At 57.3% G+C, this 53974-nt stretch carries 69 protein-coding genes, 1 tRNA gene and 2 riboswitches (1 of these 72 only partly in view); of the genes, 55 read left to right on the plus strand and 15 right to left on the minus strand.

Features of this window, described 5'->3' with window-relative positions; genetic code table 11:
- Positions 1-15 precede the first annotated feature (15 nt).
- Both B7444_RS05865 and B7444_RS17120 read left to right on the plus strand, forming a co-directional pair.
- Positions 16-1080: a transporter gene (locus B7444_RS05865; protein ID WP_016738467.1), complete on the plus strand. Its 1065-nt coding sequence runs from the start codon at positions 16-18 to the stop codon at positions 1078-1080.
- A gap of 112 nt (positions 1081-1192) precedes the next feature.
- Positions 1193-1627: a hypothetical protein gene (locus B7444_RS17120; protein WP_224777871.1), complete on the plus strand. Its 435-nt coding sequence runs from the start codon at positions 1193-1195 to the stop codon at positions 1625-1627.
- Positions 1628-1962: 335 nt separating this feature from the next.
- On the opposite strand, the gene B7444_RS05875 is transcribed toward B7444_RS17120, so the two are convergent.
- On the minus strand, positions 1963-2373 hold the full coding sequence (locus tag B7444_RS05875; RefSeq protein ID WP_007282994.1) for a hypothetical protein: 411 nt from the start codon (positions 2371-2373) through the stop codon (positions 1963-1965).
- A 234-nt stretch (positions 2374-2607) separates the two neighbouring features.
- Between B7444_RS05875 and B7444_RS05880 the strand changes: the two genes are divergently transcribed.
- Positions 2608-4092 (plus strand): catalase, encoded by a 1485-nt coding sequence (locus tag B7444_RS05880; protein ID WP_007282995.1) that lies wholly within the window; start codon positions 2608-2610, stop codon positions 4090-4092.
- A gap of 63 nt (positions 4093-4155) precedes the next feature.
- On the opposite strand, the gene B7444_RS16590 is transcribed toward B7444_RS05880, so the two are convergent.
- The 4 genes from B7444_RS16590 to mutY all read right to left on the minus strand — a co-directional run bounded on the left by B7444_RS16590 (position 4156) and on the right by mutY (position 7473).
- Complete coding sequence (locus B7444_RS16590; protein ID WP_035729546.1) at positions 4156-4509, minus strand: hypothetical protein; 354 nt, start codon at positions 4507-4509, stop codon at positions 4156-4158.
- Positions 4506-5681, minus strand: a complete 1176-nt coding sequence (locus B7444_RS05885) for a Gfo/Idh/MocA family protein (protein ID WP_007282997.1) — start codon at positions 5679-5681, stop codon at positions 4506-4508. The genes B7444_RS16590 and B7444_RS05885 overlap by 4 nt, the downstream gene beginning before the upstream one ends.
- 110 nt (positions 5682-5791) lie before the next feature.
- Positions 5792-6415: a hypothetical protein gene (locus B7444_RS05890; protein WP_007282998.1), complete on the minus strand. Its 624-nt coding sequence runs from the start codon at positions 6413-6415 to the stop codon at positions 5792-5794.
- On the minus strand, positions 6412-7473 hold the full coding sequence (gene mutY, locus B7444_RS05895) for an A/G-specific adenine glycosylase (protein ID WP_007282999.1): 1062 nt from the start codon (positions 7471-7473) through the stop codon (positions 6412-6414). The genes B7444_RS05890 and mutY overlap by 4 nt, the downstream gene beginning before the upstream one ends.
- A gap of 10 nt (positions 7474-7483) precedes the next feature.
- On the opposite strand from mutY, the gene B7444_RS05900 reads away from it, so the two are divergent.
- The gene (locus tag B7444_RS05900) at positions 7484-8011 is read left to right on the plus strand and encodes a DUF721 domain-containing protein (protein ID WP_007283000.1); all 528 of its coding nucleotides are present in this window, start codon (positions 7484-7486) and stop codon (positions 8009-8011) included.
- Between the two features lie 113 nt (positions 8012-8124).
- Positions 8125-8784 (plus strand): hypothetical protein, encoded by a 660-nt coding sequence (locus B7444_RS05905; protein WP_007283001.1) that lies wholly within the window; start codon positions 8125-8127, stop codon positions 8782-8784.
- Positions 8785-8814: 30 nt separating this feature from the next.
- On the opposite strand, the gene serB is transcribed toward B7444_RS05905, so the two are convergent.
- Positions 8815-9708 (minus strand): phosphoserine phosphatase SerB, encoded by an 894-nt coding sequence (serB, locus tag B7444_RS05910; RefSeq protein ID WP_007283002.1) that lies wholly within the window; start codon positions 9706-9708, stop codon positions 8815-8817.
- A gap of 42 nt (positions 9709-9750) precedes the next feature.
- Between serB and miaA the strand changes: the two genes are divergently transcribed.
- The 6 genes from miaA (at position 9751) to speE (ending at position 15981) form a co-directional block, all read left to right on the plus strand.
- On the plus strand, positions 9751-10758 hold the full coding sequence (gene miaA, locus B7444_RS05915; RefSeq protein WP_035729550.1) for a tRNA (adenosine(37)-N6)-dimethylallyltransferase MiaA: 1008 nt from the start codon (positions 9751-9753) through the stop codon (positions 10756-10758).
- A 9-nt stretch (positions 10759-10767) separates the two neighbouring features.
- Positions 10768-12564, plus strand: coding sequence for a biosynthetic-type acetolactate synthase large subunit (gene ilvB / locus B7444_RS05920; RefSeq protein ID WP_007283004.1), 1797 nt, complete (start codon positions 10768-10770; stop codon positions 12562-12564).
- The gene (gene ilvN, locus B7444_RS05925; protein ID WP_007283005.1) at positions 12564-13091 is read left to right on the plus strand and encodes an acetolactate synthase small subunit; all 528 of its coding nucleotides are present in this window, start codon (positions 12564-12566) and stop codon (positions 13089-13091) included. The genes ilvB and ilvN overlap by 1 nt, the downstream gene beginning before the upstream one ends.
- Complete coding sequence (ilvC, locus tag B7444_RS05930) at positions 13091-14110, plus strand: ketol-acid reductoisomerase (protein WP_007283006.1); 1020 nt, start codon at positions 13091-13093, stop codon at positions 14108-14110. Before ilvN ends, ilvC begins: the two co-directional genes overlap by 1 nt.
- A gap of 446 nt (positions 14111-14556) precedes the next feature.
- Positions 14557-15036, plus strand: coding sequence for an adenosylmethionine decarboxylase (gene speD, locus B7444_RS05940; RefSeq protein WP_010504462.1), 480 nt, complete (start codon positions 14557-14559; stop codon positions 15034-15036).
- A gap of 72 nt (positions 15037-15108) precedes the next feature.
- The gene (gene speE, locus B7444_RS05945) at positions 15109-15981 is read left to right on the plus strand and encodes a polyamine aminopropyltransferase (protein WP_035729552.1); all 873 of its coding nucleotides are present in this window, start codon (positions 15109-15111) and stop codon (positions 15979-15981) included.
- A gap of 38 nt (positions 15982-16019) precedes the next feature.
- Here speE and B7444_RS05950 read toward each other — a convergent pair whose 3' ends face one another.
- The 3 genes from B7444_RS05950 to B7444_RS05960 form a co-directional block, all read right to left on the minus strand.
- A complete protein-coding gene (locus tag B7444_RS05950; protein WP_007283010.1) occupies positions 16020-16457 on the minus strand; it encodes a MarR family winged helix-turn-helix transcriptional regulator in 438 nt (145 codons plus the stop codon).
- A 132-nt stretch (positions 16458-16589) separates the two neighbouring features.
- Entirely contained in the window at positions 16590-16862 is a 273-nt protein-coding gene (locus tag B7444_RS05955) for a putative hemolysin (RefSeq protein WP_007283011.1), read from the minus strand.
- 1 nt (position 16863) lies between these two features.
- The gene (locus B7444_RS05960; RefSeq protein WP_007283012.1) at positions 16864-17166 is read right to left on the minus strand and encodes a putative quinol monooxygenase; all 303 of its coding nucleotides are present in this window, start codon (positions 17164-17166) and stop codon (positions 16864-16866) included.
- A 95-nt stretch (positions 17167-17261) separates the two neighbouring features.
- Positions 17262-17352: riboswitch (glycine riboswitch) on the plus strand.
- Positions 17353-17429: riboswitch (glycine riboswitch) on the plus strand.
- A 61-nt stretch (positions 17430-17490) separates the two neighbouring features.
- Here B7444_RS05960 and gcvT point away from each other — a divergent pair.
- The 3 genes from gcvT to gcvP all read left to right on the plus strand — a co-directional run bounded on the left by gcvT (position 17491) and on the right by gcvP (position 21915).
- The gene (gcvT, locus tag B7444_RS05965) at positions 17491-18624 is read left to right on the plus strand and encodes a glycine cleavage system aminomethyltransferase GcvT (RefSeq protein WP_007283013.1); all 1134 of its coding nucleotides are present in this window, start codon (positions 17491-17493) and stop codon (positions 18622-18624) included.
- Between the two features lie 17 nt (positions 18625-18641).
- Positions 18642-19001, plus strand: a complete 360-nt coding sequence (gene gcvH, locus B7444_RS05970) for a glycine cleavage system protein GcvH (RefSeq protein WP_007283014.1) — start codon at positions 18642-18644, stop codon at positions 18999-19001.
- A gap of 76 nt (positions 19002-19077) precedes the next feature.
- The gene (gene gcvP, locus B7444_RS05975) at positions 19078-21915 is read left to right on the plus strand and encodes an aminomethyl-transferring glycine dehydrogenase (protein WP_007283015.1); all 2838 of its coding nucleotides are present in this window, start codon (positions 19078-19080) and stop codon (positions 21913-21915) included.
- 66 nt (positions 21916-21981) lie between these two features.
- Here gcvP and B7444_RS05980 read toward each other — a convergent pair whose 3' ends face one another.
- Positions 21982-22452, minus strand: a complete 471-nt coding sequence (locus B7444_RS05980; protein WP_007283016.1) for a YbaK/EbsC family protein — start codon at positions 22450-22452, stop codon at positions 21982-21984.
- Positions 22453-22548: 96 nt separating this feature from the next.
- Here B7444_RS05980 and B7444_RS05985 point away from each other — a divergent pair, with 96 nt between their 5' ends.
- Both B7444_RS05985 and B7444_RS05990 read left to right on the plus strand, forming a co-directional pair.
- Positions 22549-22914: a putative quinol monooxygenase gene (locus tag B7444_RS05985; RefSeq protein WP_231502837.1), complete on the plus strand. Its 366-nt coding sequence runs from the start codon at positions 22549-22551 to the stop codon at positions 22912-22914.
- A gap of 84 nt (positions 22915-22998) precedes the next feature.
- On the plus strand, positions 22999-23211 hold the full coding sequence (locus B7444_RS05990; protein ID WP_007283018.1) for a heavy-metal-associated domain-containing protein: 213 nt from the start codon (positions 22999-23001) through the stop codon (positions 23209-23211).
- A 17-nt stretch (positions 23212-23228) separates the two neighbouring features.
- Here the strand turns inward: B7444_RS05990 and B7444_RS05995 are convergent, their stop codons facing one another.
- From B7444_RS05995 to glnA, 3 genes are all read right to left on the minus strand, one after another.
- A complete protein-coding gene (locus B7444_RS05995; RefSeq protein WP_231502839.1) occupies positions 23229-24221 on the minus strand; it encodes an MBL fold metallo-hydrolase in 993 nt (330 codons plus the stop codon).
- Between the two features lie 30 nt (positions 24222-24251).
- The gene (locus B7444_RS06000) at positions 24252-24881 is read right to left on the minus strand and encodes a trimeric intracellular cation channel family protein (RefSeq protein ID WP_007283021.1); all 630 of its coding nucleotides are present in this window, start codon (positions 24879-24881) and stop codon (positions 24252-24254) included.
- Between the two features lie 83 nt (positions 24882-24964).
- A complete protein-coding gene (glnA, locus tag B7444_RS06005) occupies positions 24965-26347 on the minus strand; it encodes a type I glutamate--ammonia ligase (RefSeq protein ID WP_007283022.1) in 1383 nt (460 codons plus the stop codon).
- Positions 26348-26873: 526 nt separating this feature from the next.
- Here glnA and B7444_RS06010 point away from each other — a divergent pair.
- From B7444_RS06010 to B7444_RS06025, 4 genes are all read left to right on the plus strand, one after another.
- Positions 26874-28037, plus strand: a complete 1164-nt coding sequence (locus B7444_RS06010) for an aminotransferase (RefSeq protein ID WP_007283024.1) — start codon at positions 26874-26876, stop codon at positions 28035-28037.
- 77 nt (positions 28038-28114) lie between these two features.
- Positions 28115-29578: a metalloprotease TldD gene (tldD, locus tag B7444_RS06015; RefSeq protein WP_007283025.1), complete on the plus strand. Its 1464-nt coding sequence runs from the start codon at positions 28115-28117 to the stop codon at positions 29576-29578.
- A gap of 410 nt (positions 29579-29988) precedes the next feature.
- Entirely contained in the window at positions 29989-30684 is a 696-nt protein-coding gene (locus tag B7444_RS06020) for a hypothetical protein (RefSeq protein WP_231502840.1), read from the plus strand.
- 34 nt (positions 30685-30718) lie between these two features.
- Positions 30719-30931: a hypothetical protein gene (locus tag B7444_RS06025; RefSeq protein ID WP_007283027.1), complete on the plus strand. Its 213-nt coding sequence runs from the start codon at positions 30719-30721 to the stop codon at positions 30929-30931.
- A gap of 3 nt (positions 30932-30934) precedes the next feature.
- Here the strand turns inward: B7444_RS06025 and B7444_RS06030 are convergent, their stop codons facing one another.
- The gene (locus B7444_RS06030) at positions 30935-31264 is read right to left on the minus strand and encodes a YggT family protein (RefSeq protein WP_231502842.1); all 330 of its coding nucleotides are present in this window, start codon (positions 31262-31264) and stop codon (positions 30935-30937) included.
- 119 nt (positions 31265-31383) lie between these two features.
- On the opposite strand from B7444_RS06030, the gene B7444_RS06035 reads away from it, so the two are divergent.
- Together B7444_RS06035 and B7444_RS06040 are read left to right on the plus strand one after the other, a co-directional pair.
- Positions 31384-31459 (plus strand) — tRNA-Ala (locus B7444_RS06035).
- A 102-nt stretch (positions 31460-31561) separates the two neighbouring features.
- Positions 31562-32551 carry a DUF6538 domain-containing protein gene (locus B7444_RS06040; RefSeq protein ID WP_007283029.1) on the plus strand — a complete coding sequence of 330 codons (990 nt, stop codon included), beginning with the start codon at positions 31562-31564 and terminating at the stop codon, positions 32549-32551.
- A gap of 127 nt (positions 32552-32678) precedes the next feature.
- Here B7444_RS06040 and B7444_RS06045 read toward each other — a convergent pair whose 3' ends face one another.
- Entirely contained in the window at positions 32679-33461 is a 783-nt protein-coding gene (locus B7444_RS06045) for a LexA family transcriptional regulator (RefSeq protein ID WP_007283030.1), read from the minus strand.
- 193 nt (positions 33462-33654) lie between these two features.
- Between B7444_RS06045 and B7444_RS06050 the strand changes: the two genes are divergently transcribed.
- The 33 genes from B7444_RS06050 to B7444_RS06210 form a co-directional block, all read left to right on the plus strand.
- Positions 33655-33963 carry a helix-turn-helix domain-containing protein gene (locus B7444_RS06050; protein ID WP_146911309.1) on the plus strand — a complete coding sequence of 103 codons (309 nt, stop codon included), beginning with the start codon at positions 33655-33657 and terminating at the stop codon, positions 33961-33963.
- Positions 33960-34841, plus strand: coding sequence for a ParB N-terminal domain-containing protein (locus B7444_RS06055; RefSeq protein WP_048855128.1), 882 nt, complete (start codon positions 33960-33962; stop codon positions 34839-34841). The genes B7444_RS06050 and B7444_RS06055 overlap by 4 nt, the downstream gene beginning before the upstream one ends.
- Positions 34841-35125: a helix-turn-helix domain-containing protein gene (locus tag B7444_RS06060; RefSeq protein WP_035729558.1), complete on the plus strand. Its 285-nt coding sequence runs from the start codon at positions 34841-34843 to the stop codon at positions 35123-35125. Before B7444_RS06055 ends, B7444_RS06060 begins: the two co-directional genes overlap by 1 nt.
- Positions 35122-35427, plus strand: a complete 306-nt coding sequence (locus B7444_RS06065) for a DUF6874 family protein (protein WP_035729561.1) — start codon at positions 35122-35124, stop codon at positions 35425-35427. Before B7444_RS06060 ends, B7444_RS06065 begins: the two co-directional genes overlap by 4 nt.
- Positions 35424-35876: a hypothetical protein gene (locus tag B7444_RS06070; protein WP_035729562.1), complete on the plus strand. Its 453-nt coding sequence runs from the start codon at positions 35424-35426 to the stop codon at positions 35874-35876. The genes B7444_RS06065 and B7444_RS06070 overlap by 4 nt, the downstream gene beginning before the upstream one ends.
- A 172-nt stretch (positions 35877-36048) precedes the next feature.
- A complete protein-coding gene (locus B7444_RS06075; protein WP_081759377.1) occupies positions 36049-36453 on the plus strand; it encodes a DUF3164 family protein in 405 nt (134 codons plus the stop codon).
- Positions 36454-36460: 7 nt separating this feature from the next.
- Complete coding sequence (locus tag B7444_RS06080; protein ID WP_035729569.1) at positions 36461-36745, plus strand: hypothetical protein; 285 nt, start codon at positions 36461-36463, stop codon at positions 36743-36745.
- Positions 36742-37287, plus strand: coding sequence for a hypothetical protein (locus tag B7444_RS06085; RefSeq protein WP_035729572.1), 546 nt, complete (start codon positions 36742-36744; stop codon positions 37285-37287). The genes B7444_RS06080 and B7444_RS06085 overlap by 4 nt, the downstream gene beginning before the upstream one ends.
- Positions 37287-37694: a gp16 family protein gene (locus B7444_RS06090; protein WP_035729574.1), complete on the plus strand. Its 408-nt coding sequence runs from the start codon at positions 37287-37289 to the stop codon at positions 37692-37694. The genes B7444_RS06085 and B7444_RS06090 overlap by 1 nt, the downstream gene beginning before the upstream one ends.
- Positions 37691-38110: a hypothetical protein gene (locus tag B7444_RS06095; protein ID WP_035729577.1), complete on the plus strand. Its 420-nt coding sequence runs from the start codon at positions 37691-37693 to the stop codon at positions 38108-38110. The genes B7444_RS06090 and B7444_RS06095 overlap by 4 nt, the downstream gene beginning before the upstream one ends.
- Positions 38111-38214: 104 nt before the next feature.
- Positions 38215-38601 (plus strand): helix-turn-helix domain-containing protein, encoded by a 387-nt coding sequence (locus B7444_RS06100; protein ID WP_052001662.1) that lies wholly within the window; start codon positions 38215-38217, stop codon positions 38599-38601.
- Positions 38602-38660: 59 nt separating this feature from the next.
- Positions 38661-39362: a glycosyl hydrolase 108 family protein gene (locus tag B7444_RS06105; RefSeq protein WP_048855130.1), complete on the plus strand. Its 702-nt coding sequence runs from the start codon at positions 38661-38663 to the stop codon at positions 39360-39362.
- A 79-nt stretch (positions 39363-39441) separates the two neighbouring features.
- Positions 39442-39819 (plus strand): hypothetical protein, encoded by a 378-nt coding sequence (locus B7444_RS06110; protein ID WP_035729580.1) that lies wholly within the window; start codon positions 39442-39444, stop codon positions 39817-39819.
- Complete coding sequence (locus B7444_RS06115) at positions 39819-40097, plus strand: hypothetical protein (RefSeq protein WP_035729582.1); 279 nt, start codon at positions 39819-39821, stop codon at positions 40095-40097. Before B7444_RS06110 ends, B7444_RS06115 begins: the two co-directional genes overlap by 1 nt.
- 118 nt (positions 40098-40215) lie before the next feature.
- Complete coding sequence (locus B7444_RS06120) at positions 40216-40527, plus strand: hypothetical protein (RefSeq protein ID WP_035729583.1); 312 nt, start codon at positions 40216-40218, stop codon at positions 40525-40527.
- A gap of 3 nt (positions 40528-40530) precedes the next feature.
- Positions 40531-41103 carry a DUF3486 family protein gene (locus B7444_RS06125; RefSeq protein ID WP_035729584.1) on the plus strand — a complete coding sequence of 191 codons (573 nt, stop codon included), beginning with the start codon at positions 40531-40533 and terminating at the stop codon, positions 41101-41103.
- Positions 41100-42656, plus strand: a complete 1557-nt coding sequence (locus B7444_RS06130; RefSeq protein ID WP_048855131.1) for a phage terminase large subunit family protein — start codon at positions 41100-41102, stop codon at positions 42654-42656. The genes B7444_RS06125 and B7444_RS06130 overlap by 4 nt, the downstream gene beginning before the upstream one ends.
- A complete protein-coding gene (locus tag B7444_RS06135) occupies positions 42653-42886 on the plus strand; it encodes a hypothetical protein (RefSeq protein ID WP_035729588.1) in 234 nt (77 codons plus the stop codon). Before B7444_RS06130 ends, B7444_RS06135 begins: the two co-directional genes overlap by 4 nt.
- The gene (locus B7444_RS06140) at positions 42886-43101 is read left to right on the plus strand and encodes a hypothetical protein (RefSeq protein WP_035729590.1); all 216 of its coding nucleotides are present in this window, start codon (positions 42886-42888) and stop codon (positions 43099-43101) included. Before B7444_RS06135 ends, B7444_RS06140 begins: the two co-directional genes overlap by 1 nt.
- Positions 43102-43103: 2 nt before the next feature.
- Complete coding sequence (locus B7444_RS06145; protein ID WP_007283033.1) at positions 43104-44813, plus strand: DUF935 domain-containing protein; 1710 nt, start codon at positions 43104-43106, stop codon at positions 44811-44813.
- The gene (locus B7444_RS06150) at positions 44806-46140 is read left to right on the plus strand and encodes a phage head morphogenesis protein (RefSeq protein WP_007283034.1); all 1335 of its coding nucleotides are present in this window, start codon (positions 44806-44808) and stop codon (positions 46138-46140) included. Before B7444_RS06145 ends, B7444_RS06150 begins: the two co-directional genes overlap by 8 nt.
- Before the next feature lie 100 nt (positions 46141-46240).
- Positions 46241-46741 (plus strand): phage virion morphogenesis protein, encoded by a 501-nt coding sequence (locus B7444_RS06155; RefSeq protein WP_007283035.1) that lies wholly within the window; start codon positions 46241-46243, stop codon positions 46739-46741.
- Between the two features lie 188 nt (positions 46742-46929).
- Complete coding sequence (locus tag B7444_RS06160; protein WP_048855132.1) at positions 46930-47937, plus strand: phage protease; 1008 nt, start codon at positions 46930-46932, stop codon at positions 47935-47937.
- Positions 47927-48379, plus strand: coding sequence for a hypothetical protein (locus tag B7444_RS06165; protein ID WP_007283037.1), 453 nt, complete (start codon positions 47927-47929; stop codon positions 48377-48379). The genes B7444_RS06160 and B7444_RS06165 overlap by 11 nt, the downstream gene beginning before the upstream one ends.
- Before the next feature lie 11 nt (positions 48380-48390).
- On the plus strand, positions 48391-49335 hold the full coding sequence (locus B7444_RS06170) for a Mu-like prophage major head subunit gpT family protein (RefSeq protein ID WP_007283038.1): 945 nt from the start codon (positions 48391-48393) through the stop codon (positions 49333-49335).
- A 3-nt stretch (positions 49336-49338) separates the two neighbouring features.
- Positions 49339-49644, plus strand: coding sequence for an HI1506-related protein (locus tag B7444_RS06175; protein ID WP_007283039.1), 306 nt, complete (start codon positions 49339-49341; stop codon positions 49642-49644).
- 1 nt (position 49645) lies between these two features.
- Positions 49646-50065 carry a gp436 family protein gene (locus tag B7444_RS06180; protein ID WP_007283040.1) on the plus strand — a complete coding sequence of 140 codons (420 nt, stop codon included), beginning with the start codon at positions 49646-49648 and terminating at the stop codon, positions 50063-50065.
- A complete protein-coding gene (locus B7444_RS06185; protein ID WP_007283041.1) occupies positions 50062-50640 on the plus strand; it encodes a hypothetical protein in 579 nt (192 codons plus the stop codon). The genes B7444_RS06180 and B7444_RS06185 overlap by 4 nt, the downstream gene beginning before the upstream one ends.
- Positions 50637-50852: a hypothetical protein gene (locus B7444_RS06190; protein WP_007283042.1), complete on the plus strand. Its 216-nt coding sequence runs from the start codon at positions 50637-50639 to the stop codon at positions 50850-50852. The genes B7444_RS06185 and B7444_RS06190 overlap by 4 nt, the downstream gene beginning before the upstream one ends.
- Positions 50852-52354: a phage tail sheath subtilisin-like domain-containing protein gene (locus B7444_RS06195; RefSeq protein ID WP_007283043.1), complete on the plus strand. Its 1503-nt coding sequence runs from the start codon at positions 50852-50854 to the stop codon at positions 52352-52354. The genes B7444_RS06190 and B7444_RS06195 overlap by 1 nt, the downstream gene beginning before the upstream one ends.
- Positions 52355-52357: 3 nt before the next feature.
- Positions 52358-52717 carry a phage tail tube protein gene (locus B7444_RS06200; RefSeq protein WP_007283044.1) on the plus strand — a complete coding sequence of 120 codons (360 nt, stop codon included), beginning with the start codon at positions 52358-52360 and terminating at the stop codon, positions 52715-52717.
- On the plus strand, positions 52714-53115 hold the full coding sequence (locus B7444_RS06205; RefSeq protein ID WP_007283045.1) for a hypothetical protein: 402 nt from the start codon (positions 52714-52716) through the stop codon (positions 53113-53115). Before B7444_RS06200 ends, B7444_RS06205 begins: the two co-directional genes overlap by 4 nt.
- Before the next feature lie 136 nt (positions 53116-53251).
- On the plus strand, positions 53252-53974 hold the beginning of the coding sequence (locus B7444_RS06210; protein ID WP_007283046.1) for a phage tail tape measure protein. The gene runs 1377 nt beyond the window's last position; 723 of the gene's 2100 nt are visible here — the first part of the coding sequence; the start codon lies at positions 53252-53254; its stop codon lies off the right edge, out of view.

Here is a 53974-nt window from a genome sequence, read left to right on the forward strand (position 1 = left end):
GAACAGGAGGATGCCGTGTCAGAGAACCCCACCTACAACTTTCCTTTCACGGTGCTTGATCCGGCTTTTCAGGAAACGGGAAAACCTGCGTTTGCCAATGGTCTTGTCTGGGCTGTGCAGGCGGTTCCGGGTCAGGAACTGCGGTCTCTTGGGGCTGATGAGGTCGAAGTGCTTCTGACGCCGGGCCACGAGACGACGTCAGAAGGATGGTTCTGGCTCCATTTCGATACGGTTCACAGCTCAGCGCGGTCGTTTGTCGCCCATCTTCCGGATCTGCCGGAAGACGTGCGTGCCATGCTGGCAGAAACCGAATACGGGATTGCTCTGGAGGCAGTTGATGATCTGATCTGGGGCGCGCTTCCGGCATTTGATGATGCGTTGTCAGAGGATGACAGGGAGATCTGTGCCTGGCGGTTTGCCATGCGGCCTGATCTTCTGATCACGACGCGGCGCAATCCCATTCCTGTTCTGGGGGCTGCTTACCGATCCCTGCGAGCCGACCATATTCCTCCGACCCCCGCGGGAATTATCGACCGGGCTCTGCGGGAATTTACGGGAACTGTACGTCGACAGCTGGGCCAGCTGGATGATGATCTTGACCGTGCGGAAGATGCTCTTCTGCTGATCGAGCATCGGTCCGATCTGGGGCATCTGGGTGGTATCGTTGGTAAGGTGCGTCGTCGGGCGACAGAGCTCAGGCGTGTTGTCACGCCTATTGACCGCGTTCTGAAAGATGAGGATCTGGATCTTCCGGAGTGGGCGGAAGACGAACTGCGCGATCGTGCGGAACGTCAGGTTCATGCGGCTCTGGACGATCTGATCGCGTTGCAGGATCGTGCGCGTTCGTTGCAGGACGAACTGGGTTCCAATCAGGCGGAAGAAACCAACCGGCGTCTGTATATCGTTTCCGTGGGAACGACCTTGATGCTTCCGGCGACGTTTGTGACGGGATTCTTCGGCATGAACACGGGCGGTATGTTTCTTGCGCAGGGCGCATGGGGCACCATTGAAGCCGGATTTGTGTGCTTCGTTTTCATGGCCGTGACATTCCTCTTTATGAAGCTGGCCCGGCTTCTCTGAAGGGCGACTTGACTGATTGCCTGTTGTCCAAGAGGGAAAAATCTGTTTCTGTTACGAAAAGATACATTCAGAAAGCAGCTGGAAGGCTGCTCTATTCTAGAAATGGAAACTGATGCTTCGTTTTCGAACACTCCTTATTTTCTCCCTTTTGGCTTGTGGTTTTACTGCTTGCGGGCCGCAAACTTACACGCCTGAGACTGCGATTTCTGCCGTTCATGCTGACCCTTCTGGAGTGGTTGGAAGGTTCAGGATGACTGTAAAGCGCGTCGGTTGGAAGGATGGGGCAATGTATTTGGATTCTGCCCAGGACTACAGAGACCCTAAGACCCTTATTGTCGCGGTTGATGGTGCTACGGCGAATGACTTGCTGCATAACAAGCCCCAGACGGCCGAGCAGTATTTTATGAACCGGACAATCATTGTGTCAGGGCTTGCCCGGAGAGTTCCTATTATCTGGTTGGATGATGACGGAGTGCCAACGGGGGAACATTATTTTCAGACGCAGATTTTTATCGGGGACTCTGAAGATCTGAAAATTTTGCCCTGAGGAGAAAACCCTATTTTGAACAACTGGCGATATTACATGTAAGTGCTAGTTTATTTACGGAATAATGGTCGGTCGGTGTTTGAATTTCTTCAGTTGCGACAATGATTTTTATCGCAACGGGAAGATGTTGCACCATGTCGATTTAGAGGGTGTCGTCCTCGCCGCAATTAACAAAGGATGCGTGCCGACACCTTGCAGACTCGTGCATGATTTTGAGCCCAAAAACGCGATTCAGCATGTTTTGGCTGTGAATTCACGTCATACCGCCCTGTATCACCAAGATAATAGCTGATGCTGAGCGGTATGAGTGCAGTCTGTCAGAAATTTGGGATCGGTCAGGGGTTTTTCTTGGCCGGTCCGCTGGATGTTGCAGGCGTTTGTCCGAGCGCGGACGAGGTCGTGTTGGGGTCTGTGGTTGGGCGGTTGCCCGAATTGGGAGCAGGAGTTGTGGGTACGCCGTGTGGCTGCGTTGCTGCATATTTTTCAAATGCTTCCAGTGTGCCGACGAATGCACAGTCACACAGGTCACGATCTGCGTAGATGTAGCGCAGGCCTTCGGGTGTTGTGTGCGTCAGAAAGACGTGTTGCGGCATGAGTTGCAATTCTGCCCGGCGAGAGGGGGAATTGGCAGGATGCCTGACGAATCCAGCGGAAATGAGCTGTTTTTCCTGAGAACTGGTCTTGTCGGCAACGCAGCCAGAGAGGCCGATTGCTGCGGACAGCAGGATGACAGGTGTTTTCAACATGTCAGTTTCCTAACAGTTTTGAGGCCTTTGGGCCTCATGAACGGGCGTAATGTCCTGCATCTCGTGGGAGGCTAAGGGAAAACAAATGGTTGTGTAGGAAATGGATCAGGCCCTTACGGAAATGTGAAAGACCTCTGAAAGGGAGAACCGAACAGAGATAGAAAATAAATCGGTTTAACCTCTGATTTGTATGTCGGCTAACTGGTCCTGCTTGTTAAGACAGGAGATCAGGCTATGGTCGACCGGACCATCATTCGCACCACCGCAGGTGCCCCTTGGGTCAGTAATCAGGATAGCAAGACGGCGGGTCCGCGTGGGCCATTGCTGCTGGAAAATTATCAGTTGCTTGAGAAGCTGGCGCACCAGAACCGGGAGCGTATTCCTGAGCGGACAGTGCATGCCAAGGGGTCGGGCGCGTTTGGCACATTTACGGTCACGCACGACATTACCCGTTTCAGCAGGGCTTCCATTTTTTCCGAGATCGGCAAGACCACGGATATGCTGGCGCGTTTTTCCACCGTGGCAGGCGAACGGGGTGCGGCGGATGCTGAACGGGATGTCCGGGGTTTTGCCCTGAAATTCTATACCGATGAGGGGAACTGGGATCTTGTTGGGAACAACACGCCCGTTTTCTTCGTTCGCGATCCAATGAAATTTCCGGATTTCATTCATACCCAGAAGCGCCATCCGCGTACGAACCGGCGGTCAGCGACGGCAATGTGGGATTTCTGGTCCCTGAGTCCGGAAAGTCTGCATCAGGTGGCGATCCTGTTTTCCGATCGTGGGCTGCCGCAGGGCTACAGGTTCATGAATGGGTATGGCAGTCACACGTTTTCGCTCTGGAATGCGCAGGGTGAGCGCTTCTGGGTGAAGTTCCATTTCAAAACCCAGCAGGGACACCGTTTCTGGACCAATGATGAAGCGAACGCTGTCATCGGGCAGGATCGTGAAAGTGCGCAGGCTGATCTTTACGACGCTATCGAAAAGGGAGACTTCCCGAAATGGACCGTGTTCATTCAGGTGATGGAAGAAGCTGAGGCTGAGCGTGTCAGTTTCAATCCGTTCGATGTAACGAAGGTGTGGCCCCATGCGGATTATCCTTTGCAGGAAGTGGGCGTCATGGAACTGAACCGGAATGCCGTGAATTATTTTGCGGAAATCGAGCAGGCGTCTTTTTCACCATCCAATATTGTGCCGGGCATTAGCTTCTCGCCTGACCGGCTCTTGCAGGGGCGTCTGTTTGCCTATGCTGATGCGCATCGTTACCGGGTGGGCACGCATTATGAATCGCTGCCGGTTAATCGTCCGCAGATTGCCGTGAAAAATTATCACATGGATGGTCCCATGCGGTTTGATGCTCCTGAGCCGGGGGATGGCGGATATTATGAGCCGAATTCGTTTGGCGGTCCGGTTGAAGATGTAGCTTCCATGGAGCCGCCTCTGCGGATCAATGGGGATGCGGGGTACTATGAGCATCGTAGTGACGGCGATGATTTTGCGCAGCCCCGGGCGTTGTTCCGTATGTTTGATGCCGGTCAGCGGGAGCGGTTCTTCGATAACATTGCAGGAGCCATGACGGGTGTTCCGGCAGAGATCCTGGAGCGGCAGTTTGCCCTGTTCCGGCAGGCGGATCCTGAATGGGAAGCTGGTGTGCGGCAGGCTGTCACGCGGATCATGAGGGGGCCATCTTCTTCTGCGCCTACGACGCAGGAGACCTGAGGCGGGGACTCTGTCTGGGTCAGTTTACTTAGAACCGGCTGACCAGGCAGATCTTTCCGGTGGTCATGGCTGTGCTGATGGGGCGTGTGGCCTCTGTCCGAAATGATCCAAGATGACGGAGAGGGCAGCGGCGCAACTGGCGACCTTTACAGTGAGCCCGGCTGAACCGATTTTCCGTGCTGCCAGAGAACCGGTGAGGACAAAGGGGCCCACCGTTTCATGTCTACCATGGAGTGTGTGGGATATGCTCCTGAGAAGTTCGGAAGACTGGCCGACCCCGGTGAATGGCAGGGCACACCGCAGGACTGTCAGAGCCACACCATAGACCGTCAGTCCTAAGCCATAATGCAGTATTGGCTGCTGGAGCGGGCTTCCAACTCCCGCCACGGTGGCCAGCAGGACGAACAGGATTTTCATGATTCTCTGGGCAGGTGGATCATTCTGCCCGTTCTTGCGGAGTCATAGAGGGCTTCCATGAGTTTCTGGTCGCGCAGTCCTTCTTCGCCGGGGGTGCGGGGTGTCAGATCGTTCAGGATGCAGTGGGCGAAATGGTCGATTTCCAGGGCGAACTGGTTTCCTGCCGGAAGGCGCCACTCGTTGACTGTCTTGTGGTTGCCCTGTCGTTGGCCGATCCGGAGACGATGTCCGGTATATGAGAATGCGTTCTCCAGAGTGATCCAGCCTTTTTCGAGTTGAATCCGGAGGTCCTTGCTTTCATAGGCGCCGTAGCTGGTCGCGCAGTTGGCCATTACGCCTGATGGGAAGCGGAGCATGAACGAGAAGGTCTCGTCCAGATCCTTGTATCGTGGATCGTTGGGCGGGCTGATCATCTGGGCGAAAAGGCTTTCCGGCTCTTCTCCCAGGACGGCGCGGGTGCCGTTCAGGCAGTATAATCCGATGTCCGGCAAGGCCCCTCCGCCAGCCAGTTCCGGTTTGAGCCGCCACTGGTCTGCGTTGCCCTGTATCTGGGTGTTGATGGCTTCCACGAGTTTCGGGCGACCCAGTTCTCCGCTCTGCACAAGTTTGCTGACGGCCTGATTGAAGGGTTCGTAGTGGCAGCGGTAGGCGATCATGAGTTTGACGCGTGCCTTCTGGCAGGCGGCAATCATGCGCTGGGCTTCTGCGCTTGATTTGGCCATCGGCTTTTCGCACAGGACGTGCTTGCCGGCTGCTGCGAGTGACTCAACCTGTTCTGCATGCAGGGCGTTGGGTGTGACGACGTACACGGCCTGAATGTCGGGGCGGTCTGCGAGGCGCTGGATGTCGTCATAGGTGAAGAGGGAGTCATTCCCGATGCCGTAGCTATGAGCTGTCAGGCGTGTTTTTTCCGGGCGGCCGGAGATCAGGGCGACAGGTTTTGCGAGGCGGCAGCTTGAGAAAGCGGGCAGTATTTCTCCGAGTGTCAGTCGGCCGAGGCCCATGATGGCGAAACCCACACGTTCTGAAGGGGGAAGAGCCTGAGGAGGTTGGCTTTCGGGGACATCGGCATCCCCGCGCCAGTTTCCAAAACTGATCTGGCCGTTTTCGACGATTCCCGTATCCAGAATGGATGGGAGGTTGGTAACGCCGGGCGGGGTGTCGTGAGACATTGCAAACTGCTTTCCCTCAAAGATTTCAGGGAAAACAACGCACGCTCAGGTCATTGGGGTGCGGTGTGCGAGTGGCCTCACGTAAATCGTGACATTTGCGTCAGATCTCGTCAGCCGGGGCGTTGCACGCGGATGATCAGGGGCTGCTCTTTGCCGTCTTCATGAAATGTGATCTCGGCTTTATGGCCTGCGGGAAGGCGGCCGAGTTCTTCGATGGCGGGTGTGTTCTTTTTGAGGGGCAGGCGTTTGCCGTTTGATTCTCCCACAAATCCAGGCCTCAACTGCAGAGGCGAAAGAGCCTGATCGTTCTGGGTGTCGATCAGGGTTGCTGCATTGGGCACCATCAATGTGGAAAGACCCCGCATGAAGTCTTCCTGAATAATAAGAAGCTGTTCCCATTCACCCAGATTGGTTGAATTGGTGAGAACGCTACCCTGAGCGGGAACAGGAGCGCTGATCAGATAGGTATTGTGTTTTTTGTTAACGAGACAGACAAATCCCTGAGGAGTTTCCCGCATTTCCAGTTCGGGAAGCAGGCGGGGCATGGAAACCCTTTTCTCCAGTGTCACGTCACAGGGGAGTTTCAGGGGGGAAGGTACCAGTGCTGACAAGCCTGGATAAATACCGGGCTGGAAGGGGGCGGGTGAGAAATCGTCCCGGATCGGATCATGGCTGAGAACCCGGCCGTGCCAGTCCATGAACCACACGCGGGTCAGGGAAGGGGTTTCGCTCATCGTGTCTCCAAATCAGCAACTGTAAGGGCCAGACATTTCTTCATGACGCCTGGCAGGGCGGCGCGCTCTGTGGATCTGAACGTGCCGAAGGACGGATCGATCCCTGCATTATGGCCTGAGGGAAGGGTTGCGGTGTAAATCATGAGCCGAAGTGTGAAGTGAGTAAAGACATGCGTGACCTCTCCGCATGCTGTCCAGGGGCCGAGGAACGGGGCGGCTGCGAGCGCTTCCTTTTCGGTCCATGGAGTGCTTTGCCATTCCGTTCCGGGAAATTCATCCATGCCGCCAAGCAGCCCTTTTTCAGGTCGTTTTCTCATCAGTCTGTGACCTGTTTCATCCTGCAGGATGAAATGGACGCCGTACCGGGTGGGTCTGGCCTGTTTGGGAGCTTTGCGCGGAAGGGTAGAGGCAATTCCCTTGGCATGGCCCTGACAGGCTGGTCGCCAGGGGCAGGTGAGGCATGACGGGTTGCGGGGCGTACAGACTGTCGCTCCGAGATCGAACAGGGCCTGTGCGAAGTCGGAGGGGCGTTTCTGTGCTGCTTTTGGCTGATTGAGTAGGGCGGCCTGTCGGGCCAGTAGGGGGCGGGATGCGGGAAGAGGGTCTTCGATGGCGAACAGACGGGAGGTGACCCGTTCGACATTTCCATCGACCGGCACGACAGGAACACCGAACGCGATCGAAGCGATGGCTCGGGCTGTGTAGGCACCGATTCCCGGGAGTTTCAGAAGCTCTTCCACTGTGTCTGGGAATTGCCCGAGTTCAGCGACGCGTTTTGCGCAGGCGTGCAGATTTCGGGCCCGGGCGTAATAGCCGAGACCAGCCCAGAGGTGCAGGACGTCCTCTTGTGGGGCGGCAGCCAGATCCTGCACGGTTGGGTAATGCGTGAGAAAGCGCTCGTAATACGCTATGACAGCCTTCACGGTTGTCTGTTGCAGCATGATCTCGCTCAGCCAGACGGCGTACGGATCCGGGCGATGGCCGGGGAGGCTGCGCCAAGGGAGGGTGCGGCGATGAGTGTCGTACCAGCGAAGCAGGTCGGAAGCGTCAGGAGTCACGGAGAGGGATATGAAGAAGGATCAAGGTCCGGACAAGCACCTTCGTGGTCGGGCGAGTGGAATTGACCCTCAGCAGGGGCAGAAACCGGTATGGACACCCAAGCGTGGGGGCGCCAGGCAGATTGGGGCGCTGGTTCCGGGAATTACCAAGCCGGCTTTCAAAAAGAAGTCGCCACTTCTGGTTCGGCTTTCCATGGACTGGGAAGATTTTATCGGCCCACGACTGTCAAAGGTAACAGAGCCGCGCCGTATGTCGGCGGGAACACTGACGCTGGCCTGTTCCGGGCCAGTTGCCATGGAGCTTCAGCATCTGGCCCCCCAGATTATTGAACGCATTAATACGGCGTGCGGTCTGCGGGGAGAGCATCTGATTCTCCGTCTGAAAATCGTGCAGGATATGACGGCATTTGAACGCCCGCGCCCGGCGCGGCCCAGGCCTGTTCAGATTGATGTTCCTGAAATTGAAGACGATGAACTTCGGGACGCGTTGCAGCGTCTGGGGGGGCATATTGGTGCGCGGCGCGGTCGCCGTCGGTGACAGAAATGTTTCACGTGAAACGACTTGTTTCATGCCCTGAAACGGCCCTTTTCAGAGAACACGCTGTTACCGATATTAAGAACAGAACACGGCTCTTTCCAAGGAGACAGGCCATGAACATCACGAAGAAGTCCGCTGGAGCACTGTTGATGGCTACCTTGATTGGAGCCTCCCCGCTTACAGCCCTTGCACAGCATGGTGGCGGGCCGGGCGGCGGCGGTGGCTTCCGTGGTGGTCCAGGGGGTGGGCCTGGTGGTGGCGGTTTTCGTGGTGGACCGGGGGGAGGCCCCGGTGGTGGTATGGGTGGTTTCCGCGGCGGTCCTGGCGGCGGTGGTCCGGGTGGTTTTGGCGGTGGCTATCGTGGTGGTAGTTACGGCGGTTTTCGTGGAGGCCCTAGCGGTGGCCCGGGGTGGGGCTTTCGTCCGGGGTATGGAAACTGGGGCGGTGGCTGGGGTGGCCCTCGCTTTATTGGCTGGGGTAGCCCGGGTTGGGGCGGTTGGAACGGCTGGGGAGGTCCCGGCTGGTATGGTTATGGCTGGGGTGTGCCCGGCTGGGGCGGCGGCTGGGGCTGGGGCGGTTGGGGCCTTGGTGCAGCGCTGGGCGTAGCTGCCGGAGTGGCAATCGGGAATGCGGTTAGCGCGTGCCCCGGTGGTTATTATCCTCAGGGATGTGCCCCTGTGGGGGGATATGCTGTTCCGCAGGGATATTATGGGCCACCGCCGGGTTATAATGGGTACAACGGAGGCGTTCCGCCTTATACTTGGGGGTATTGAGGCGGGTACCTGACGGGTAGCGTTATAGATTTATTCAGTGACGAAATCCGCTGCTTTGTAGCCTTGGGCAAACAGGTGTGCACGCAGATCGGCAAAATTGATCTGCGTGCCGATGATTTTTTTCACGTTTGGCTTGGCGTGAAAGGCGAGGCCGAGGCCCGCATTGGCCAGCATCGGGATGTCGTTTGCGCCATCACCGGTTGTTAGTGCGGCCTTGAGCTGAACGCCGCGTTCAGCGATCAGGTCCTCAAGATGGTTCAGTTTGGCGTCTGGACCCAGAACCGGAGCATCGAGACGCCCGGTCATTTTTCCATCCACGACTTCAAGGCTGTTGCCGTAGTTTTCGTCAAAGCCGCAGAGTTCGGCCACCCTCTGGGTGAACCACGTAAATCCGCCTGAGACGAGTGCGGTGCGGGCATTGTGCTTGTGCATGGTGCAGACGAGTTCTCTGGCGCCTTCCGTCAGTGTGACGGTTTTCCAGACGTCTTCAAGAACAGACGCGGGATGACCGGCGAGCAGGGCGACGCGCTGTTCGATGGAGGTTTCGAAGTCGATCTCTCCATTCATGGAGGCGCGCGTGATGGCAGCGACCTGTTCCCCGATGCCGAGCAGGGCTGCCATTTCGTCCAGCGTTTCCCCTGTGACGATGGTGCTGTCCATGTCTGCGACCAGGACGGCCTTGCGGCGACCACGGGTTTTCAGCAGCAGGGCGTCCGTTTGATAGGGCGCGAGGGTGGCGCGGATTGTTGCGGCACTCGCCGAGCCGGGGCCGGGCGTGGGGCATGGAATATCGACAGCTTCCCCGTCCGACAGGACGATGGGGGCCTTGCCTTTGACCAGCGACCGGGCGACGTCGATGGCTTCTGGTTTGAGGGAGCCGGCCTTGCGGTCGGCAATGAGGGTCAGAACGGAAGGAAGGGACATAAGCTCTCGTAACGGTCCAGCGCGTGTGGCAGGAACAGGGGGATGAACGCCCCGAAGACAGCACTCATTGTGGCTGGCCCGACGTGCTCCGGCAAGTCGGCTCTGGCTCTAGACCTCGCCCGGACTTTCCGGGGGACGGTGATCAACGCTGATTCCATGCAGGTTTATCGCGATCTGCACATTCTGACGGCCCGGCCTGACGCGGCTGATGAGGCGGCTGTTCCGCACCGGCTTTACGGTGTGCTGGATGCGGCAACGCCGGGCAGTGTGGCCTGGTGGCGGTCTCAGGCTCTTGCGGAAATGGAGGCGGCCTGGGCGGCGGGGCGTCTGCCGATCCTGTGTGGGGGCACGGGGATGTATCTTCGGGCGCTGACGGATGGGTTGGTGGAAGTGCCTGACCCCGGCGATGAGGCGCGACAGGAAGCGCGGGCGCTGGCCGAAGAAATTGGCCCGGCGGCATTGCATGCCCGGCTTGCGGGCGTAGATCCTGAAACGGCGGAAACGCTCCGGCCAAATGACACGCAGCGGATTTCGAGGGCCTGGGAAGTGTGGCGCGGGACGGGGCGTGGATTAGTGTGGTGGCGGGCCCAGCCGGGATTGCCGCCTGCGCCGTGCCGGTTTGTATCCGTTCTTCTGGATCCACCGCGGGATGTTTTGCGGCAATCACTGAATATGCGTTTCGAGCAGATGCTTGAAGCTGGCGCTCTGGAAGAAGTGCGTCGTCTTGTTGCGAGGGGGCTGGATTCTGTTCTGCCTGCCATGCGTGCGCATGGGGTTCCGGAACTTGCGGCTGTTCTGCAGGGTGACATGACGCTTGAAGCGGCGCAGCAGGCGGCCGTTCTGGCCATTGGGCGATATACCCGCCGTCAGGCGACATGGTTTCGGCATCATCCGCTAGGTCTGGACGCGGATGCGATGATTTCATTTCGTAGATATGCCCCTTTCGCGCAAGAATCGAAAACGGAATACGAAAAAATAGAGAATTTTATATCTGAACGAGTTGACGACTTACCCCAACCTGTCTTAAATCCCGCGCCTCATACCCCTTAGGAGGATACGGTGACGGCTGCTGCTGAAAGAGACGCAACAACAGGCAACGAAGCGCTGAATGGCGCGGAGGTGCTTCTGCGCGTTCTCGATGAACAGGGCGTAGAGGTAGTCTTTGGCTATCCGGGGGGCGCTGTCCTTCCAATCTACGATGCGCTCTTCAAGCAGGACCGTATCCGCCACATTCTTGTCCGTCATGAGCAGGCTGCTGTTCATGCGGCTGAGGCCTATGCGCGTTCGACGGGCAAGGTTGGTGTTGTTCTGGTGACGTCTGGGCCTGGTGCGACCAATGCCGTGACTGGTCTTGTCGATGCGCTGATGGATTCGATCCCGCTGGTCTGTCTGACCGGCCAGGTGCCGACGAAGCTGATCGGCAATGATGCGTTCCAGGAAGCGGACACGACGGGCATTACCCGTCCGGCTACAAAGCACAATTATCTGGTGCGGACGCCGGGCGCTCTGGCCCAGACTGTGCGTGAAGCTTTCGAAGTGGCGCGTTCCGGTCGTCCGGGGCCTGTGCTGGTTGATCTGCCCAAGGACATCACGGTGGGTCAGGCTCCGCTGACGGAGCCAGCGCTGTCGCGGCTGAAGCGGTTCCGCCGTCAGGGTGGGCCAGATGCCGAGGCGATTGCCCGCACAGTCCAGGCCATGAAGACGGCCAAGCGTCCGCTGTTCTACACGGGCGGTGGCATCATCAATTCCGGTCCGGAAGCGTCTGAACTGCTGCGTCGTCTGGCGCGCAAGACGGGTTTCCCGGTCACGTCCACGCTGATGGGGCTGGGGGCGTTTCCGTCTCCCGATCCGCAGTTCCTTGGTATGCTAGGCATGCACGGGTCTGTTGAAGCGAACATGGCCACGCATGGCTGTGATCTGCTGATTGCTCTGGGTGCACGTTTCGATGACCGCGTGACGGGGCGTGTGGATGCGTTTTCGCCGAACTCGTTCAAGGTTCATGCGGATATTGATCCGAGCCAGATCGGTAAGATCATTCGTGTGGATGTGCGTCTCGAAGGTGATGTTCGTGATACGCTTCAGGCGCTGCTGGAGGCGTGGGATGATACGCCCGCGCCTGATCTGAGCACATGGTGGAACCAGATTGCGTCCTGGCGCAGCGTGGATGGCTTCGGCTTCACGCAGGACATGACGCCGTCTGCGGTGATCCGTCCGCAGCATGCCATTCGTCGTCTGTATGAAATGGCGATGGAGACGGGGCGTGACACGTTCGTGTCCACCGAGGTGGGGCAGCATCAGATGTGGGCGGCCCAGCACTTCCAGTTCGCTAAGCCGAACCGGTGGCTGACCTCCGGTGGTTTGGGAACAATGGGCTACGGTCTGCCAGCCGCTGTGGGCGCGCAGGTTGCGCATCCGGATGCTCTGGTGATCGATATCGCGGGTGAAGCCTCGACCCTGATGAACATTCAGGAACTGGGCACGATCGCGCAGTATCGTCTGCCGGTGAAGATCTTCATCCTGAACAACCAGTATATGGGCATGGTGCGCCAGTGGCAGGAGCTGCTGCATGGGTCACGCTATTCCCAGTCTTACAGCGAAGCTCTGCCAGACTTCGTAAAGCTGGCGGAATCGTTCCATGCGACGGGTATGCGCGCCACCTGTGTGGGCGAGCTGGATGATGTCATCCGCCGGATGCTGGAGCATGATGGCCCTGTCATCGCGGATATCTGCGTGGCGGAAAATGAAAACTGCTACCCGATGATTCCGTCGGGTGCGGCCCATAACCAGATGCTGCTTGGCCCGGATCAGGATTCCGCGGCCGCAGGTCTGACCGAAGAAGGGATGATGTTGGTCTGATGACGGAGACAATCCAGAATTCGGTCATCTCGGTTCTGATTGAGAACGAGAGTGGCGCGCTGGCCCGCGTGGTGGGCCTGTTTTCCGGCCGTGGCTACAATATCGAAAGCCTGACGGTTGCGCTGGTGGATGCCGAGCGCAGCCTGTCGCGCATTACGGTTCTGACGTCGGGGACGCCGCAGGTCATTGAGCAGATCAAGGCGCAGCTCAAGCGTCTGATTCCTGTTCATGCTGTCTGTGATCTGACGGAAGAAGGCCCGTATGTGGGCCGTGAGCTGGCTCTGGTGAAGGTTGTGTCCCGCGGCGAGAGCCGGACGGAAGGTCTGCGGATTGCGGATTCCTTCCGGGCCCGCCCGGTTGATACGACGGCCACCAGTTTTGTGTTCGAACTGACGGGGTCTCCCTCCAAGATCGACGCTTTTATTGAGTTGATGCGCCCCCTTGGCCTGGCTGAGGTTTCGCGCACGGGGATTGCGGCCATTGGTCGTGGCCCTTCTGTCTTTCACGTTAACGAGGAACATGTCTGATGCGGGTGTATTACGATCGCGATGCCGATCTGAATCTGATCAAGAGCAAGAAAGTCGCGATCATTGGCTATGGCAGCCAGGGTCACGCTCATGCCAACAACCTGCGTGACAGCGGCCTGACCGACATCGTCATTGGCCTGCGTCCGACGTCCTCTGCCGTCAAGAAGGCAGAAGAGGCTGGTTTCAAGGTCATGTCCCCGGAAGACGCTGCTGCGTGGGCCGATGTGGTCATGGTTCTGACGCCGGATGAAGGCCAGGGCGCCCTGTACAAGGAAAGCCTTGAGAAGAACCTGAAGCAGGGTGCAGCTCTTGCCTTCGCGCATGGTCTGTCCATCCACTTCCGTATCATTGAAGCCCGTCCGGATCTGGATGTGTTCCTGATCGCACCGAAGGGCCCGGGCCATACGGTTCGTTCCGAATACCAGCGTGGCGGTGGCGTTCCGTCCCTCGTTGCTGTGGCTCAGAATGCTTCCGGCAAGGCTCTGGACATTGCTCTGTCCTATGCTTCTGCAAATGGTGGCGGCCGTGCAGGCATCATCGAGACGACCTTCAAGGAAGAAGTCGAAACCGATCTGTTCGGTGAGCAGGCTGTTCTGTGCGGTGGTGTTGTTGACCTGATCCGCGCTGGCTTCGAGACGCTGGTTGAAGGTGGCTATGCCCCGGAAATGGCTTACTTCGAGTGCCTGCACGAAATGAAGCTGATCGTGGACCTGATCTACGAAGGCGGCATTTCCAACATGAACTACTCCATCTCCAACACTGCGGAGTATGGTGAGTACGTGACGGGTCCGCGTATCATCACGCCGGAAACGAAGGCTGAAATGAAGCGCGTTCTGACGGACATTCAGGATGGCACGTTCGTTCGTAACTTCATCCTTGAGAACCAGTCCGGCGGCGTTGGCTTCAAGGCCATCCGCGCTCGCAATGACGCTCATCAGATCGAAAAGACCGGTGAGAAGCTGCGTGCGATGATGCCGTGGATTGCCAAGGGCAAGCTGGTCGACAAGGCCAAGAACTGATCTTTAAGGATCGGGGCTCCTCAGCGGTTTTCTGCTGAGGGGCAGGAAAAACACGCGTTTCGGGGCTGGAGTATTTCCGGCTTTGGGACGCGTGTTTTTTTGTTCGTTCAGAAAAGACGAATCGTTTCGTGGTGCAGAGATGGCGATTTTCTGAATTGTCAGGTCGAAACGTGCTGATGTGTCGGCATATCCCAAGACGAGGCCTGTTTCGAAGGGCGTCTGTGAGGGTTTTTATGCTGCTATCCCAGTTGTGAGGTGCGCCAGAGACTTTGTGGGCGCATTGTTTGGAAGCCTGAACAGAAGTCTGTTTCTTCCCGGAATATGACATATTAACGAATCAGGGCAGAAAATCCTTGCATCCTCAGGATGGGGGCTCTAACACCGCGCTTCTTGGCCCAAGGGGGCGATTTCGCCCAACAGGCTGTCTACTGGTTTGGGGGTACGTGATGAACGCACTTGCTCAACTGGGGATGGTATCGGAACTCCCGAGAGATATCCAGAACAGCGATGCTCACTCTGTTGAAGAGGAGCGCAAGGACTACTTTATTGAACGGGATGGCGAACGCTATGCCGGCAATCACCTGCTGATCGATTTCTGGGATGCCCGGAATCTTGATGATCCGGCACGCATTGATGAGACGCTGTGCGAGTCAGCGATTGCTGCTGGTGCGACGATCCTGCACAGCCATTTCCATCACTTCACGCCGAATGGTGGCGTGTCTGGTGTGATCGTGCTTGCTGAGAGTCACATCTCGATCCACACGTGGCCAGAGCGGAATTACGCTGCGGTTGACGTCTTCATGTGTGGTGCATGTGACCCGAATCTGTCGATTCCGGTCATGCAGCGTCTGTTCCAGGCTGGCCGCATCGAAGTTGATGCCGTGCGCCGTGGACGCGTCCAGGACAGGAACGCAAGCGCGTCCTGATCCTCAGGCAAGGACCGGCCCTGTGAGGCTGGTCCTGTTCTGCATTGAAATCCCGACAAGGAATTGAAGACCATGGCTGAAACATGGATCAACGAGACCCTGTACCCGGACTGGGGACAGCGTTTTCTGGTCACGCGTGAGCTTGCGCGCGTCAAATCTGACTTCCAGGATGTGGTGGTCTTCGAGAGCTCCAGTCATGGTCGGGTGCTGGTTCTGGATGGTGTTATCCAGATCACGGAGCGCGATGAGTTCGTTTATCAGGAAATGCTGACGCATGTTCCGGTTCTGGCGCACCCGTGTGCCAAGCGCGTTCTGATCATTGGTGCAGGTGATGGTGGCGTTCTGCGCCGCGTTCTGGAGCACAAGACCGTTGAAAAAGCCGTTATGGTGGAAATCGACGGTACGGTGATTGAGCTTTCCAAGCAGCACCTTCCAAACATTGCTGGGGATGCCTGGAACGACCCGCGTGCGGAAGTAATTGTAGGCGATGGTATCGACTACGTCGCCAAGGCTGCTGACGGATCTTTTGACGTCATCATCGTTGATAGCACGGACCCGATTGGTGTTGGTGAAGTGCTGTTCACGGATGAATTTTACAGCAACTGCGCGCGTATCCTGTCGGATGAAGGTCTGATCGTGAACCAGTGCGGTGTGCCGTTCATGCAGGCGGATGAACTGTATGAGACGAGCCTGCGCCGTGCGAAATTCTTCCCGCATGTCTCTGCTTATGTCGCTGCTGTTCCGACCTATGTCGGCGGCTTCATGACGCTGGGTATGGCGTCCAAGGGGCAGGCACCGAACACGCAGACGCTGGAGCAGATCCGTGCGCGTGCAGAGGCTGCCAATATTCTTGGAACGACGCGTTACTGGACGCCGGAAATTCACGTCGGGTCTTTCAATCTCCCGCCGTATATTGCCGAGCATCTTCCGAAGACGGACAAGTAAGATGCTTTCCCCTCATCTTGTGACAAGGTGAGGGAAGTTTAGATACAGCGTTCGAGGCTGCTGCTCATACGTTCCAGAAGCGTTATGAGAATGTCTCGCTCGAGTGGGGTAAAGCCTTTAAACGCTTCCTCACTCGCTTCTTCCATAATCGGAATGATTTTCTGGCTTTTGGTCAGGCCAATGGGTGTAAGTCGGATCTGGCTGACGCGTTTGTCGTTGGGATCGGGTTCACGCTCGATGAGACCGTCCCGTTCCATGCGTGCCAGTAGGGTGGCCATACCGGGCTGCTCGATGCCTGCGAATTCGGCCAGGTATTTCTGGTTGAGGACTTCTCCTTTTCCCAAAGCGAGAAAGACCGGGATTTGTCCTGCTCGCATTCCGGCGGGTTTCAGTTTTTGTTCCATTAGGTGCGTGAACAGGCGCCCCGTTGTGGTGGCGAGGAAGCCAATGGAGAGACAGGGAGCCTGATTCCGCATGGGGAAACTGCCTTAGGTGGATAGTGTGGATAGAATGCATAACATGTTATGCATTTAGTCTAAAGAGGCCAATGAGAAGAAGAAAAGCCATTTTCCCCCGTTATTGGAGGCAGGGAAAACGGCTGAAGATGATTATGGTTTCGTGGGCTGAACTGTGCTCTGGCAGCGGTGATCGCGGTAGAGCGCCCACTCTTCGCAGGTTTGCCCGGAAGGGAGGTGGCACATTCCGCTTTGACCAGTTGGCCCGCTCACGATTTCAAGTGTTCCGCCCTGTTTGATGCAGCTGACGCTGGCGGGGTTGGGTATGCCGATTCCGGTGTGTGCGGGTTTGGTCGGGCTGGATGATGCGCAGGCTGCGACCAGAAGAAGGGTACAGCCGAGGGCGCTGTTTCTCAGTGCGTTCATGTTAAGGAGCCGTTCTTGTGAAAAAGCGAACGCTTTTTTCGACTGCGCCCAGAGCCTTTGTCGTTTCTGCGAATTTCGTAAAATGAGGTGTTTTGAGGTGTATGTCGAAGGCGGCCTGATCGGTGTAGCGCTCGACCAGCACAATGGTGTTGGGGTCTTCGTTTGAAGTGATGACATCGAAGGCGAGGCAGCCGGGTTCGTCTGCGTTAGAGCGTTCGCTGTCATAGGTGCAGTTCTCCAGAAAAAGAGAGCGGTTCTCCGGCTTGATGGAGAATTCTGCGATGACGGTCAGTTCGCCAGCCATTGTGGCTCCTTCCAAAGTCTAAAAATGTCCAGAAATCGTAACGCAGAACAGATCGTAACGATTGCGAAGAAATTGGGAAACTGGCAGGATCGGGCTCGACCAATACGGGAGAGACTGGCCTTCAGGGCTGGCGCCGAAGGAGCAACCGCCCCGGAAACTCTCAGGCCAAAGGACCGAGTTGGTCGGTAAATTCTGGAGAGAGGTGCGCCTGACGTACCCGCCGACGGGATAGCGATCTCAGGCGAAAGGACAGAAGGGGCGGCGTTTTCCGGATATTCCGGGCGCGTCTGCACCTTCACGTTCTGACCGGGCCGGACCTACCCCATGACCGACTCTCTCCAGCGTACCCCGCTTCATGCACTCAATCTGGAATTTGGCGCCAAAATGGTGCCGTTTGCGGGTTATGAGATGCCGCTTCAGTATCCGGCCGGACTTATGGCCGAGCATCTGCACACGCGTAGCAAGGCTGGGCTTTTTGACGTGTCCCATATGGGGCAGATCCGGATTGCTGCCAGAAGTGGCGATGTCCGGGACGCTGCACTTGCCCTTGAGAGCCTGATTCCGGCTGATTATGCGGGGCTGGCGAAGGGGCGGCAGCGTTATGGATTTCTGACCAATGACGCTGCAGGCATTCTGGATGATCTGATGGTCGCCAATATGGGGGATGATCTGTTCGTCGTGGTGAATGCGTCCTGCAAGGAGCAGGATGCGGCACTGATTGAGGCAGCTCTTTCCGACCGTTGTGTTGTCACGCGGCAGTTTGATCGCGCGTTGATGGCGTTGCAGGGACCGCAGGCTCAGGACGCTATCGCGCCTCTTTGTCCAGCAGCGGCAGATATGCGTTTTATGGATGTGATCGAGACGGAGCTTGCTGGTGTTCCGGTGACGCTGTCACGTTCGGGTTATACCGGTGAAGACGGGTACGAAATTGGGTGTGCGGCCGCTGATGCGGAGACTGTTGCGCGGGCGTTGCTGGCTCAGCCACAGGTTCTTCCCATCGGCCTTGGGGCCCGGGATTCGCTTCGTCTGGAAGCAGGTCTTTGCCTGTACGGCAATGATATCGACACCACGACCACACCGATTGAAGCGTCTCTGGCCTGGGCCATTCAGAAAGCCCGGCGCGAAGGGGGCTCTCGTGAAGGAGGCTATCCGGGCGCTGAAATCGTTCTGCGTCAGGCCCGTGAAGGTGTCAGCCGCAAGCGTGTTGGCCTGATGGCGGAGGGGCGAGCGCCTGTTCGTGCGGGGGCGAAGCTTTTTGCGGATGCGGAAGGCCAGAAAGAGATCGGTCTGGTGACGTCAGGGGCGTTTGGCCCAACGGTCCAGGCGCCGGTGGCGATGGGATATGTCGCAACAGATTACGCAGACAAAGACACGGCGCTGTTTGCCGAACTGCGTGGAAAATTCGTTCCGGTTCATGTTCGGGCGATGCCGTTCGTGGCGCCCGGTTTCAAGCGTTAAGCCAAGGAAAAGCAGCGATGACGACTTATTATACCAAATCGCATGAATGGGTCCGTCTGGACGGGGAAGAAGCAACAGTGGGCATTACGGCTCATGCTTCTGAGGAGCTGGGCGAACTGGTGTTCGTGGAAGCCAAGGACGAGGGCACGGACGTGGCGGCTGGCGATGCTGCTGCGGTTGTGGAATCCGTCAAAGCGGCGTCTGACATCTATGCCCCGGTCACGGGTGTGCTGTCTGGCTTCAACACGAAGCTGTCCGATGAGCCGACGCTGGTTGGCAATGATCCGGAAGGTGAGGGCTGGATCTTCAAGATGAAGGTTTCCAACCCGGACGACGTGATATCCCTTCTGACGGCAGAGCAGTACAAGAGCCTCTGACATTCTGTGATGGGTCTGGCTTTTGCCGGGCCCATTTTTCTTTCCCTGCCCATCAAGACTTCCAGAGAACGATACCGTGACGATCCTGTGGCCTGAACAGACCGAAGACTTCAGCTCCCGCCATATTGGCCCACGCTCCTCTGAAATTGCGGAGATGTTGCAGACGATCGGGGCGTCCAGCCTTGAAGATCTGATTGACCGGACGGTTCCGAAAGCCATTCTTGATCGTGGCGATCACGGGATTGGCGCGGCGCTGACGGAACAGCAGGCTCTGGCGCGTTTGCGGGAGATTGCGTCCCGGAACCGTGTTCTGACGTCCATGATCGGGCAGGGATATTACGACACGGTTCTTCCGCCGGTCATTCAGCGCAATATTCTGGAAAACCCGGCCTGGTACACGGCCTACACGCCGTATCAGCCGGAAATCAGTCAGGGCCGCCTTGAGGCACTTCTGAACTTCCAGACGCTTGTGGCCGATCTGACAGGGCTCGATATCGCCAATGCGTCTCTGCTGGATGAGGGCACGGCCTGTGCAGAGGCGATGGCGCTGGCCAAGCGTGTCTGCAAGTCCAAGTCTGACCGGTTCTTCGTAGATGCCGACACGCATCCGCAGACGCTGGCTGTTCTGAAGACGCGGGCCGAGCCGCTGGGTTGGGAAATCGTGGTGGGTGATCCTGAGACGGATCTGGATGCGTTGTCCGTGTTTGGTGCGCTGCTGTCCTATCCGGGGTCGTCCGGAGCGGTGCGTGATCCGCGTGGTGTGATTGAGGCTGTTCATGCACAGGGCGGTATTGTTGCCGTGACCTGTGATCCGCTGGCTCTTGTGATGCTGGAAAGCCCGGGGGCGCTGGGCGCAGACATCGCTATCGGGTCCATGCAGCGTTATGGCGTGCCGATGGGCGGTGGTGGCCCACATGCCGGGTTCATGGCGACGAAGGATGCTTACAAGCGGCACATGCCGGGGCGTCTGGTCGGTGTTTCGCGTGATAGTGCCGGGCGCCCGGCGTATCGGTTGGCGTTGCAGACCCGTGAGCAGCATATCCGCCGTGAGAAGGCGACGTCCAACATCTGCACGGCGCAGGTTCTGCTGGCCGTTATTGCGTCCATGTATGCGGTATATCATGGTCCGGAAGGGCTGAAGGCGATTGCAGGTCGCACGCATCGTCTGACGGCTATTCTGGCTGCGGGCCTGAAGGCTTTGGGCGTGACGGTTGAGACGGAAACGTTCTTCGACACGCTGACAGTTCAGGCTGGTTCCGACGCACAGGGCATCATTGCCAAGGCTCTGGATGCCGGGATCAATCTGCGTGATGCGGGCGAAGGACGGATTGGTCTGTCCTGTGATGAGACGACGACGCCTGAGACTATCCGGGTGCTGTGGCAGTGCTTCGGGGCGGATGAGGCGCATATTGCGGTTCTGGAGCGGGAGCTCTCTGTTGAAGAAGGTCTGCCTCAGGCGCTGTCCCGTCAGGCGGCTTTGCTGACCCATCCGGTGTTCCATGTTCATCGGTCAGAGACGGATCTGTTGCGGTATATGCGGTCTCTGTCTGACAAGGATCTGGCGCTGGACCGGACGATGATTCCGCTGGGCTCCTGCACGATGAAGCTTAATGCCACAGCGGAAATGATTCCCATCACCTGGCCTGAATTCGGGCGGATTCATCCGTTTGCGCCGAAGGATCAGCAGGCTGGGTATGCGGAACTGTTTGCGTATCTGGAGCGGACGCTGTGTGCGATTTCGGGCTACGATGCTGTGTCGCTCCAGCCGAATTCTGGTGCGCAGGGTGAGTTTGCGGGCCTTTTGGCGATCCGTGGGTATCATCAGGCGCGTGGGGATATGGATCGGGATGTGTGCCTGATCCCGGCTTCCGCGCATGGGACGAACCCGGCGTCTGCTCACATGGTGGGGATGCGTGTTGTTGTCGTGGCCTGTGACAGCAATGGCAACGTTGATGTTGAGGATCTGAAGGCGAAGATCGCGCAGCATGACGGGCGTGTGGCGGCCATCATGATTACCTATCCGTCCACGCATGGTGTGTTTGAGGAACGGATTGTCGAGATCTGTGACCTTGTTCATGCGGCTGGTGGGCAGGTTTATCTGGACGGTGCGAACCTGAATGCACAGGTTGGTCTGGCACGACCGGGTATGTACGGGGCTGATGTTTCGCATTTCAATCTGCACAAGACGTTCTGCATTCCGCATGGCGGTGGTGGACCGGGTATGGGGCCGATTGGTGTCGGGAGCCATCTGGCGCCGTATCTGCCGGGTCAGAACGGGATTGCCGTTTCTGCTGCGCCGTATGGGTCAGCGTCCATTCTGCCGATCTCTGCGGCGTACATCATGATGATGGGGGATGAGGGGCTGCGCCGGGCAACGGAAGTGGCCATCCTGAATGCGAACTACATTGCGGCACGTCTGGAAGCGCATTACCCGGTGCTTTATCGGGGCAGCAACGGCTTTACGGCGCATGAGTGCATCGTTGATCTGCGGCCCCTGAAGGATGCCGTGGGTGTAACGGTGGACGATATTGCCAAGCGTCTGATTGATCATGGCTTCCATGCGCCGACGGTCAGTTTCCCAGTGGCCGGGACGTTTATGATCGAGCCGACAGAGTCTGAAGAGAAGGTCGAGCTGGATCGTTTCTGCGATGCGATGATCGCCATTCGGAAGGAGATTTCCGAAGTGGAGGCGAGTGCGGTTGCGATCGAAAGCAGCCCGTTGCGTTTTGCGCCGCATACGACGGCGGATCTGGCAGGTGAGTGGGATCGGTCTTACAGTCGTGAGACGGGATGTTTCCCTGGGGGTGTTTCCACGTCCAAGTACTGGTCTCCGGTGGGGCGACTGGATAATGCCTGGGGCGATCGGAATCTGGTCTGCTCGTGCCCGGATATTTCTACGTATGCAGACGCGTAAGCGGACCTGGTTTTGATGCAGAAGGCGCCCTGAGAGGGGCGCCTTTTTTGTTGGGACGCAAACGGATCAGATGCTGACTTTGACCCATGTGGCGGACGTCAGTTCTGCGAGGCGTTGCGGCGTGAGGACCACGGAGGCGTTGGTGGCACCGCCAGCGGGGATGATCTGTTCGAAGGCGCGCAGGGAGTCATCGCAGTACACAGAGAGAGGCTCGGGGAGACCGAAAGGGCAGACGCCGCCCGGTGGATGGCTTGTCAGGGCCAGAACTTCTTCACCGTTGAGGAAGCGGGGGCGGCCGCCGAGAGCCTCTTTCGTCAGGCGGTTGTCCAGGCGTTTTGTGCCTGCCATCACGACGAGAACAGTTCTGGCGTTTGGTCCTGACCCGACCTTGACGCCGAGGGTTTTGGCAATCTGGTCCGGTTCGACGCCATGTGTGGCGGCAGCCTCTTCGACGGTCGCTGTGGAGCTGCTTGTCACGATGACGGAGAGATCAGGGGCGCGAGTGGCGAGGTCTTCTTTGACGCTTTCAAGGCTCATGGGTGTTGGCTCCGGCGACGGGAAAAGGATGTTTCATGTGAAACATGGGCGAGACTTCTGAAAACCGATCTTTTAGAAACGGACTTTGGCAGGCTCATGGATCGAATGTTTCATGGAAGTGCCGCGTTCCGTTTTCTGAAGGATCTTATGATGAGCCATTCTGCCTGTGTTGTCGCTATCCTGACTGTCGCTTCTGACAAGGCGCGCGACCTGGAGCTGGAACTGGTGCGCTGCACGGTGGCGTCTCGTAAGGAAGAAGGGTGCCAGCGTTATGTGATTAGCCGGGATATGGAGACGGCAGGGCGGTTTACGGCGGAGGAGCGCTGGGCATCCACTGAAGCTTTTGAGCAGCATCTTGAGACGCCGCATTTCCGGGCTCTGGCGAGGTTGCTGGATCGTCTGGATGCCGCGGTGCAATTGATGCGCGTGGAGCCTCTGGATGAAATCAGTGACGGGGTCTGAAAGCAGTTTCAATTCTAGTGGGAATGTGTCTCTTCTGGGGTGCCGCTGTTGGAGCGACGGAACGGGGATAAAGGAGAGACACCCATGACTGCATCTGTGACGTTCAAGGTTGAGGGCATGTCCTGCACGGGATGTTCAGGCAAGTTGCAGAAGGCGCTTGAGGCTGTGCCGGGTGTGTCGGCAGCGGAAGTCACGCTGGAGCCGGCTCAGGCTGTCATTCAGTATGACGAGGCGAAGGTTTCGCCTTCCGCACTGAAGGGCACTGTTGAAGATGTTGGTTTTGACGTTGGTGGCTGAGTGAAGCCGACTGGCGATCAGAGCCTGAGATGCAGGCTCTGATAGGCCATAATGAAATGGACGCCCGTTACGTTCGTGGCGTTCAATTCTCCGAAAATACGGGCCACGGGATCGTCCTGACGTTTGGGCGTTGGTTTGACGTGCGTGATGATGACGGGAAGGCCTTGAAGGCTGGTTCCCGCGACCGTTTGCAGATCCTGTAGTTCTTCCTGGACCCAGTGGGGTGTCAGATGGCCGTACAGGTGGCTGGTGGGCTGGCCGTTGTCATAGGAGCACTCCATCAGAATGGCATGGAGGCGCTTTTGCTGAACAAGTGGTGAGATGGCCTGCCAGAGGTAATGAAGATTGTCTGCGTGCTGAGGCGTATCTGCGCCTGTATCACCCAGATAGAGCAGGGCGTCTGATCCGCTGGTCAGCAGGAATGCTGTTGATTCCACGCCGCCATGGTTGAGGGAATAAGCCTGAACCTGAAGTGGGGTCTGCGGCAGGGAAACGGCTTTTCCGGGTTCAAGGTCCTGATAATGATACAGGCCTAGGCGCGGTGTGGGGCCGCGATCGCCCATATTGGGCCAGACCTGCCAGTTGAAGACGTGCTCGGCCAGAACCGCGTTGACGGACGAAAGTGCCAGAATGGGTTTGGGGGCATCATCTGGCGAGATGGCCACGAGGCCGGCGATATGATCCAGATGGGCGTGACTGATGAGGTAGGCGGTGATCCTGTCGTGAAGGATTTCTTCTTCTTGGGATAAGGTTTTTGATGCCAGGGTGTGTGTGTCAAAAGCGCCGGCTTTTGTTGCTTCCTTCAGGCCGTGCAGGACGGTTCCTGCATCGCAGAGGACACCTTTGTCTGACGTGGTTGGGCGGATGAAATAGGCGCTTAGGTTTCCGTCTTCCAGGCCACCCTCTGCACCAAGAACCACGATGTCAAAATCCGATGCTTTGCTGCATGCGGGAGCTACGAAGAACGGAAGCGCTATCAGAAGCTTCTGCAGGCAGGTTATGAAGCGCATGGATGATGGTCTTTCCCGTTTGGGGTAGGGCTATTTCCGATAGTGAGGAAGTCCGAGCCCTTTGATGAGGGCCAGGGCGCGCAGGGCAAAACCGGCAGTAATGGCGATTGCGGCTGCGAGTGTTGTGGGCAGGCCTGCTGCGGTCAGAAGCACATAGCTGCATGAGGAGAGTGCCACGGCCGTCACGTAGAGTTCAGGGCGGATGATGATGGAGGGAACACCAGCAAGAACGTCCCGGAAGATCCCTCCCATGCAGGCGCTGACAATGCCCATGAGGGCTGCTGGAATGAGGGGGATGCCGTAAGCGATGGCTTTGGCAGAGCCGTACACGCCGTAAGCGGCAATTCCCATTCCATCGAACCAGTCCACGGCGCGTTCTGACCAAAGGCGTCCAGGGGTGAACCAGACGAGCAGAGCGCAGACCATGCAAACGGTGATGCCGGCAGAGTTGTGCATCCATGCGACCGGGGCGCCGATCAGCAGATCACGCACGGTTCCGCCTCCGACGCCTGTGATGGCGGCGAAGAACATGAATGTCAGGATCGTCAGGCGTTCACGCGCGGCGGCCAGTGCTCCCGAAACGGCGAACACAGCGGTGCCGGCGATATCCAGAACCGGCAGAATGGAGGTTGAGAAAGCCTCGAAGGCGGGATGCATCATAAGGGATGCCGTAGCAGGGAAACTGCGCACAAAAAAGCCCGGCGCGATGGCCGGGCTTTCTGTTTGACAGATGTCTGTTCGGATCAGACCGAATAGTACATCTCGAACTCTGCCGGGTGCGGCGTGTGTTCGAACTTGTAGACTTCTGCCCACTTGATGTCGATGTAGCTCTCGATCTGGTCCTTGGTGAAGACGCCGCCTTCGAGAAGGAACGCGTGATCTTCCTTGAGGGCTTCGAGGGCTTCACGGAGCGAACCGCAGACCGTCGGGATCTGAGCCAGCTCTTCCTTCGGCAGTTCGTACAGATCCTTGTCCATGGCGTCGCCCGGATGGATCTTGTTGCGGATGCCGTCCAGGCCAGCCATCAGCATGGCAGCGAAGGCGAGGTAAGGGTTTGCTGTCGGGTCCGGGAAGCGGACTTCAATGCGCTTTGCCTTCGGGTTCGTCGCATGCGGGATACGGCAGGAAGCGGAGCGGTTGGCTGCTGAGTATGCGAGCAGCACTGGCGCTTCGAAGCCCGGGATCAGACGCTTGTAGGAGTTGGTGGACGGGTTCGTGAAGGCGTTCAAGGCCTTCGCGTGCTTGATGATACCACCGATGTAGTACAGCGCGTCGTCAGACAGGTCCGCGTACTTGTCACCAGCGAAGGTCGGCTTGCCGTCTTTCCAGATAGACTGGTGAACATGCATGCCCGAACCGTTGTCGCCAGCGATCGGCTTCGGCATGAAGGTGGCCGTCTTGCCGTAGGAATGGGCGACGTTGTGCACGCAGTACTTGTAGATCTGCATGAAGTCAGCGGACTTCACGAGCGTTGCGAACTTCGTGCCGAGCTCATGCTGGGACTGTGCAACTTCGTGATGGTGCTTCTCGATCGGCAGGCCCATTTCGCCCATCGTGGAGAGCATTTCAGCGCGCAGGTCGTTCTCGCTGTCCACCGGCGGGACAGGGAAGTAGCCACCCTTGATGACAGGGCGATGGCCCATGTTGCCTTCCGGGTAAGCCTTTAGCGAAGAGCCTGGGCCTTCGATGCTGTCGAGCTGGTACGTGCCGAAGTTCGGGCCCGTGCCGAACTGCACGTTGTCGAAGATGAAGAACTCGGCTTCCGGACCGAAAAACGCCGTATCGCCGAAGCCGGCTTCCTTCAGGTAGGCTTCTGCCAGCTTTGCGGTCGAGCGCGGATCACGGTTGTAGAAACCACCGGTCTTTGGGTCGACGATGTCACAGAACAGGATGAGCTGCGGCTTTGCGGAGAACGGGTCCATAACGGCCGTTTCCGGGTCCGGCAGCAGGACCATGTCGGACTCGTTAATGGCTTTCCAGCCCTGGATGGACGAACCGTCGAACATGAAGCCTTCAACGAAGGTGTCATCTTCAATGGTGGAGACCGTCTGGGTCGTGTGGTGCCATTTGCCCTTGGGATCGGTGAAGCGCAGATCGACGAATTCAGCCGCGTGCTCCTGGATCATTTCGAAAACGCGTGCTACGGCCGCGGGATTCGGTGCCGGTGGCTTGCCAGCTGCGGCTTTGGTCTTTGGTGTTGCTGCCTTGGCGGAAGCGCGGCGCGGAGCTGCTGCCTTCGGTTTGGCGGTGGAGGAAGTAGGGGCTTTTCTGGCCATCGATCTGTCGCCTTGCATCGTGTGAACGGCTTCAAAACGATTACGGGACAATTTCCCATCTGTCGAGTACGACACAGCGCTTCATTTTATCATCTTTTGAAGAAAGGAAATGTCCGGAAACGGGGTTTCAACTGATCAGGTATGGCTTTCCCCCATATAAGGTATGGGGTAAATGCTTCTTGTTGTATGTTGTTCGATCGGGAAAACTTCAGGATTTCAAAGTGAAGACGTTTCTGATGGGGTGTCTGCAGGAAGGCTGGTTCAAGACCATAGAATAGAATGGGATAGAATAATTGCGGGAAGGGAGTGGCTTTTCAGGCGGCGCTCCTCCTGCAATGGTGAAAACTCCTTCTTGCTTCTGCCAAAGTGCCGGTTCATGAAAACGCCTAATCGTTATCTTTCGTCGCTTCCTACAACTGTGTTCACGGTCATGTCTCAGCTCGCGGTCAAGCATGATGCGATCAATTTGGGGCAGGGGTTTCCGGATACTGAGGGGCCTGCGGATATCATCGCGGTTGCCGCCGAGGCTTTGAAGGATAATCGGAACCAGTATGCCCCGTTGACCGGGTTGCCTGAACTGCGTGAAGCGGTTGCAGCTTCCAACAAGCGTTTTTATGGGCTGGAGATTGATCCCGCGACGGAAGTGGTCGTGACGTCTGGTGCAACGGAAGCGCTTGCGGCCTGCCTGATGGCCGTCGTGGAAGCTGGCGATGAAGTGGTTCTGATTGAGCCGCTTTATGACACTTATCTTCCGATGCTGAAGCTGATCGGGGCTGTTCCGAAATGTGTACGTTTACAGCCGCCGCACTGGGAACTTCCCATAGAAGAACTTAGAGCCGCTTTTGGACCCAAAACGAAAGCGATGATTCTGAATTCTCCCATGAACCCTGCCGGAAAAGTGTTCTCACAGGCAGAGCTGGATCTGATTGCGGGACTTGTTCGGGAACATGATGCTTATGTGGTCTGTGATGAGGTGTATGAGCACTTGACGTTCCACGTGAAACATATCCCGTTGATGACATTGCCTGACATGCGGGAGCGGTGCATGAGGATTGGCAGTGCGGGGAAGAGCTTCTCCCTGACGGGGTGGAAGGTCGGTTATGTGACCGCTCCGGCGGCGCTGGCGTCTGTTATTGCGAAGGCTCATCAGGTGATGGTTTTTGCCACGGCGCCCAATCTTCAGCGAGCGGTGGCTCATGGCCTGAATAAGGACGACGGCTACTATCAGGGCCTGTCAGCGGATCTTGAACTGCGGCGGGACCTGTTGCGGGATGGTTTGCATCGTCTGGGGTTTGAGACCCTTCCGGCTGATGGGAGCTACTTCATCGTGGCCGACATTACGCGACATGCGCAGGGGCGGACGGATGTGGAATTTGCAAAATGGCTGGTTGAGCATGCCGGTGTTGCGACCATTCCGGTTTCTGCGTTCTACGATCCTGAGGGCCCAGCGGCTCCGCAGAACCTGATCCGCTTTGCGTTCTGCAAGAAGCCTGAAATCCTTGAAGAAGCACTTCGACGGCTGGAAAAGGCTCTGACCTGAGCCTGTCCTCTTCTATTCAGCGTCTCACGCACTATCTCTGAACCTCGTTTCGCCCTCTCAGCCAGGAGATCAAGATCATGTCCATTGCCGCAGAAGCGCTGGGAGCTCTTGCTACAACCGATGCCCTGTTCTTCGACCGCCCGGGATCTCGACTGACCCGGGATGGAGCTGAGGCTCTGGTGGCGCAGGGTCTGGAGGGCGTGGACGATGGGGAGCTTTTCCTGGAATACCGGGAGAATGAGGGTATCTCCCTGGATGACGGAACGATCCGGTCTGCCAGCTTCACGACGTCTTCAGGGTTTGGTTTGCGTGCTGTTCTGGGGACCGAGACGGCTTTCGCCCATTCGGACGAAATGAGCGAAGAGGCCCTTGCTCGTGCCGTGAGTACGGTAGGGGCTGTTCGGCAGGGGCGCAGTGGCATCATGGCGCCTGGACCGCGCTCCACAAACCAGCGGCTTTATGCTGATTCCAGACCTCTGGAAGGTACGGATTTTGCGGCACGGGCAGCCGTTCTGGGCGAGATTGATACGTATGCGCGTGCACTGGATTCGCGCGTTGTGCAGGTGAGCGCCAGTCTGAGTTCTGAGTGGCAGGCGGTGCAGATCATGCGCCGGGCGGACGCTGGTGGCCGGGTTGCTGATCTGCGACCATTGGTGCGTCTGAACGTCTCTGTCGTTGTTGAAAAGGACGGCCGTCGTGAAAGTGGAGGGCATGGGCAGGGTGGCCGGTATGATCTGGAGCGCCTCCTCGATGCTGAAACGTGGAAGGCGGCCGTGGATGAAGCCCTGAGGCAGGCGCTTCTTAATCTGGATGCTACGCCTGCGCCCGCGGGAGAAATGGATGTTGTTCTTGGCCCGGGCTGGCCGGGTATTCTGCTTCATGAAGCCGTGGGTCATGGATTGGAAGGCGATTTCAATCGTAAGGGAACATCGTCGTTTACGGGCATGGTTGGCAAGCGTGTGGCTGCGCCGGGCGTTACGGTGATTGATGACGGCACGCTGCCAGAGCGTCGCGGTTCGTTGAGCATTGATGATGAGGGCACCCCGACGGGTCGGACGGTTCTGATCGAGGATGGTATTCTTACGGGGTATCTGCAGGATCGGTTGAACGCTCGCCTGATGGGGGTTTCTCCGACTGGGAATGGTCGGCGAGAGTCCTATGCCCATGCGCCAATGCCCCGGATGACGAACACCGTTATGCTGGAAGGGAGTGCGACCACGGAAGAGATGATCCGCTCAACGAAGCGGGGTCTGTATGCGGTCAATTTTGGCGGTGGGCAGGTTGATATTACGTCCGGGAAGTTCGTTTTTGCGGCGTCGGAAGCCTATCTGATTGAGAATGGAAAGGTGACGCGCCCCGTGAAGGGCGCCACTTTGATTGGTAATGGTGCGGATGCCATGAACCAGATTTCCATGATTGGATCTGATGTGGCGCTTGATCCCGGGATCGGAACCTGTGGAAAGGCCGGGCAGGGTGTTCCGGTAGGAGTGGGCCAGCCGACACTGAAGCTGTCTGGTTTGACGGTTGGCGGAACGGCCTGACGTTTCAGAACTTCTGGATTCCGAAAATATGAAGGCACGAATGGCTGGTTGAGCGTTGAGGCGCTGCAAAAGTTGCGTATGGTGGCGATGTTTTGTTCCATCAACCAACGTAATGGTGCTTAAAAATCAACATTCGTGTTTTTTCATTCTCTGCGCTTTTCCTTGTAACTCCGTGCTGCCTGACCTGCTTTTCGCTTTCAAGGGCCTATGCTGCGTCTCAGACTGTTTCTGAGCAGTGGTATACGGGGTCTTTGTTTTCGCCCTCTCCAGCGGAAACAAAAGCTGGCGTACTCGCTGTCGAACCGTATCTTCAGGGATCTGTTCCATCGGGTCGATTTGACTCGCTGGGAGAAGTCCGACCTGTCACCGCTCAGAAATCAGTGTCCCAATACACATTGATTAAATACGGTTTGACGGATCGGCTTTCGATCTATTCGTTGCCGACGTTTTCCTACGGATGGGGAAACGGTAAGAGCAGCACGGGTGTAAAGTTCAACGATCTGCCAATCGAGCTTCACTATAATATTCTTACAGCCCGTCCTTCGCGGTATCGGCCGTCTGTGACGGCTTATGTGGGTTTTATTGCACCCACCGGGGATTATTCCGGACTGTCACATTCTCAGGACGGTGTGGGGCAAGGTGTCTGGTTTGTACGCTTCGGTTTTCAAAGCCAGTCCGTCTACAGGGTCATGGGTCACGCTGTGCGGTTGCGTGTCTGGGCTGTAGGACGACAGGTTCTAACGACCGCGCATTTGCGCGATACGACCAGTTACGGAACATCGGATGGCTTTTCAGGAACTGGGCATCCTGGAGCGTTTGGTAATGAAGGCGCGTCTTTTGAGTATGGGCTGACAAAACGCTGGGTGATGTCTCTGGATCTTTATGGCACCTGGGCCGGCTCGACTGAACTTGTGGGAAAATATCGCAAAGCCATGCAGGCGGTGCATACTCAGTCGTCCTGGTCAGGTTCTTATAATCTTGGGCCAGCGATAGAGTACAACTGGAGTCCGGACATGGGTTCTATTGGTGGGATTATTGTCCCATTTACTGGGCATAATACGTCTAGAGCCATTATGCCGGAAGTGGCCGTTAATATGGTCTTCTAGTACCGGAATGTCTGATTGAAGGAGGGCTACTGTTATGGGGCATAATTATGCCAAGCCACTGACAAACCAGGTTCGTCTTGAGCGCGTTCTCAGCCGCTTGCCGGAGGATTGGTCGCTTCGGATCGAGCGGGAAGCCGGTCAGGGATGGCGTGTCTGGATGCAGCCGCCAGCCCATGACGGTCAGTGGAGTGAGCCGCACGCGGTTCTTGCTGATGCGATGGAAGAAGTGTGGCGTGCGGTGAGGTAAACTTCAGAACGCTGGATGATAGATCAGCATTGCGAAGACACGGTTCACAAGTGGATAGACGAGGAACTGGATCAGGAGCAGCAGGATCATGGGTGCGAAATCCATGCCTCCCGTATTGGGCAGGATGTTCCTGATGGGGGTCAGTAGAGGTTCGACAACCCGGGCCAGTGTGTTGAACAGCGAGTAGAAAAACCGGTTACGGATATCCAGAACGCCAAAGCCGAGAAGCATGGACAGGATACAGTAAGCCAGAAGGGCCCAGACGAAAGCCTGAATGATCATCAGGATAATGGCGTGCAGGGCAAGCATGCTGAAAACCTCGTCGGAAATCACGAAAGGCCCGGTGATCGCCGGGCAGGAAAGGGTTTTGTATCTGTCCAGATGGAAGAGGACAACTCTACTCCGGAACGCTTGACAGAAACAGCCAGCGTAGGAACTATCAAATTCACCATGGGGCTGTAGCTCAGTTGGGAGAGCGCCTCGTTCGCAATGAGGAGGTCAGGGGTTCGATTCCCCTCAGCTCCACCATGGTATCATCTCCTGCTATAATGTGTTGAAAATGCTAGGAAATTTATCCTGCCATGGTAGAGAAAGCTGGGGTTTTCGCCTGACTCCACAGGTGACTCCACATTGGCAAAATTCAGAAATGGTGGCTCATATTTCAGACTAGATAAGTCTGGATATGTTTTCCGGGTGCGCGTGCCTGTCTCTGTTCAGGGTAAGGTTGGCAAGGGCGAAATAGTGCGTCCATTGAAGACCGAAAGCGGCAGGGTTGCTCGGTTTCTAGCGGCTGCTATTGGTCTGCACTTACCTGAGTTGTGGACGATGGTGGCGGGCATGGAACATCAAAACGAAATTGAATTCGTGTTGCAGCAGTGGTTTCAGAAGGAGCTGGATGCTGCATGGCGAATGTTTCGTGGAATAGAGGACGATGAAGGTCGTTATCTACAGCGTGAATTTGCTGAAATGCAGATAGAGTCACTGGGTGAAGATTGGCGTAGCGGTCGATATGGTCGTGTGCCTGACAGTTTGCTTGAGCAGATTGAATGCCCGCCAAGCCCAGAGTCACATGCCTACACGTTGCTAGCTAGTCAGGCGCATCAGGCTCTGGGACAAATTCAAGATGCGATTAGTCGCTGGGCAAACGGGCAGCGTGACTATCGTCCTGACTGGCGGCCTACGCTGGATCGTGGGGTCTTTCCACCAGTTCCCCTCTCTGAAGCTATTAAAGTTGCACCATTAGATAAGAGTGAAGCTGCTGACGATTCAGTCGTGCTGAAAGAAGCGGTTTCTGATTATCTTCGAGCTGTCCAACGCGAACGAAACCCTACGGAAAAGGACCTGCGGCAAACCAAAACCCATTTATTGGCTTTTGTGCAGTTTATAGGAGCGGATCGGAGGGTTGCGAGCATTTCGAGGAGAGACGCGGGCGCTTACTTCGAAGCGGTGCAGAAGCTGCCCCCTAATTTTCAAAAGATAAAAGAGCTTAGGCTCAGTGTGACGGGACAGTGGGAATGGAACTACCAAGGTGTCCGGGATTATGTGGGATTGCCGGGGATTCGGTGGGATAAAATCCCGGTTGGCTGCCGAGTGTGGGGATTGCAAGTCCTGCCGGTTTAATTTGGGGCGCGGACACTCATATTGGAACTTGAGGTTCGGCGCGGCTGATCTGGACAGTCATAATGGAACTTGAGGGCCGGATTGGCCCTGCTGTTCAAAAGCGTCTTAAGAGGCGTTCAAGAGGCTCTTAAAAGCCCATTTCAAAGCGGCCAACCACTTTGCCTACAACACGAAGTTCTGCGTCCGGGTCGGCGCTTGCCCAGCACATCTTATTCATAGGTACGTCGAACGTGTTGTAGCGCGGATTGTCGCTTATGACGCTGATGTTGTGCATGTCCTTAATAGAGAGGCGCTTAACGATCAGGCGACCGTGGAGAGACAGCATAAAGAGGCCATCAACAATATCCTGTGGCGCGTAATCTACTAATATTGTCTCCCCCGACCTTATTGTGGGGGTCATGCTATCGCCCTGGACACGGACAAAGAATATTTTTGAGCTCCAAACACCAAGAACTTGACGTATAAACTTCTTAGAAACCAAAAAATCCTGAGAATCTACCCATTCCGAGGGATATACTCCTACGCCAGCGGATGGTTCTACTTCAAAAAACTTTACAGGTAGTGCGTCGTCATCTTCGTTTTTCTGGGTAACGGCAGCCGCTGTCCGAAGTGGAATAGTCTCGAGCGCAGGTGTGGGCTCTACGCCCTTTGCGAGCCAGTCCAGAGAGACTTCACAGGCATCCGCGAGTGCAATCATAGCGCTGGCCTTCATATCCCGACCTGCCAGATATCGGCTTAAGGTGCCGAGCTTCATGTTTGCGCGTGCGGCAACCTTGCCATTTCCCCCGGCTTGCCTAACCGCTGAATGAAGCCGTTTGGCGCGTTCGGAGATTTCCTCTTCACGTTCGTCATGATCCTGCTCAACAGCGAATTCATCGATATCGTCGTTTGGTAAGTTGGATAATGACATTTGTGCAGTCTTTTCAGTGATTTATCAGAATTGAGGCATAAATTACAAAAAGTTAATGGACGAACGGCAATATCAGCTTTGACATTTGTGCATTTTGGTTCAATCTCCCGGATACCAAACGGGGATAAATATCCGTCTGGATGTTCAAAAAGAAGGCCGGGGGCAACCGGCCTTGAGTTGAGGACCACGCATTATGGCACACAAAACGTGCGGAATGCACATTGAAGACATCAAGGCGGAGCTGAGAAAGAAGTACGGTCCTCTGACCAGTATTTCCCGTGATCTCGGTTTGGCCAAAAACGCCGTTAGCGCCACGATTTCCCAACCGGGATATTCTGTTCTGAATGAGCGCCGTATTGCCAAACTTCTCGGGCGAACTGTCTTTGAAGTGTGGGGCAAGGATCGGTTTCATGAGGACGGTACTCCGGTGTCGCGTGTTGCTGACAGAACACCTAGCAGCCGCGTTCCTGCCGATCTGCGTCAAAACGGAGTGGCAGCATGAACATCGAACAGATTGCCGTTTCCGAGATCTCGTTTGGGGATCGTCTGCGGAAAGTTGATCCGGATTATGTTGCGCTCCTGAAGACTTCCATCAGCGAAGATGGAATTCGCCAGCCGATCGAACTTCGCAAGAGCCGCAAGGGTTACGTCCTGATTGCCGGGGCGCACCGACTGACGGCAGCGCGGGAGCTGGAATTCGACACGGTTCCGTGTCTGATCAAGACGGCTAATGAGACCCAGGCGAAGCTGCTGGAAATTGACGAGAACCTGTTCCGTCGTGACCTGTCGGTCATGGATCGGTCAGCGTTTCTTGCGGAACGAAAGGCAATCTACGAAGAGCTTTATCCCGAGACCAAAGCGGGTGGCGACAGGCGTTCAGACCAAAACGACAAGCTTGTCGGTCTGGTCCCGACGTTCACAGCCGAGACGGCTGAGAAGCTGGGTTGCTCAGGGCGCTCTATTGAGCGTGCCATCGCACGGTTCAAGGGTATTGATCCGGATATCCGGCGTCGCATTTCGGGTACGTGGCTTGAGAACAGCGGTGCGCAACTGGACCTGCTCTCCAAGATGCAGGGTTATCAGCAGGATGATGTCGCCAAGTATGTCGAGGCCAATCCGAACAAGCCTGTGAAAATTGCGGATATTGTCGGGACAGCCAAGGAGAAGGCCGCGAAGAAGACGGCGCTGGAGCAGTATCTTGCGATCTGGCGCAAGACGGATGGCTTTGGCCGCAATGCGATCATTGATGCTGTTGTTTCGACTGATCCTGTCCGTGTTTTTGCGATGCTTTGGGCGAAGGCCAGCGAGGAAGACAAGCAGAGCATTATCGAGGATATCGCGCCGCTGCTTCCGGGCTTTTCTGTGCGGGAGGCTGCGTGATGCTGGAAGTTTCTGAACGGGAAGAACGGGCACGGAACCTGACACGGAAGGCCAAGCTTGTTGGTGAAATTCTGCACCGAGAACGCATCGCCCAGGGCTTGTCCCTCACCGAAGTTGCAGACCAGGCAGAAGTCCATCGGGACACCATCAAGAAGATGGAGAAGGGAGAAGTTGTTACACGCTGGACGACACTAATGGATCTGATCTGGGTTCTGGATCTTTCGGAGGCTGCCTGTCTCGAATTGTTCCGGGTGGATATGTCTACTCGGAGGGCTGCGGCATGAATAAGATCTCTTTTGATGTCACGCCCGATGAAGCGCTGGTGATCGGTAAGATCGTATCTCGTTATCTCAAGCTGGTAAAACGGCACGGGCAAGATGAAGAGTTGCAATCTCGGATGGATATCACTGCCTGCCATGCAAATGGCTGCCGTCTTAGGTTGGCAGAGCTTCTGGTCGCTAATGACTTCAATTTTATGCACGATTGCGTCGGGATTGAACGCCATCTCTGTCGCCAGACAGGGGCACTAAAAGGTCTTTACCGGCCCCGGTTTTCCGAGCGTTGCAGCGATGGAGCGTTGGCATGATCCGGTCTGGTGAGCAGCTTGATCTGCTGGCGTGGGCTCCACCTGAGACGGTGCTGTCTTTCGATCCGCAGATGATCCGGGGGAATTCGTATTCCAGCCGTCTGTCTCGGGCGATTTCGGTGTCTTTGGATAGCTGCGGATATTCGCGGGCGGAGATTGCCGAGCGCATGAGCCAGCATATGGGGCGGAAGATCAGCCTGAATATTCTGAACGCCTATGCGTCTGTAGCACGGGATACGCATGAGATTTCGGTATCGCGGTTTAATTCGCTGATCTGTGCGACCGGTGATCGGAGATTGGCGGAATTTGTAGCGGCCGATCACGGCTGGAGTGTGATCGACCGCCGATACCTACCGATGATCGAACTTGCGGCGGTTGGCGAGTTTAAGCGCGAGTTAGCCAAGAAAGAAAGGGCTATTCGCGGCGCTGTTCGAGGGGGGAACTGGTGATGGAAGTGCATTTTTATACCTCCGTGCATCTGTCATCCCGTGTGGGCGGTGGTCTGATGCTTCGTCTGGTGATGAGTCCGGACACTGCTTCACCCCTGCATTTCGCGACTGAACTTCTCGGTGGTGGATATTTGATCTTTGAAAGAATGTCTGATGCTGCCGTGGGTATGGGCTGCGGCTTGGCGGGTCGCGTGGTGGCAACACGTTTGAGAACCATGACCACACGCGGAAGGTCACGATCACGGTTGCTGATCAGAAGTCGGTCAATCAGGCGATTGTGGCTGCCCAGGCGCTTCTGAACCAGATCCTGGATGACATGATGGGGACCGTATCAGCGGACCTGCGCAAGGTGGTGAACAGTGCCTTTTCCCGTCATCCAACCAGTGGCCGGATCTCGACCGAACGCATTCTGGCTCTGAAACGTCAGGACTTTGATCATCCACTCTGGCCGGAGGCTCGCAAGGCACTGTCCGATGCTGTGGAGGTGATCGGGAGCCGGACTTACCTGCGGTTTTACATGCGGGAGACCAGCAAGGAAGGCTGGAAAAACATCGACCTTAATTTCTCTTCGCTGTGAGGGTGTGATGAGCAAGGTATTTCAGATTGACGTCGTTCAGACCGTGTCCGTGACGCTGAAGGACTCAGCATTTACGGAACAGTTTATGGAAGAGTATCGGGCCAGCTTTTCTCCGTTTTTCGAGCTGGTGGAGCATGCCGAGCATATCGGGCAGTTGGTTGGGCGCGGCGTGATGGATGAGGTCACGCGCTTCTCTGGAGCTAAGCAGTTCATTGAGGGTTATGGCCCGATCGGTGATTTCGTTGAAAAGGCGGAAATCACGGAGACGACGGTCGATGAGGTGATCTCGTGAGCAAGCATCTAGAACAACCCGTGCGGACGCGGGAAGAAATCGAGACCGAGCTTCAGAGGCTTTTTACTCATGGCGTCCGAGGACCGAACGCAGCATGGCAAATCGTGCATCGTATTTTTGATGAGGTACGGGATTATGGCGCGGAGGAACAGCGCCGGAAGGATGTGGAAGGGCAAAAGCCTGTTGCTTGGCTTATTGAGGATAAAAGTAAGGGCGTACCTGGGAAAGCATTTACAGAGGATCGCGCGGTTACCTGTAAAGGCGATGCTGACTATTTCGTACGTTTCAATTTCAGCGCCCAACCTTTATTTGCACACTCCGCCAACGTCGCCGCGCTGGAAGCGGAGATTGCGGAGTTGAAGGAAGCTGAGCGGCTTGCGCGGGCTGATGCTGAAGCAAACAAGGCGCGAGTTTCAGTGCTGCTGGACCACCTTAAAAGGGCTGAGTATGCGTCTCGAAAAGATAGCCTCACCCCGATCGAACGTCTTGAAAGCGTACAAGCTATCTTGCGCGTAGCTCTCTCCAGAGAGGTGCAGTCGTGATGGCGGCAGATCCGAAAAATACGCGCTATGCCAAGCTGCGCATTGCACAGAAGCAAATGGGCTTGGACGAAGACGCTTATCGGGACCGGCTGGAACGGGAGACGGGAAAGCGGTCTGCGAAAGAGATGACAGTGGCGGAACTGGACAAGGTTCTGACGGGGTTCAAGCGGGACGGATTTCGTCCCGCACCTCCCAGAACTGGAAAGGCCACCTCTTCCCGGCCAGAGGTTCGGAAGGTTTTTGCCCTCTGGGGTGAACTGGCTCCTTCCCTCCGATCCGGGGGCTCTCGGGAAAGCCTGCGGGCTTTTGTGAAGCGGATGGTTGGTGTGGACGATCCTAATTTCCTTTCGGGTGCACAGGCGGGTGTCGTGATTGAGGCGCTGAAGGCTTGGGGGAAGCGGGCATGACTGTTGCCAGGAAGAAATCCACAAAACCGAAGCCACGCATGGACGGGTGTGGAGAGAAACCCAAAGGAAAACGCCCTACTGCTGCCCAGTTGGTAGCTACGCGCAAAGTCATCACTATTCCTTTGGCCAAGGTCGGTAAGGTTCAGCAGGCTTCCACGCTGACGACAGTTGAACGCCAGCGCTTTGAAATGCTGGAAGCCATGCTTCTGAATCTCAGGCGTGCTGTTGCAATGGTTCTGGTGAATGGGATTGACGGAAATCAGGACACGCTTGAGGAGAAGGCCGGAGAGCTGACGGCGATGCTGAACATCATGGAGAAGCGTGGTGACCTGCGGCCCGGTTGTCTGATAAAAAAATGTCAGGATGTTGCGGATCAGTTGGACGAAGATATTTCGAAGCATTGTTTGCAGAGTTGATTTCAAAAGAGCCCCTTCACCGGGGCTCTTTTTTTGTCTGCATGATTATTTTTGACGTGGTACACTTCCGTTTGCGAAGCGCAGAAATCAGGGAAATTCGGACAATGAGTGTGGAACCACCTTCCACCATTAAATGGCTTGTGAACGCTGTTGGCGAAGACGTTGCTCTGGCGTTTGTGGAGAGCATGGGTGGGCGGCGTGTGTGGGTTCCGCGCAAGTGGGCTGGCTCCAATTTCGCAGAGTATCATGGGGAAGAAATTGCAGCTGTGATGAGCGCGCAATATGGCGGTGAACACTACGATGTGCCGCTGTGCCGGGAATGGCGTGCAATGATGCTGTATTGCCAGGGCATTCCGTTGAGCGATATTGCGTTTCGGGTTGGATGTTCACGGTCTGCGATCATCCGCATTCTCGGCGGCAGGACACGGAAGATCGTTGCCAAACGAGAGCAGTCCCAGCAGGATGTGCGTCAGTTCGCATTGTTCGGCTGAGTTACGGGGTGCAGTCGCACCCATGATAGAGGACGCACCCTCCCCGTATTCTGCCGGGTATGCAGATCAACTTCGACATTGCCGCACAGTTCACCTCCGCACGCGAGGGTCGATATCAGTGCATCCGGACTGACGCCGGAAACTGGACACTTGGCCAGATTGGCCAGGGTAATCTGGTGGGGACCATGCGCGGCATCAGTGCGCCTGTGATGGGGCAATGGCTGGGCAATCCGGCCATGGTCACGAGCAGTGTCATGAAGTCGATTACAGATGACACGTTCAAGGCGATTGCCCGTTCCCTGTTCTGGCGCGCGATCAACGGCGATCAACTGCCGCCTGGTCTTGATCTTCTACTGTTTGATTTCGCCTTCAATAGCGGTGTGGCGCGGGCGGCCAAGCAGTTGCAGCGTATCCTGCATCTGGAGCAGATCGACGGGGACGTTGGCGAGGACACGCTTGAGGCGGTTCTGCATGCACCTGTTTCGGACATTCTTCTAGCCCTCTCTGATAAATACGTTCGGCGGCTCCAGGATGATCTGGGCGTGGCGTCAGACGGCATTATTGGTCCGGGCACGCTGAAGGCGATCAAAGCGCAGGATGCTCGGCTGCGGGCGCTTATTTATGCCTGTGCCAGCCAGCAGGACGCGGCTTACCGCTCTTTCAAAGGATTTGCGCAGTTTGGCCGAGGGTGGCTCGGGCGGCTGGATCAGCGTGTTGAGGCTGCGGTGTCGCTTCTGACATCTGTGCCCGCGCTGACGTGACGGTTCTGGCCGTGCTGCGGGCGCGCACCGGCCGGTTAACGTACCTGCGCGAGCACGCGGCGCACTCATGGAGGCCGACATGGCACTCAAGTTCAAGGTAAGCACGCTGACGTCCGTTCTGGCGCTTGCTACGCCCTACGTCACAGGACTGCTGACCAATAAGGGCGCGGCCTATCAGAAGATTGCCAATCAGGCTGTGCGTTCTGCTGTGACGTCTACGGACGGCGGCATCGACAAGATGGTGTCTTCCTTCACCAAGTTCGAAACGGAAAACCCGCTGGTCCAGACGGCCGTCACCGAATTTACGACGCTTGCAAAGGCTGCTGGCTTTAATGTTCCAACGCTTGATGCGGTTCAGAGCCATATCAAGAGCGCCATTTATGATCTGGCGACGGCCATTGTTCCTGCGGATCAGCTGACGGTTGCGCCTGCTGTCACTGCACCTGCTGCCAGCTGATGGGCGACGCGGCCCATGTGGCCGCGAGCGTAGTGTTGCCCTGGCCGGTGATGATCGTTGCCCTTTTATTTGGGCTGGTCGTCACCGTCTGGGCGGTGGTTGCGCTGCTGCGGCATCCGACGTTTGAGCGGCGTATCGCCAGCCTGGAGCGAGGGCACGCGGCCAATGAAGAGCGTGACCGCCACACGGCGCAGATGCTCCAGAAAATTTCCAACGATCAGGAGCAGTCAAACAAGCTCCTGCATCTCATTGTTGAAGGGCATCTGAGAAAGCCATGAAACGCGTTTTATTCGAAGTTTCACTTGTTGCACTGGGTTTTCTAGCTGGCGCGTTTCTGGGCGTGACAGCTGACGCTGTGTGCCCGCCCTCCACTCATTTATCTCGGGGAGAACGGCTGTGAATGCTGTTCGTCAGGTCCTAATTGAAGACCGTCGCTGGTATGTCCTAGATGCGATTGCGCAGATGGCTGACCGCCGTCTGAACGAAGAAATCATTCTAGTAGGCATCCGAGATTCCGGACGCCCTGCTCAGGTGAATGATATTCGGGAAGATCTGGAGCATCTGGAGCGTGAAGGCTGTGTGACGCTGGAACGGTATATTCGCGGTCCTGGGCGTCAGTATTGGATTGCGACGCTAACTGCTGAGGGTTTGCAGGCACGCGATAATTTACGAACCGTTCCAGGTGTTGCTTCTCGGAAGCCACTGTAAATCATGGCGCGGCCATCTTCCATTGATCGCATGCCCGATGAGATCCGCGAGCGGATCGGCCAGTTGCGCGATGGTGGCTCAACCATTGATGAAATTCTGGCGGCTCTGGCTGAGCTGGACGGCGTAGAAATCAGCCGTTCTGCGCTTGGTCGGCACATTCAGAATCTCGATAGGCTGGGTGTGCAGATGCGCCGCTCACGCGATGTGGCGACAGCCTTGGTCGGACGGCTTGGAACCGCAGAAGTCGGGCGTAATGCGCAGCTGAATATCGAGTTGATGCATACGGCCATTCTCGACCTGTTCATGAAGGCACAGGACGGTGACGGTACCGACCTGTCCAAGGGCGGTCAGGCTTTTGCCAAACGTGATCCGATGGGCATTCAGCTTGTCGCGAAGGCGCTGGATCATCTGGCGAAAGCCAGCAAGACCGATGCGGAATATCGGGCCGAAGTAAAGAAACAGGTTCGGGAAGAACTGGCAGCTGAAGCTAAGGAGAATATTAGCAAAGTCGCGGCAAGTCAGGGTCTGTCTGCTGAAACAGCTAAAGCCATCATGGCGGGATTGATCACGACATGAGTGGTATTTTTCTGAAGTGCCAAGCCGAATTTCTCGAAAGCATGATGACAGAACCTGTCACGCTTGAGGAAAAGTCGCGACGAACAGGATTTTCGTGGACTGCATCTTTTGGTGCGGATCTTACGGCCGCAAGTGCGAAAAACGCTGGTGGCATGGACGTATTCTATCTCGGGTACAATCTCGAAATGGCGCGTGAATTTATTGATTACTGCGCTGAGCATGCTGCCGTTATGGAACAGGCAGCGTCAGAGGTTCATGAAAGCTTTTGGCACGATCCAGATCATCCTGAGAAGGACACCAAGGTCTTTCGGATCGACTTTGCATCTGGATTCAAGATCCTTGCTCTGCCATCTCGACCGCGAGCGCTGCGGGGTATGCAGGGCTTGGTTATTATTGACGAAGCTGCGTTCCATGATGACCTGGAAGAATTGCTGAAAGCGGCTATTGCACTGCTGATGTGGGGGGGCCGCGTCGTAATTATCAGCACGCATGACGGTGACACCAATCCATTTAATGTGCTCGTCCAATCCGTTTTGGCCGGGAAAAAGCCGTATAAACTTTTGCGCACAACTCTGGATGATGCTCTGAATGACGGCCTTTACAAAAAAATGTGCGCTCGCAAAGGCGAAGTCTGGTCACAAGAAGTGCAAGACAAGTGGCGCGATGATCTGATTGCATTTTATGGCGCAGCGGCAGACGAAGAACTGTTCTGTATCCCAAACCCATCCACGGGCGCTTATATTCCTTTGGCGCTGATTGATGCGCGCAGTGAAAAAGGAGTGCCTGTTAAGCGGTGGGCCTGTGACGCGGCCTTTACGCTGATGGCAGATCGCCTTCGTGAAATTGAAGCACGTGCCTTTTGTGAAGACCAGCTTGCCCCTGTTCTGGACGCGCTGGACCCGAAAGCCTCGCACGTTTTTGGTGAGGACTTTGGTCGCTCAGGGGATCTGACCGTGATTTGGGTTCTCCAGATCCGGCCCAATACAGATCGGGCAACAGTTCTTGTTGTTGAGCTGCGGAATACGCCCTTCGAACAGCAGAAGCAGATCCTGCATTATGTTCTGGACCGTCTACCTCGCTTTCGGGCGGGCAAGATGGATGGGCGGGGTAACGGCCAATATCTGGCTGAAGTGACAGTACAGCGGTACGGCTCCCGCGTTGAGGCCGTGATGCTGACTGAGGGATGGTATCGCGACGAAATGCCGCCCATGAAAGCGGCGTTTGAAGATGCGACGCTCACGCTTCCGGCCGATCAGGAAATTCATGACGACATTCGCGCCCTGAAGCTGGTGCGTGGCGTGGCACGTGTGCCGGATCAGCGGAGCGAAGGCGGTACCGGCAAGCGGCACGGCGATGCCGCCATTGCGCTTGCCATGGCTTATGCGGCCAGTCGTTCCGACCCCGAGGAATATCACTTTGAACTCATAAAATCGCCTCGTGAGATCGAGGACAGCAGGCGTCCGGATGGACGCTCTTCCATCGAGCAGGAAATCGCGCGTGAGCAGCTGGGGCGTGGCGACGGAAATATGGGCTTTCGAGGGATGGTGCTGTGACGAATAGTCTTCCTCTGGATCTGGCCTGTGCGGTCATCCTGGTGCTGTGCGCCATTCTTGTCTGGATTGCGCATCTGGCATCTGAAGCACGGGCTGAACGCGATGCGCAGAAGCGCAAAGTTGAGGCGCTGGAAGCCCAGAAGGCCCAGCTCACTCTCTCCCAGGTGCAGGTGTCCACCGCTCCGACAGATAATGCTTTGGCGCAGATCCTGAACAAGGCGGAATTCTGATGCGTTTCTTTCCCCTGGTGCTGGCGATCGTGGCTCTGTCCGGCTGTGGGAGTGTGCCGCAGCATGTCTGCCCTCTGGTCGTGCCATGGTCCGCTGACGATCAGAAAGCACTTAGTCGCGCTTTAGACGCGGATAAAGACCCTCTTATTCATCGGGCAGTTCAGGAAGACGCGGGTTTTCGCGCTTGGGCACGCGGCTGCCAGGGAGCGCAATAACCATGGCTGGAAAACTGATTGATCAGTATGGCAACCCCATTGAACCCAAGGTTCTGACGCAGGAGATTGCGGGGCCGGATTACATTGGCCAGCGCCCTGCCATTCTTTCGGATCTGCCGATCGGTCTGAATCCGGTGATCCTGGGCGAAGCTCTGCGGGCTGCTGACGGTGGCGACAGTCTGGCCTGGCAGACCATTGCGGAACTCATTGAAGAAAAGGACGCGCATTACCAGGGCGTTCTGGGGACGCGGAAACGCTCCGTGGCGCAGTTGCCGATCACTGTTGACCCGGCAAGTGATGATCCGCAGCACAAAAAGCATGCTGAATTCATCCAGGACTGGCTGCGGCTGGGTCTGCTGGAAGATGCCCTTCAGGACATTCTGGATGCCATTGGCAAGGGCTGGTCCGTCCATGAACTGACGTGGGACTTGCAGCCGGGATGCAACCGGATCGTGGCCATGGAATGGCGGCCGCAGCGCTGGTTTGAACCAAGTTATCAGGACGGCGAGACCATCCTGATCCGGGAGGCCAATGCGGAACCGGCTCCGGCGAGTGTTGAGGGTGCGCCGGTTCAGACCGGGTTCAAGGCCATGCCGCCGCACAAATTCATTGTTCACAAGCACAAAAGCTGGTCCGGTCTGACGATGCGTTCGGGCCTGACGCGCACAGTCGCGTTCCTGGTCATGTTCAAGCATTTCACGGCGCGGGACTGGGGGCTGTTCGTCCAGAGTTATGGGCTGCCGCTGCGGATCGGAAAGTTCGGACCAGGCGCGTCTGAAGAACAGAAGCGGGTTCTGCGTCGGGCGGTGTTTGATCTGATGGGTGCAGCTGGCGCTGTTATTCCCGACAGCATGCAGCTGGAGATGATCGAGCCCAAACATGGTGCGGGATCGAACGATATTCATCAGCGCCGCTGTGATTGGCTGGACGCGCAGATCAGCAAGGTGGTTCTGGGGCAGACAGGCACGACGGATAGCAAACAGGGCGCGCATGCTTCCGGCGCAATCCACCGGCTTGTGCAGGAGGATATTGAGCGTGCCGATGCACGGTTAGCGTCCGGCACGATCAACCGTCAGGCGGTCGTGCCGATGATCGACATGACGTTTGGCCCACAGCCGATGGGGCAATATCCAAAAATCAGCATTGGCCGCCCTGATGAGCCAACGGTTGCGGACGTGACGAACGCGCTTCAGTGGCTGGGGCCGCAGGGGCTCACGGTTGCGGCGACTGAAGTGCGTCAGCGCCTCGGGTTCTCTGACCCGGAAGATGGAGAGGAAGTTATTGGCGGACGGGCACCGACGCCGCCTGCCACGCCGCCTCATACGCTTCCAGCCGAGGTGCGGCCTGCGCAGGAAGAGCCGCCCCATGCCAGTGCGCCCACACCGCAGGACGAGGCCGAAGCCGAGACCAAACAGACGCTGCATTCCCAGCTTGGGCAGGTTCTGATCAGGCATACGCGGGAGAATGGACCGGGGCTTGTGTCAGCGCTGTCTGCCAGCGCGGCACGGGAGTGTGCCGAGGGTTTTGCAGCAATGTGCCGCCCTGCACAGGACGCCTACGAACAGGCGACGTCCCTTGAGGATTTCCGTGCCCGGCTTGAAGCCATGCGTCTGCCGCCTGAAAAGCTGGCAGATGCGATGGCCAATGCGATGATGGTGGCGGAGCTGGCTGGCGAAGCCATGGTGCTCGATCAGATGCGCGCTGATGGCTGAGAGCATCCTTCAGGCTGTCAGGTTGCCGCCAAAAGACGCGCTGGCCTATTTCCGGCAGAAGGAAAACGTCTCGACAGATCACTGGACGGATCTGTGGCACGAGGGGCATGCCCGTGGATTCATGGTGGCAGGTGCGGCGTCTCAGGATCTGCTGAAGGATCTGCGCACCGGCGTGGACAAGATCATGTCCCAGGGCATGACCATGCAGGAGTGGCGCAAGGAATTTCCGCAGATCGCGGATCGCTACGGCTGGCAGTATAACGGATCTCCGGGCTGGCGCGCGGATATCATTTACGACACGAACATGACCACGGCGCTGTCTGCGGGACGTTACCGGCGCATGGTCACGCCGGAGGCTCTGGAGCTGTATCCCTTCTGGCGATACACGCATCACGCCTGTCTTCATCCCCGGCCCCAGCATGTTGCCTGGGACGGGTTGATCCTTCCAGCAGATGATCCGTGGTGGCAGACGCATTTCCCTCCGAATGGCTGGCGCTGCCATTGCACGGTTGAGGTTGTGTCCCGCGCCAAGCTCAAACGCATGGGCTGGGAGGTCTCTGAAGCGCCGCCAATCGAGACACGGCCGTGGATCAATCCGCGCAATGGGACGGTGCATCAGGTTCCGGTCGGGATCGATCCGGGTTTTGCGTACAATCCGGGGCGTGCCTGGAAGACGAATGAGGATATCCGTTCCGGGCGTGCGCAAAGCCGTTTCGTGGCGGAAGATGCAGGGCCGACACGCGCTCCCAACCGGCAGCCGATTGCACCGGAGACAACCGGGGTTCGCCCGTCTGTGGTTCCAGAGGCAGCGCCGCATGTGCAGGTTCCAGAACCTGCACAACACCGGCCTTTGTCCGAGCCGGAACAGCGGCATACCGACATCAAGGGCATGCTGGATATCCTGCATTCCCCAGATGGCACGCGGGAGCTGCCTGTGGGGACTGTGCCCGCTGGCGTCCAGGCTGCACTGGGGGCGAAGTCTGACCGTGCCCTGTTCTCGACAGTGACGGCGCGCAAACAGCTGAAGAACCATGCAGATCTGACGGATGATGATTACAGGCTGCTGCCGGAGATCCTGTCTGACCCTGCTGTCATTGCGCATTCACGGGCATTGCATGTGCTGCTGTTCCGTCGCCTGGGGAAACTCTATCGCGCCGTCGTCAAGGTGACGCAGGATGGACAGCATATCTATGTGCAGTCCTTCCACGTCACGACCGTGACAGAGGCGCGTCGAGCCATGAAGGGGCGCGACGTCGTCAAGGGAACGCTGGCAGATCTGGAAGAGGATGGTGACGCACCGGCCGGGCCTCACAGTAACCCGGCATAGCACTCCCCTCGAAACCGAGGGTGTTACGGCTGTGAGAATAACACCGTGTCACAGCACGTCACCGGGCACAGTCTAGCGCGTTCAGAAAAGGATTTCCACAATGGCGTTGATGCAGGTTCGTGGCGACTGGGCACCGATGCGGGGGGCGCTGGAGAAGATTGCCGCGATCAGCCGGTCACCTCAGGCGATCCTTGAAGCGATTGCTCTGGAACTGGAAGACAATACGCGGCGTCGGTTCACGACGAACGTTGCGCCGGATGGCACTCCTTGGGCACCACTCAATCCAGTCTATGCGTCCAGCCGCAAGCCTTTGCCGATCCTTGTACAGAGCGGGCAGCTCCGCCAGCAGCTCCCCACTGAAGTTCGAGGTCCTACGATCATTGTCGGGAGCGCTATGCCTTATGGTGGCACACATCAGTTTGGAGCCACGATCATTCCCAGGACTGAACCTCGCCTGAAGTTCAAAATGGGTGGGAAATTTTTCTCGCCTAAAAAAGTTGTCATTCCGGCCCGGCCATTCCTCGGCTTTGGCGCTGAGGACCGCGTGGCTGTCGAGGAGCAGCTGCATCTTGCCCTGGAACTGGCAATGCGGGCACGATAGGCATGCATGGGGTGGTCATTGTGTTTTTGAACACGTTTAAAACGTTTTAAGACGGGTCTGGAGCGCGTTTCAGATGTCTCTGGGGGGATTGGATGTCCCGGACTGGCTCTGACGGCACACAGCGTGAAATTTCCGGGGTGCATTCGCGCCCCTGAAGAGAGATCTCTTTCCGCCCGATAGTGGCGGCAATGAACACCGCTGTCACCCTTCTTGATCTGGCACAGCCTTCCACCGGAACCGACGCGGTTCCGCAGTGGGTGCATCTCTGTCCGGCAGGCACATTCAAAGGCATCAAGGGAGATCCCGTGACGCTGGCTGATCCGGATGCCGTCATCCGTGCATCCATGGCGGCGGGAAAGCTTGTTCTCGATGAAAACCACTCGACAGATCTGGCTGCCCCAAAAGGTAAGCCAGCGCCTGCTCGTGCCTGGATCACGCGCATGGAAAACCGTGCGGATGGTTTGTGGGGTATGGCCGACTGGACGCCGACAGGCCGCAGTCTGATGGCGGCGAAGGAATACCGGGCGATTTCCCCGGTGATCGAGAGCCGTGGTGGTGTTGTCACACGAATACTGCGTGCTGCCCTCACAAACGATCCAAACCTGACGTTGGTGACGCTGCACTCCCAAAATACTCCGGAGAAGACGATGGATATCGCAAAAGTCCGTAAGGCGTTGGGATTGCCCGACACCGCGACGGAAGAAGACGCGCTGGCAGCCATGACTGAAAGCCGGACGTCCGTGACCCTGCACAGCAGCGTGGCGACGGTGCTTGGCGTGGATGCCGGTGCTGATAATTCTGCCCTGCTGGCAGCGCTTCAGACGCGCCTGAAGGACAACACGTCCAATGACCGTGTTGCGGAGCTGGAAGGTCAGATCAAGACGATCAAGGAACAGGCATCCCGTGACAAGGTCATGGGACTGATGGCCCAGGCTACCGCTGAGGGTGCGGTCATTACCGACAAGCAGCGTGACAATCTGATCACCCTGCATTCCTCAAACGCTGACTTCGCTGTGGACCTGATCAAGGGTCTGCCGCGCACGAACCTGAACGGCACGAAGGTCACCCGCCATTCTGCCGCAGGGGCTGGCAGCGAGATCCGCACGGGATCGTCTGACGCTGATCTGGAAAAGATGGCGTCGGCATTCGGCGTGAGTGTTGCTGACATCAAGAAGGAGACCGGTCGTGGCGCTTAAATCAGATCGCGTTCTGGTCCGGGCCCTTGGGCCGCGCCTTCGTCCGTTTGGTCTGCCGTGTGCAGCAAACATGACTGTGTTCCGGGGTTCGATCGTCATTGTCTTTTCTGACGGAACGATTGCACCGGCCGGAACGGCAACCCCTTCGGGCCTGACTGTGGCTCCCAAGGTTGCGGGCATCGCAATGCACTTCCAGAGCAATGTCTCCAATTCTCCGGTGATGAGCGGGCAGTATGGCCCCGGCCGTGTTGAGCTGGATCTGGGCACTTATGCGTTGCCGTTCGACACGGCTCCGACCTGGGACAAGTTGAACTCTCCGGTTTACGCCGTGGATGACGAGACCGTCTCCCTCACCGAAACCCCTGAAGGCGGCAGCGCCCGGACACTGGTCGGCACATTTGTCGGCCTGGATGAGACCGGCACGCCCTTCGTGACACTCTGAGGAACTGATCCGTGGAAATTAATGCGGGTAACATCAACGCCCTGTCGGCCTCGCTGAATCTGGCGTTCAACAAGCCGATTGGAACTGGTCCCAGCCAGTACAAACGCTTTTCGATGGAAATGCCGTCCGATGCCGGGGAAGAGTTTTATCCCCGTCTGGCAGAGCTTCCGGGCTTTCGTGAATGGATTGGCTCGCGTCAGGTCCATGAGCTGGAAGCAGAAGCCTATATTCTGAAGAACAGGACGTTCGAGCAGACGATCGGCGTCAAGCGGACAGACATTGAAGACGACAAGCTCGGTTGGCTTTCGACCTTCGTCTCACAGCTTGGTCAGGACGCGGCCGAGATGCCGGACAAGCTCTGTTTTGAGGTTCTTGGTGCAGGCGACAAGATCCAGTGCATCGACAAGCAGTACTTCTTTGACACCGATCACATGGCGATCGGCGAAGACAAGGTGCCGTTTGTTTACTCCAATTACGCCACCCCAAAAGATGGCGAGACGGCAGGACCAGCCTGGTACCTCCTGTGCACAACCCGTGTTTTCAAGCCCATTATCTGGCAGCCACGTCGCCCCTTTGCAATTACGGCAAAGACCCGTCTGACCGACGATAATGTCTTTGAAGACGATCGTTTTGTCTGGGGTGCTGATGGACGTTGCGTGGCCGGTGTCGGCATGTGGCAGCTTGCCTACAAGAGCATTCGCCCGCTGAACCAGGACAGCTTTGAGGATGCGCTGGCGGCAATGGCCAGTCTCTGCCGCGCAGATGGCACGCCTTACGGGCTGGTACCTGATCTCCTGGTCGTACCAAGCAATCTTCAGAAGGCCGGGCGCTATCTGCTGAAATCAGATTTTGCGCCAACGGTGCTCAACGGCGCGTCCGGCACCGCGTCCAATCCATGGGTCGGTGCGGCAGAGCTGATGGTCTCTCCACGCCTCTCCCAGAAGGTAGGAGGCTAAGTCATGGATACGCCTGAAGGGAATGACACCGTGGACAATGAAAAGAACAAGGATGTGAAGGCACCTGTCATGCCGAAGGACACCAAGGCGAAGGCTCCGGCAAAGGTTCTCGGGCATGTCCTGACGAAGGGGCACGCGATCAAGTTGCATGAAGGCGACATCGTTGTGACCTGTTCCGAGCCCGGCTTCCGTCGTGCTGGACTGGAGCATCCTCATGTGAAGGTGCACTCTGAAGGCAGCCTGACCGAAGCCCAGCTGAAGATGCTGCGAACCGAGCCGAAGATCACCGTGATCGAGATCGGCGGCTGACATGGCTTATGCCACCGTCCAGGACATGATGACGCGGTTTTCCGAGCAGGAAATTCTGGAGGTCACGACGCCTCCAGGAGAGAGCTACGGCCAGATTGATCAGGTCAAGGTTCAGGCTGCTCTGGATGATGCCACCGATGAAATGGATGGCTACCTGCGGCGGCGTTATCAGACGCCGGTACCGGTGGTTCCGTCCAAGATGGTGTCCGTCTGCTGTGCGTTGGCGCGCTTTAACCTGTGCGAGAGCGGATATGTCATCGCAGGGGAGAAAGTCACCGATGCGCATAAGGGTGCGCTGGCGTGGCTGCGGGGCGTCAGTGCCGGGTCTATCGTCCTGGAAGGCGAGTTGCAGGGCAACACCAGCGAGAACTGGGCGGATTATCAGAGCCGCCCAACCTCATACCGGGGGCTGTTCGGATGACCCTGAGCGATAACCAGTATCCGGCAACGCTGGTTGACGGCGACGTTATGGCCGTTTGCTACAGGGCGATTGAAACCGCCTTGCAGACCGTCATGCCTGCGGATGGTAAGTTCCGGTACGTGCCACTCACGCCCCGGCCAAGCGACACCCAGTGGCGGGCATTTACCGGCAAGATGCCGGTTGTCGGGATCGGCTGGCAGGGCTGGCACGCCGGTAAACTGCCGGGAGCAACGTTTCGCGGGCCGCTGGTCTTTTCAGTGGCAATCCTCACAGCGCACCGGCAGCCAGAACATCTCTATGTCGGAGACGGCAAGCTGGCGGGTGCTTTTGGCGTCACGGCGGCGGCCATCGGTGTGCTGAACGGCCTGACTGTGTCAGGAGCCGGGACGGCCTATGTGATGAGCGCATCCAGCGCTGAACTGGCGCAGTTCCTTGAAGAGGGCCAGTCGAGTGTTCTGCTGACGGTGCAGTTCGAAAATGTGGCGCTCGAACTGGAGCGCATTACGCCCCAGCTCGATGATTTCAAAACGCTGTCCAGTGAGATTGTGGACAGCCCTTCAGGAGAACCGACGTGACGGTCAAGCTCGTTACGGCCGCACCGGGGCGTCGTGTTGTGACGCCTTCGGGTGTGGTCGTTCCCGACAAGTTCAAGGTCAACATTTCCGATCCGTACTGGGCTCGGATGTGGCGTGACAAGGACATCGTTGAAACCACTGCCCAGACTGACAAGCCTGTCGGTGGGGCGGCACCGGCGGCGACTGCTGCTCCGGCCGTGGAGAAAAAGTGATGGATTTCGAGCAGATCCCCGGTTCCTGGGCGGTTCCCGGTTCCTATACCGAAATCCGTGAAGTGGCCGCGCCTGGCACGCTGGTGGGCATGCCGTTGCGGTGTGTTCTGGTGGGGCAGATCAGCGGTGGCACGGGTGTGGCCAATACCGTCTATTCGTCCCTGACGGCGGCGCAGGCTGTCGCTCTGTTTGGCGCGGGTTCAGCCGTTGCACAGTCCGTTGCGGCGTTTCTGAAAGAAGAGCCCACACTCACCATTGATGCCGTGGGTGTTGCTCCGGCCGATGGAAGCGTGGCGGCTTCGGCTTCGCTGAAATTCGAGGGCACCGCCACCAGCGGCGGCACGATGGCGGCCATTCTGGGTGGGTATCGTGTGGCGTTCACGGTGACGTCTGGCATGACGGCAGCCGAGGCGGCGCAGGCTTTTGTGGCTGCGTGCAACAGTTCAGCTGCCAATGCGACTGTCAATTATCTGAAGGCAGAGACCGGGCTTTCGGCCACGCTTGGCAGTGATGGCGTCACTGTGACGGTGCAGAGCTGGGAGAAAGGCGCGTTTACCGGCCAGTATGACGTTCGGGTTTCCAGCGCGTCTTATGATCAGGTGGACGGTCTCTCTCTGGCTGTGACACCCATGGCTGGTGGTGCGGGCCTTCCGGATGTGACGCCAGCGCTCCAGGCGTTGGGCGGCACCTGGTACACGGATCTGATCCTGCTGCTGAACGATCAGCCGAATATTACGGCAGCTCAGGTCGAGGCAAAGAGCCGCGAAAATGCGATGAAAGCGCAGGACATGCGCGTCTGGGTCGGGTTTTCCGGCACGCAGAGCCAGATCCTTGCGCTGACACAGGCATTTTCGACGGCCGAAGAGATCGTGTTGATTGCCGAGCAGGCTCCACGCTGGTCTCCGTGGATTGCGGCAGCCGTGGCGGGTGCTGAAGGCGCGCAGGCCCTGAACAGCGATCCGTCCCGGCAGTTGCAGGGCGTTGTGCTGACCGGACTGGCAGGACTTGGCCCGGATGCGGGCGATCAGTTCACGCCGATCCAGCGCAATGTGCTTTTGCATGGCGGCTGCACGACACTGAAATTCAACCGTGACGGGACTGTCAGTTTCGAGCGTGTTGTGACGACACGGCAGGTTAATCCGACGTCAGGACTTGCGCTGGATGGGCCGTGGAACGTGATGATTCCGGCGATCAATGCGCGCGTTCGGTATGAGTGGAACGCGTACTACGCGGAAAACTACCAACGGGCGAAGCTCGCTGACGTGGGCTCTTCACTGGAGAATGTTCCGGGTGTTGTGACTGTCCGGACGCTCAAGGCGTCATGGGTGGCACAGTGTCTGCTCTATCAGGCTCAGGGCTGGATTGATGACGTTGCGACGCTTGGACCGCAGGCTGTGTTCGAGCGCGACAGTCTCGACCGGAACCGGGTCAATTCCACGCTGCCGATCAAGCCCATGGGCTCCCTGATCGTGTTGGCCAATATCCTTCAGTCACAGGTGTAAGACATGGCTCAGACGATTGGTATTTCCCAGGTCTGGTGGCGCGGGAAGAAGTACGACACCCCGAAGGGCACCAAATGGCGCATTCCGGGCATGCAAAATGAGGATCAAGACGCCAGCACGCGGACCCTTCGTTCCATGCGCTGGAACAAGGGCATGGCGCAGGCCACCATATTCATCACCAAGGACGCGGATGAAGACGATTTTGATCCAGCCCTGGGTGAAGGCGAGCTTCAGATCCAGACGGACCTCGGCACGGTTTACGTGTTCCCGGATGCCTATGTGAAGGCAAAGCCGGATGTGCAGGACAATGGTCAGGCACCCGTGACGTGGACCCTCAACACTTACCAGAAGATTTCAGCATGAATCGCAGACTTTCCATTTCCACACCGGAAGACCAGACCATCCCGGAAGCTCCTGCTCTGCCGAAGCTGCCATCAGGTTGTTCCTGGCAGGATGATGGCTCTGTGCGGATGCTTTTGAAGAAGGCTCTGACGAAAGAGACGTCTTCCCCTGCGGGTAAGCACAGTGAGGATATCTCCGAGCTGGTATTCCGGGATCTGACAGCGGGAGACATCATCGATAGCTCCGGCCTTCTCACGGGTGGCAAGCGGACGCTGTTTTTGATGTGTGCATCTTCAGGTCAGTCTGGACCGGCAGGAGAAATGCTTCTCCGCTCTATGGCGGGTAGCGATTACATCAAGGCCACGAGAATCATCGACGTTTTTACGAGCGATGGCCCGATGACTGGAACGTCAGCCTAACGGGCCTGGCAGCGGTTCTGCATTTCGGGCGCTCTGATCTGAGGGCGCTTCGGCTGCACGAACTGCTGTTCTGGTGTGCGTCCGGACACGCCTATTCCGAGCAGGTCCGGGAGAAGACGAAGCAAGAGGAACAGTAATGTCGGGCAATCTGACGGCACAGTTTGAACTGACGCTTGTCGATCAGATGTCCGGGCCGGTCGAGAAGATCGAGCAGATCCTCGGACGTCTGAATTCTACTCTGGACAGGTTGGGTCAGAACCGCACGTTTGATGAGGTCTGGCAACCGGTTCCACGCTGTGCAGAGCAGACGTCCGCCCTGTCCGAGACATTGGAACAGGCCACGGCCAGTGCGGCCCGCATGGGCGAAGGTCTGGACGTGGCGGCGGTCACAGCTTCTGAAGCCGGTGCTGCCTTCGGTCGGGCGGCGGAAGAGGTCATTTCCATGGATGCGGCTCTGGCGCGGACGGGATCTGGCAGCGGTGCGGCCGTCAATGGGCTTGAGGCTGTTACGTCTGCGGCTGATCGGGCGGCGGCGGCTGTTGGCCGGGTATCGCGGGCGACCGGAGAGATGGGGCCGGTTGTGCCTGGTCGGGCTCCTGTTGAGGAAGAGCCAGAAGGTTCACCACGTGAGCGTGGCGGATACGGGCGCAGGGTCTCGGGTGCCACGCAGCATTTTCATGAGGCCACGGAACGCAGCATCGGGCAGGCTTTTGGTGCCGCAGCAGCAGGGTTCGGGTTAGTCGAGCCGGTCAAGGCCGCGTCGGAATACGACAATACCATTCGGCATATCGGGATCGGGCTGGATCTGCACGGGGCTGCGAATGACGCGTTTACCTCTGCCTTCTGGGTACAGATGGAC

The sequence above is a fragment of the Gluconobacter thailandicus F149-1 = NBRC 100600 genome (genome assembly GCF_000964465.1).
GTDB lineage: Bacteria > Pseudomonadota > Alphaproteobacteria > Acetobacterales > Acetobacteraceae > Gluconobacter > Gluconobacter thailandicus.

Coding starts and splice junctions, on each gene's coding strand:
- B7444_RS17120 (WP_224777871.1), top strand. CDS start 1,193: ATGCTTCGTTTTCGAACACTCCTTATTTTCTCCCTTTTGGCTTGTGGT.
- B7444_RS05875 (WP_007282994.1), bottom strand. CDS start 2,373: ATGTTGAAAACACCTGTCATCCTGCTGTCCGCAGCAATCGGCCTCTCT.
- B7444_RS05880 (WP_007282995.1), top strand. CDS start 2,608: ATGGTCGACCGGACCATCATTCGCACCACCGCAGGTGCCCCTTGGGTC.
- B7444_RS16590 (WP_035729546.1), bottom strand. CDS start 4,509: ATGAAAATCCTGTTCGTCCTGCTGGCCACCGTGGCGGGAGTTGGAAGC.
- B7444_RS05885 (WP_007282997.1), bottom strand. CDS start 5,681: ATGTCTCACGACACCCCGCCCGGCGTTACCAACCTCCCATCCATTCTG.
- B7444_RS05890 (WP_007282998.1), bottom strand. CDS start 6,415: ATGAGCGAAACCCCTTCCCTGACCCGCGTGTGGTTCATGGACTGGCAC.
- B7444_RS05900 (WP_007283000.1), top strand. CDS start 7,484: ATGAAGAAGGATCAAGGTCCGGACAAGCACCTTCGTGGTCGGGCGAGT.
- B7444_RS05905 (WP_007283001.1), top strand. CDS start 8,125: ATGAACATCACGAAGAAGTCCGCTGGAGCACTGTTGATGGCTACCTTG.
- serB (WP_007283002.1), bottom strand. CDS start 9,708: ATGTCCCTTCCTTCCGTTCTGACCCTCATTGCCGACCGCAAGGCCGGC.
- miaA (WP_035729550.1), top strand. CDS start 9,751: ATGAACGCCCCGAAGACAGCACTCATTGTGGCTGGCCCGACGTGCTCC.
- ilvN (WP_007283005.1), top strand. CDS start 12,564: ATGACGGAGACAATCCAGAATTCGGTCATCTCGGTTCTGATTGAGAAC.
- ilvC (WP_007283006.1), top strand. CDS start 13,091: ATGCGGGTGTATTACGATCGCGATGCCGATCTGAATCTGATCAAGAGC.
- speD (WP_010504462.1), top strand. CDS start 14,557: ATGAACGCACTTGCTCAACTGGGGATGGTATCGGAACTCCCGAGAGAT.
- speE (WP_035729552.1), top strand. CDS start 15,109: ATGGCTGAAACATGGATCAACGAGACCCTGTACCCGGACTGGGGACAG.
- B7444_RS05950 (WP_007283010.1), bottom strand. CDS start 16,457: ATGCGGAATCAGGCTCCCTGTCTCTCCATTGGCTTCCTCGCCACCACA.
- B7444_RS05955 (WP_007283011.1), bottom strand. CDS start 16,862: ATGAACGCACTGAGAAACAGCGCCCTCGGCTGTACCCTTCTTCTGGTC.
- B7444_RS05960 (WP_007283012.1), bottom strand. CDS start 17,166: ATGGCTGGCGAACTGACCGTCATCGCAGAATTCTCCATCAAGCCGGAG.
- gcvT (WP_007283013.1), top strand. CDS start 17,491: ATGACCGACTCTCTCCAGCGTACCCCGCTTCATGCACTCAATCTGGAA.
- gcvH (WP_007283014.1), top strand. CDS start 18,642: ATGACGACTTATTATACCAAATCGCATGAATGGGTCCGTCTGGACGGG.
- B7444_RS05980 (WP_007283016.1), bottom strand. CDS start 22,452: ATGAGCCTTGAAAGCGTCAAAGAAGACCTCGCCACTCGCGCCCCTGAT.
- B7444_RS05985 (WP_231502837.1), top strand. CDS start 22,549: ATGGATCGAATGTTTCATGGAAGTGCCGCGTTCCGTTTTCTGAAGGAT.
- B7444_RS05990 (WP_007283018.1), top strand. CDS start 22,999: ATGACTGCATCTGTGACGTTCAAGGTTGAGGGCATGTCCTGCACGGGA.
- B7444_RS05995 (WP_231502839.1), bottom strand. CDS start 24,221: ATGCGCTTCATAACCTGCCTGCAGAAGCTTCTGATAGCGCTTCCGTTC.
- B7444_RS06000 (WP_007283021.1), bottom strand. CDS start 24,881: ATGATGCATCCCGCCTTCGAGGCTTTCTCAACCTCCATTCTGCCGGTT.
- glnA (WP_007283022.1), bottom strand. CDS start 26,347: ATGATCCAGGAGCACGCGGCTGAATTCGTCGATCTGCGCTTCACCGAT.
- B7444_RS06010 (WP_007283024.1), top strand. CDS start 26,874: ATGAAAACGCCTAATCGTTATCTTTCGTCGCTTCCTACAACTGTGTTC.
- tldD (WP_007283025.1), top strand. CDS start 28,115: ATGTCCATTGCCGCAGAAGCGCTGGGAGCTCTTGCTACAACCGATGCC.
- B7444_RS06025 (WP_007283027.1), top strand. CDS start 30,719: ATGGGGCATAATTATGCCAAGCCACTGACAAACCAGGTTCGTCTTGAG.
- B7444_RS06045 (WP_007283030.1), bottom strand. CDS start 33,461: ATGTCATTATCCAACTTACCAAACGACGATATCGATGAATTCGCTGTT.
- B7444_RS06050 (WP_146911309.1), top strand. CDS start 33,655: ATGGCACACAAAACGTGCGGAATGCACATTGAAGACATCAAGGCGGAG.
- B7444_RS06055 (WP_048855128.1), top strand. CDS start 33,960: ATGAACATCGAACAGATTGCCGTTTCCGAGATCTCGTTTGGGGATCGT.
- B7444_RS06060 (WP_035729558.1), top strand. CDS start 34,841: ATGCTGGAAGTTTCTGAACGGGAAGAACGGGCACGGAACCTGACACGG.
- B7444_RS06065 (WP_035729561.1), top strand. CDS start 35,122: ATGAATAAGATCTCTTTTGATGTCACGCCCGATGAAGCGCTGGTGATC.
- B7444_RS06070 (WP_035729562.1), top strand. CDS start 35,424: ATGATCCGGTCTGGTGAGCAGCTTGATCTGCTGGCGTGGGCTCCACCT.
- B7444_RS06080 (WP_035729569.1), top strand. CDS start 36,461: ATGAGCAAGGTATTTCAGATTGACGTCGTTCAGACCGTGTCCGTGACG.
- B7444_RS06090 (WP_035729574.1), top strand. CDS start 37,287: ATGGCGGCAGATCCGAAAAATACGCGCTATGCCAAGCTGCGCATTGCA.
- B7444_RS06095 (WP_035729577.1), top strand. CDS start 37,691: ATGACTGTTGCCAGGAAGAAATCCACAAAACCGAAGCCACGCATGGAC.
- B7444_RS06100 (WP_052001662.1), top strand. CDS start 38,215: ATGAGTGTGGAACCACCTTCCACCATTAAATGGCTTGTGAACGCTGTT.
- B7444_RS06105 (WP_048855130.1), top strand. CDS start 38,661: ATGCAGATCAACTTCGACATTGCCGCACAGTTCACCTCCGCACGCGAG.
- B7444_RS06110 (WP_035729580.1), top strand. CDS start 39,442: ATGGCACTCAAGTTCAAGGTAAGCACGCTGACGTCCGTTCTGGCGCTT.
- B7444_RS06115 (WP_035729582.1), top strand. CDS start 39,819: ATGGGCGACGCGGCCCATGTGGCCGCGAGCGTAGTGTTGCCCTGGCCG.
- B7444_RS06125 (WP_035729584.1), top strand. CDS start 40,531: ATGGCGCGGCCATCTTCCATTGATCGCATGCCCGATGAGATCCGCGAG.
- B7444_RS06130 (WP_048855131.1), top strand. CDS start 41,100: ATGAGTGGTATTTTTCTGAAGTGCCAAGCCGAATTTCTCGAAAGCATG.
- B7444_RS06140 (WP_035729590.1), top strand. CDS start 42,886: ATGCGTTTCTTTCCCCTGGTGCTGGCGATCGTGGCTCTGTCCGGCTGT.
- B7444_RS06145 (WP_007283033.1), top strand. CDS start 43,104: ATGGCTGGAAAACTGATTGATCAGTATGGCAACCCCATTGAACCCAAG.
- B7444_RS06150 (WP_007283034.1), top strand. CDS start 44,806: ATGGCTGAGAGCATCCTTCAGGCTGTCAGGTTGCCGCCAAAAGACGCG.
- B7444_RS06155 (WP_007283035.1), top strand. CDS start 46,241: ATGGCGTTGATGCAGGTTCGTGGCGACTGGGCACCGATGCGGGGGGCG.
- B7444_RS06160 (WP_048855132.1), top strand. CDS start 46,930: ATGAACACCGCTGTCACCCTTCTTGATCTGGCACAGCCTTCCACCGGA.
- B7444_RS06175 (WP_007283039.1), top strand. CDS start 49,339: ATGGATACGCCTGAAGGGAATGACACCGTGGACAATGAAAAGAACAAG.
- B7444_RS06180 (WP_007283040.1), top strand. CDS start 49,646: ATGGCTTATGCCACCGTCCAGGACATGATGACGCGGTTTTCCGAGCAG.
- B7444_RS06185 (WP_007283041.1), top strand. CDS start 50,062: ATGACCCTGAGCGATAACCAGTATCCGGCAACGCTGGTTGACGGCGAC.
- B7444_RS06195 (WP_007283043.1), top strand. CDS start 50,852: ATGGATTTCGAGCAGATCCCCGGTTCCTGGGCGGTTCCCGGTTCCTAT.
- B7444_RS06200 (WP_007283044.1), top strand. CDS start 52,358: ATGGCTCAGACGATTGGTATTTCCCAGGTCTGGTGGCGCGGGAAGAAG.
- B7444_RS06205 (WP_007283045.1), top strand. CDS start 52,714: ATGAATCGCAGACTTTCCATTTCCACACCGGAAGACCAGACCATCCCG.